This window comes from Ralstonia mannitolilytica (assembly GCF_000954135.1).
Classification (GTDB): Bacteria; Pseudomonadota; Gammaproteobacteria; order Burkholderiales; family Burkholderiaceae; genus Ralstonia; species Ralstonia mannitolilytica.
The window spans coordinates 1,140,043-1,197,713 of sequence record NZ_CP010800.1 but is presented as its reverse complement, the minus strand read 5'-3'; the positions used below and the strand labels follow the sequence as shown (position 1 = coordinate 1,197,713).

45 protein-coding genes (2 of these 45 only partly in view) are annotated in these 57,671 nt (G+C 67.7%); 15 read left to right on the top strand and 30 right to left on the bottom strand.

Annotation, left to right across the window (positions count from 1 at the left end):
- From TK49_RS21905 to TK49_RS21860, 10 genes are all read right to left on the bottom strand, one after another.
- Positions 1-167, bottom strand: the beginning of a protein-coding gene (locus tag TK49_RS21905; RefSeq protein WP_045220032.1) for a type II secretion system F family protein. Its footprint begins 757 nt before the window's first position; only the first 167 of its 924 coding nucleotides appear in the window; its start codon is at positions 165-167; its stop codon lies beyond the left edge, outside the window.
- The gene (locus TK49_RS21900) at positions 160-1,533 is read right to left on the bottom strand and encodes a TadA family conjugal transfer-associated ATPase (RefSeq protein WP_045220030.1); all 1,374 of its coding nucleotides are present in this window, start codon (positions 1,531-1,533) and stop codon (positions 160-162) included. Before TK49_RS21900 ends, TK49_RS21905 begins: the two co-directional genes overlap by 8 nt.
- On the bottom strand, positions 1,530-2,858 hold the full coding sequence (locus TK49_RS21895) for a CpaE/TadZ family protein (RefSeq protein WP_045220028.1): 1,329 nt from the start codon (positions 2,856-2,858) through the stop codon (positions 1,530-1,532). Before TK49_RS21895 ends, TK49_RS21900 begins: the two co-directional genes overlap by 4 nt.
- Before the next feature lie 15 nt (positions 2,859-2,873).
- Positions 2,874-4,238, bottom strand: coding sequence for a type II and III secretion system protein family protein (locus TK49_RS21890; RefSeq protein WP_045220026.1), 1,365 nt, complete (start codon positions 4,236-4,238; stop codon positions 2,874-2,876).
- A complete protein-coding gene (gene cpaB / locus TK49_RS21885) occupies positions 4,231-5,154 on the bottom strand; it encodes a Flp pilus assembly protein CpaB (RefSeq protein WP_045220023.1) in 924 nt (307 codons plus the stop codon). Before cpaB ends, TK49_RS21890 begins: the two co-directional genes overlap by 8 nt.
- 49 nt (positions 5,155-5,203) lie before the next feature.
- Positions 5,204-5,698, bottom strand: a complete 495-nt coding sequence (locus tag TK49_RS21880) for a TadE/TadG family type IV pilus assembly protein (RefSeq protein WP_045220021.1) — start codon at positions 5,696-5,698, stop codon at positions 5,204-5,206.
- Positions 5,699-5,796: 98 nt separating this feature from the next.
- Positions 5,797-6,234, bottom strand: a complete 438-nt coding sequence (locus TK49_RS21875) for an A24 family peptidase (RefSeq protein ID WP_240480084.1) — start codon at positions 6,232-6,234, stop codon at positions 5,797-5,799.
- A 97-nt stretch (positions 6,235-6,331) separates the two neighbouring features.
- Positions 6,332-6,508, bottom strand: a complete 177-nt coding sequence (locus tag TK49_RS21870; protein ID WP_045220016.1) for a Flp family type IVb pilin — start codon at positions 6,506-6,508, stop codon at positions 6,332-6,334.
- A 55-nt stretch (positions 6,509-6,563) separates the two neighbouring features.
- On the bottom strand, positions 6,564-6,746 hold the full coding sequence (locus TK49_RS21865; RefSeq protein WP_045220014.1) for a Flp family type IVb pilin: 183 nt from the start codon (positions 6,744-6,746) through the stop codon (positions 6,564-6,566).
- Between the two features lie 359 nt (positions 6,747-7,105).
- Positions 7,106-8,233, bottom strand: a complete 1,128-nt coding sequence (locus TK49_RS21860) for a collagen-like triple helix repeat-containing protein (protein ID WP_045220012.1) — start codon at positions 8,231-8,233, stop codon at positions 7,106-7,108.
- Between the two features lie 443 nt (positions 8,234-8,676).
- Between TK49_RS21860 and TK49_RS21855 the strand changes: the two genes are divergently transcribed.
- The 4 genes from TK49_RS21855 (at position 8,677) to TK49_RS21840 (ending at position 15,703) form a co-directional block, all read left to right on the top strand.
- A complete protein-coding gene (locus TK49_RS21855) occupies positions 8,677-10,035 on the top strand; it encodes a collagen-like triple helix repeat-containing protein (RefSeq protein ID WP_045220009.1) in 1,359 nt (452 codons plus the stop codon).
- 263 nt (positions 10,036-10,298) lie between these two features.
- Positions 10,299-11,972 carry a ShlB/FhaC/HecB family hemolysin secretion/activation protein gene (locus tag TK49_RS21850; RefSeq protein ID WP_045220006.1) on the top strand — a complete coding sequence of 558 codons (1,674 nt, stop codon included), beginning with the start codon at positions 10,299-10,301 and terminating at the stop codon, positions 11,970-11,972.
- A 142-nt stretch (positions 11,973-12,114) separates the two neighbouring features.
- Positions 12,115-13,368: a helix-turn-helix transcriptional regulator gene (locus tag TK49_RS21845; RefSeq protein WP_045220005.1), complete on the top strand. Its 1,254-nt coding sequence runs from the start codon at positions 12,115-12,117 to the stop codon at positions 13,366-13,368.
- A 253-nt stretch (positions 13,369-13,621) separates the two neighbouring features.
- Positions 13,622-15,703, top strand: coding sequence for a putative bifunctional diguanylate cyclase/phosphodiesterase (locus TK49_RS21840; RefSeq protein ID WP_045220003.1), 2,082 nt, complete (start codon positions 13,622-13,624; stop codon positions 15,701-15,703).
- A gap of 311 nt (positions 15,704-16,014) precedes the next feature.
- On the opposite strand, the gene TK49_RS21835 is transcribed toward TK49_RS21840, so the two are convergent.
- On the bottom strand, positions 16,015-17,310 hold the full coding sequence (locus TK49_RS21835) for an ISL3 family transposase (protein WP_045218767.1): 1,296 nt from the start codon (positions 17,308-17,310) through the stop codon (positions 16,015-16,017).
- A 257-nt stretch (positions 17,311-17,567) separates the two neighbouring features.
- Here TK49_RS21835 and TK49_RS21830 point away from each other — a divergent pair, with 257 nt between their 5' ends.
- Complete coding sequence (locus tag TK49_RS21830; RefSeq protein WP_045220001.1) at positions 17,568-17,876, top strand: H-NS histone family protein; 309 nt, start codon at positions 17,568-17,570, stop codon at positions 17,874-17,876.
- Positions 17,877-17,999: 123 nt separating this feature from the next.
- On the opposite strand, the gene TK49_RS21825 is transcribed toward TK49_RS21830, so the two are convergent.
- The 4 genes from TK49_RS21825 to TK49_RS21810 form a co-directional block, all read right to left on the bottom strand.
- Positions 18,000-19,541 carry a methyl-accepting chemotaxis protein gene (locus tag TK49_RS21825; RefSeq protein WP_045219999.1) on the bottom strand — a complete coding sequence of 514 codons (1,542 nt, stop codon included), beginning with the start codon at positions 19,539-19,541 and terminating at the stop codon, positions 18,000-18,002.
- A gap of 157 nt (positions 19,542-19,698) precedes the next feature.
- On the bottom strand, positions 19,699-21,096 hold the full coding sequence (locus TK49_RS21820; protein ID WP_045219997.1) for a PAS domain-containing protein: 1,398 nt from the start codon (positions 21,094-21,096) through the stop codon (positions 19,699-19,701).
- Positions 21,097-21,142: 46 nt separating this feature from the next.
- Positions 21,143-22,168, bottom strand: coding sequence for a UDP-glucose 4-epimerase GalE (gene galE, locus TK49_RS21815; RefSeq protein ID WP_045219995.1), 1,026 nt, complete (start codon positions 22,166-22,168; stop codon positions 21,143-21,145).
- Positions 22,169-22,320: 152 nt separating this feature from the next.
- Positions 22,321-23,304, bottom strand: coding sequence for a tyrosine-type recombinase/integrase (locus tag TK49_RS21810; protein ID WP_045219993.1), 984 nt, complete (start codon positions 23,302-23,304; stop codon positions 22,321-22,323).
- 85 nt (positions 23,305-23,389) lie between these two features.
- On the opposite strand from TK49_RS21810, the gene TK49_RS24820 reads away from it, so the two are divergent.
- The 4 genes from TK49_RS24820 (at position 23,390) to otsA (ending at position 28,093) form a co-directional block, all read left to right on the top strand.
- The gene (locus tag TK49_RS24820; protein ID WP_164491327.1) at positions 23,390-23,563 is read left to right on the top strand and encodes a hypothetical protein; all 174 of its coding nucleotides are present in this window, start codon (positions 23,390-23,392) and stop codon (positions 23,561-23,563) included.
- 96 nt (positions 23,564-23,659) lie between these two features.
- Entirely contained in the window at positions 23,660-25,708 is a 2,049-nt protein-coding gene (locus tag TK49_RS21800) for an NADPH-dependent 2,4-dienoyl-CoA reductase (RefSeq protein WP_045219989.1), read from the top strand.
- Positions 25,709-25,868: 160 nt separating this feature from the next.
- Entirely contained in the window at positions 25,869-26,675 is an 807-nt protein-coding gene (gene otsB, locus TK49_RS21795; protein WP_045219987.1) for a trehalose-phosphatase, read from the top strand.
- Complete coding sequence (gene otsA, locus TK49_RS21790) at positions 26,672-28,093, top strand: alpha,alpha-trehalose-phosphate synthase (UDP-forming) (protein WP_045219985.1); 1,422 nt, start codon at positions 26,672-26,674, stop codon at positions 28,091-28,093. Before otsB ends, otsA begins: the two co-directional genes overlap by 4 nt.
- Here the strand turns inward: otsA and TK49_RS21785 are convergent, their stop codons facing one another.
- On the bottom strand, positions 28,094-28,870 hold the full coding sequence (locus TK49_RS21785; protein ID WP_045219984.1) for a Mut7-C RNAse domain-containing protein: 777 nt from the start codon (positions 28,868-28,870) through the stop codon (positions 28,094-28,096).
- 199 nt (positions 28,871-29,069) lie between these two features.
- Positions 29,070-30,014 (bottom strand): LysR family transcriptional regulator, encoded by a 945-nt coding sequence (locus tag TK49_RS21780; RefSeq protein ID WP_045219982.1) that lies wholly within the window; start codon positions 30,012-30,014, stop codon positions 29,070-29,072.
- A gap of 304 nt (positions 30,015-30,318) precedes the next feature.
- Between TK49_RS21780 and TK49_RS21775 the strand changes: the two genes are divergently transcribed.
- The 4 genes from TK49_RS21775 to TK49_RS21760 all read left to right on the top strand — a co-directional run bounded on the left by TK49_RS21775 (position 30,319) and on the right by TK49_RS21760 (position 37,629).
- Entirely contained in the window at positions 30,319-31,410 is a 1,092-nt protein-coding gene (locus TK49_RS21775; RefSeq protein ID WP_045219980.1) for an alpha/beta hydrolase, read from the top strand.
- Positions 31,411-31,525: 115 nt separating this feature from the next.
- Positions 31,526-32,836: an efflux RND transporter periplasmic adaptor subunit gene (locus TK49_RS21770; protein WP_045219978.1), complete on the top strand. Its 1,311-nt coding sequence runs from the start codon at positions 31,526-31,528 to the stop codon at positions 32,834-32,836.
- A 28-nt stretch (positions 32,837-32,864) separates the two neighbouring features.
- The gene (locus tag TK49_RS21765) at positions 32,865-36,071 is read left to right on the top strand and encodes an efflux RND transporter permease subunit (protein WP_045219976.1); all 3,207 of its coding nucleotides are present in this window, start codon (positions 32,865-32,867) and stop codon (positions 36,069-36,071) included.
- Between the two features lie 13 nt (positions 36,072-36,084).
- Positions 36,085-37,629 (top strand): efflux transporter outer membrane subunit, encoded by a 1,545-nt coding sequence (locus tag TK49_RS21760; protein ID WP_045219974.1) that lies wholly within the window; start codon positions 36,085-36,087, stop codon positions 37,627-37,629.
- 196 nt (positions 37,630-37,825) lie between these two features.
- Here TK49_RS21760 and TK49_RS21755 read toward each other — a convergent pair whose 3' ends face one another.
- Positions 37,826-39,139 (bottom strand): MFS transporter, encoded by a 1,314-nt coding sequence (locus tag TK49_RS21755; protein WP_045219972.1) that lies wholly within the window; start codon positions 39,137-39,139, stop codon positions 37,826-37,828.
- Positions 39,140-39,286: 147 nt separating this feature from the next.
- Positions 39,287-40,114 carry a putative hydro-lyase gene (locus TK49_RS21750; RefSeq protein ID WP_394372242.1) on the bottom strand — a complete coding sequence of 276 codons (828 nt, stop codon included), beginning with the start codon at positions 40,112-40,114 and terminating at the stop codon, positions 39,287-39,289.
- A 209-nt stretch (positions 40,115-40,323) separates the two neighbouring features.
- Here TK49_RS21750 and TK49_RS21745 point away from each other — a divergent pair, with 209 nt between their 5' ends.
- Entirely contained in the window at positions 40,324-41,250 is a 927-nt protein-coding gene (locus TK49_RS21745; protein ID WP_045219969.1) for a glutaminase, read from the top strand.
- A gap of 19 nt (positions 41,251-41,269) precedes the next feature.
- On the opposite strand, the gene TK49_RS21740 is transcribed toward TK49_RS21745, so the two are convergent.
- Positions 41,270-42,214 (bottom strand): LysR family transcriptional regulator, encoded by a 945-nt coding sequence (locus tag TK49_RS21740; RefSeq protein ID WP_045219967.1) that lies wholly within the window; start codon positions 42,212-42,214, stop codon positions 41,270-41,272.
- A 262-nt stretch (positions 42,215-42,476) separates the two neighbouring features.
- Here TK49_RS21740 and TK49_RS21735 point away from each other — a divergent pair, with 262 nt between their 5' ends.
- On the top strand, positions 42,477-50,195 hold the full coding sequence (locus TK49_RS21735) for a glutamate cyclase domain-containing protein (protein ID WP_045219965.1): 7,719 nt from the start codon (positions 42,477-42,479) through the stop codon (positions 50,193-50,195).
- A gap of 47 nt (positions 50,196-50,242) precedes the next feature.
- On the opposite strand, the gene TK49_RS21730 is transcribed toward TK49_RS21735, so the two are convergent.
- The 10 genes from TK49_RS21730 to TK49_RS21685 form a co-directional block, all read right to left on the bottom strand.
- Positions 50,243-51,310, bottom strand: coding sequence for an EscU/YscU/HrcU family type III secretion system export apparatus switch protein (locus tag TK49_RS21730; RefSeq protein WP_045219963.1), 1,068 nt, complete (start codon positions 51,308-51,310; stop codon positions 50,243-50,245).
- Entirely contained in the window at positions 51,307-52,107 is an 801-nt protein-coding gene (gene sctT / locus TK49_RS21725; protein WP_045219961.1) for a type III secretion system export apparatus subunit SctT, read from the bottom strand. Before sctT ends, TK49_RS21730 begins: the two co-directional genes overlap by 4 nt.
- Positions 52,108-52,111: 4 nt before the next feature.
- Positions 52,112-52,597 (bottom strand): hypothetical protein, encoded by a 486-nt coding sequence (locus tag TK49_RS21720; protein WP_045219960.1) that lies wholly within the window; start codon positions 52,595-52,597, stop codon positions 52,112-52,114.
- Complete coding sequence (locus tag TK49_RS21715) at positions 52,594-53,952, bottom strand: FliI/YscN family ATPase (RefSeq protein ID WP_045219958.1); 1,359 nt, start codon at positions 53,950-53,952, stop codon at positions 52,594-52,596. Before TK49_RS21715 ends, TK49_RS21720 begins: the two co-directional genes overlap by 4 nt.
- Positions 53,949-54,554, bottom strand: a complete 606-nt coding sequence (gene sctL, locus TK49_RS21710) for a type III secretion system stator protein SctL (RefSeq protein WP_045219955.1) — start codon at positions 54,552-54,554, stop codon at positions 53,949-53,951. Before sctL ends, TK49_RS21715 begins: the two co-directional genes overlap by 4 nt.
- Positions 54,536-55,198, bottom strand: a complete 663-nt coding sequence (locus tag TK49_RS21705; protein ID WP_052698642.1) for a SctK family type III secretion system sorting platform protein — start codon at positions 55,196-55,198, stop codon at positions 54,536-54,538. The genes sctL and TK49_RS21705 overlap by 19 nt, the downstream gene beginning before the upstream one ends.
- Positions 55,195-55,971, bottom strand: coding sequence for a type III secretion system inner membrane ring lipoprotein SctJ (gene sctJ, locus TK49_RS21700; protein ID WP_045219952.1), 777 nt, complete (start codon positions 55,969-55,971; stop codon positions 55,195-55,197). Before sctJ ends, TK49_RS21705 begins: the two co-directional genes overlap by 4 nt.
- A 1-nt stretch (position 55,972) precedes the next feature.
- Complete coding sequence (locus TK49_RS23790) at positions 55,973-56,563, bottom strand: hypothetical protein (RefSeq protein WP_052698641.1); 591 nt, start codon at positions 56,561-56,563, stop codon at positions 55,973-55,975.
- Between the two features lie 59 nt (positions 56,564-56,622).
- Positions 56,623-56,826, bottom strand: coding sequence for a hypothetical protein (locus TK49_RS21690; RefSeq protein ID WP_045219950.1), 204 nt, complete (start codon positions 56,824-56,826; stop codon positions 56,623-56,625).
- 96 nt (positions 56,827-56,922) lie between these two features.
- A protein-coding gene (locus TK49_RS21685) for an FHA domain-containing protein (protein ID WP_082076377.1) crosses the window boundary here: on the bottom strand, positions 56,923-57,671 show its 3' portion. It continues 445 nt past the right edge of the window; the window shows 749 of its 1,194 coding nt (coding positions 446-1,194); its start codon lies off the right edge, out of view; the stop codon is at positions 56,923-56,925.

The following is a 57,671-nucleotide window of genomic DNA, read 5'->3' as shown; positions in this document are numbered from 1 at the left end:
ACGGCTTCGGCATTCGACTGATAGCGGGCGTTGATCTGCTCGGTCTGCACGCGCACGAACGCGCGCGACGCCTCGCGTTCGCGGCGGCGCGCAGCCTCGGACCACAGCATCAGCGCGCCGCCCACGAAGGCCAGCGCCAGGCAGCCGAACCAGAGCGCCTCAGACATGGAACCGGCCTCCGCCGCCGAATCCGCCCCCCATCCCGCCACCCATGCCGCCCATCGCGCCGCCTTCCAGGCCACCGTTGCGCAGGCGCGCCAGCTTGGGCGAATGCGGCTGCAGGCCGAGCGCGGTCCAGCGGTCGATCTCCTCACCGTCGGGGCCGACATAGGGCTCGTAGCGGTACAGCTCCTGTGTGGAGATGATGTTGTCGCCCAGTCCCGTCACTTCGGTAATCGACAGGATGCGCCGCTTGCCGTTGGACAGCCGCCCGATCTGCACGATGAAGTCGATTGCGTTGGTGATCTGCCGGCGCAAGCTGATTTCGCTGCCCTGGAAGCCTGCGAAGCCCGCGAGCATCTCGAGCCGGTACAGGCACTCGCGCGGGCTGCTGGCGTGGATGGTGCCCATCGAGCCATCGTGCCCGGTGCTCATGGCCTGCAGCATTTCGAGCACTTCGCCGCCGCGCACTTCGCCCACGATGATGCGGTCCGGGCGCATGCGCAGGCTGTTGCGCAGCAATTCGCGGATCGTCACCGCGCCGGTGCCCTCAAAACCGCCGGGCCGGCTCTCCAGACGCACCACGTGCGGGTGGTTGAGCGACAGCTCGGCCGTGTCTTCGATGGTGATGACGCGCTCCGAGGTCGGAATGTGATACGCCATCGCATTGAGCAGCGATGTCTTGCCCGAACTCGTCCCGCCGCTCACGAGAATGTTGCAGCGTGCCTGCACGGCGGCCTCCAGCAGCGCGCCGATCTCGGGGCTCATGGTGCCCAGGCCGAGCAGGTCATCGGGCTTGAGCGGATCCTTGCGGAACTTGCGGATCGACACCACGGGCCCTTCGAGCGCCAGCGGCGGAATGACCACGTTGATGCGGCCGCCGTCGGGCAGGCGCGCGTCGACCATCGGGTTCGATTCGTCGAGCCGCCGACCGATCGGGGCGAGGATGCGGCGCACGATGCGCAGCAGGTGGTTGTTGTCGGCAAAGCGCACCGGAATGCGCTCGAGCACGCCGTGCCGCGACACGTACACATCCAGATGCCCGTTCACGAGAATGTCTTCCACGGCCGGGTCGGCAAGCAGATCCTCGATCGGGCCGAAGCCGGCCAGCTCCTTGGTGAGCGCCTCTGCAATCTGGCGCACTTCCGTCTCGTTGACGGGAATGCGGCGCACGCGGGTGAAGCCCTCCACCTCCAGATCGACAAAGCGCTGGATGGCGGTGCGCGACCAGCGCCCGAACTCGGCACCGAGCTCTTCGATGCGCGTGAGCAGATGCTCGTGCGCGGCTTCCTTGATGTCCTGGAACGCCTGCGAGACGGCAAACGCGCCGTGGCCGGCGTCCGTCTGGTTGGAGAACTCGATGGGTTGTGTCATGTCGCGTTCCGTCCGGTGGTACCGATATCCAGTTCAGTGGCCTCTGCCGCTTTGCGCCGGAAGCGGCTGCCCAGGCGCGCGCCGAGCCCGGTCACCCAGTTCTGCACGCCCGTGGCGCGTTCGCCCTGCTCGGCGTAGCCCAGCGTTTGCGCGATGCCCGCGAGGGCGCGCACATACGCATCGCCCGGGTGGCTCTCGGCCAGCGTCGCGCCCTGGTTGGACGCAATCACCAGGGCCTCGCGCCGGTTGGGCACGGTCAGCACCGAGGGAATCTCCAGCCGCTCGGCAATCTGCGCCGCATCCAACGACAGGCGTGTGTCGAATTTCGAGATGGTCAGGTGCAGGTGGTCGCGGTCGATCTCGCGCTTCTTGAGCTCCTGCATCAGCTCCGCCGCCGAGACGATCGCGCCCACGCTCTGCTCGGCCACCAGCATCACGTCATCGGCCGCCTTGACGAGCTGCGCGATGAAATCAATGTTGCTGAAGCCGCCCAGGTCCACGACCTGCAGGTCGAAGAAGGTGCGCAGCCGGTTCAGCAGCCCGAGCGCCTCCGAAAACGAGATGTCGCGCATCTCCGCCAGCGAAACCGGCAGCGGCAGCACGGCGAGCCCGCTCGGGTGACGCGACAGCGCCGTCTGCACGAACACCTGGTCAAAGCGGCGCAGGTTGCGCACCGCCTCAACAAAATGGAAATGCGCATGCACGTTCAGGTACAGCGCGCCATCGCGCAGCGGCTGGCCGAGGTCGAGCAGCATCACGTCGCTGGCCGACGTGCGCCGCACGAGCGTGGCGAGGTTCGTCGCCAGTGTGGTCGTCCCCACGCCCGGGCGCGCCCCGAGGATGGCCAGCACTCGCCCGCGCCTCGTGGGCTCGGCGGACGCGCGCTCGGCCAGCAGGCGGCGCACCACACGCACTGCCTCGGCCGGGGCGCCATCCACGTCGATGAAGTCCTTCACGCCTGCGCGCAACGCGGCCAGCATCGCGCGCCCGTCGCTGGCCGAGCCGACGGCCACAAGCGGCAGCCCCGGATACAGCTGCGTCAGTTGCGCCACCAGCTGCGTGGCCTCGCTGATGGCGTCGGTGCCTTCGCCGAGCTTCTGGTCCTGCTCGGGCGCGGCCGCGGAGTCCGGTGAAGAGGCGAAGCGCACGAACACCACTTCGGGATTGACGGCGGCAATCTGCTCGAGAAAGCCGTCGGGCCCGCTGGTCTGCGCCACCAGCACGCCGAGCTCGCGGATGGCGCCCGCCAGCCAGCGGTGGGCCGCTGCCGATTGCGCGTCGCCCTGGGCGCCGTAGGTGCCGCCATGCAGGAGAAAGTAATCCATGCCCGCCCCTGCCCTTTACCGCGAGAAACCCGGCATGGTGGCCGGATCGGCAATGCCGAGCGCAAACGGCCGCCACACCGGCGCGCCCGCGCCGTCGCGGTCCTGCCCGTTGGACTGGCCCGGCAGCATCTTGTCGATGGGCGCATTGCGGGCCATCGGCTTGACGAGGTGCGGCGTGACGACGATCACCAGCTCGCGCTCCTCCTGGTTGTAGTTCAGGCGCTTGAAGAAGGTGCCGATGACGGGCAGATCGCCCAGGAACGGCACCTTGTCGAGGTTCGACAGCGTCGAGCGGCTCACCAGCCCGCCGATGACGAAGCTCTCGCCGTCGCCCAGCTCGACCACGGTGTCGGCGCGCCGCGTGACGATGGCCGGCACGGTGGCGCCATTGAGCGTGATGCCGCGGCTGAAGTCGAGGTCGCTCGCCTCCGGGGCGACTTTGAGGGCGATGCGATTTTCCGACAGGATGGTCGGCGACACCGTGAGCCCGATGCCGAACGGCTTGTATTCGATGGTGGTGGTGCCGAGCGCCTGCGGCACCGGGATCGGGATCTCGCCGCCGGCCAGGAAGTTCGCGCTCTGCCCCGACAGTGCCACCAGGCTCGGTTCGGCCAGCACGCGCGCCATGCCGTTGGACTCGAGCAGGCTCAGGTCCGTAAAGATGCCCTTGCTTCCCCACGACAGGAGCAGGTTGAACGCCGAACTGATCGGCATGGTCGATTCGGTCGACAGGCCGTTGGCGTCGACGGTGTACTTGGTCAGCGAAGACGGCGCAAACGTGCGGAAATCGAACCCGCCGCGCTTGCGGCCAAAGGTGAAGCCCGCCTCCTTGAGCACCGTCTTGCTGAACTCGACCACGCGCACGTCGACCTGCACCGTCCCCGGAATGCCCAGAGACGTGGTGTCGACCACATTGCCGCCCTTGGCCTTTTCCGCGCCCGTGGCCGCGGCACCGGCGCGGTGGGCCCGGGCGAGCCCATACACGTCTTTCGGCTGGCCCGACACGACAGCCGTATTGCCCTGCACGCTGACGCTCGGGTCGCCCGCCACGGGCTCCGCGGCATCCACCTGCACGTTGTACGTGATGGCGGCCCCGCCCTGCGCCCAGACCATCACGCTGGCGGCGCCGGGCTTCTTGGCGACGATGAGCAGGCTGCTTGCGGCACCTCGCCCCTTGAGCAGCAGGGCGTCGGCAATGTCCGGATTGCCGATCGCAATGCGCTCGAGCGGCTTGCCGAGGCGGATCTCGCGCTGGCTGCCGGCCAGCAGATGCAACGTCTGCCCGGCGGGCGCCGTTTCGGCAAATGCGGTCGATGCCAGCACCGCGCAGCCCAACACAACCGCGCCCATCCAACCGCGAACCACGACGGCTTCAGTCATGTTGCTCCTCACGTTTTCCTGCGCGGATGATCTCGACACCGCCTGTGCTGGTGCGCACGGTGGCGCTGCGCACCGCGGCCGCGAGCGGCAGCGCCGGCATGGGCGCGGCGGCCAGGCGGCGCGGCTCGCCGGTCAGGTTGCTGATCGATACGCCGGTCTGTGCGACGTCCATCGGGTTGCGGTTGGCGGCCGCCAGCACCGCTGCATCCTGCGGCTTGACGGTGGGCTCGGCATCATCGGCGGGATTGCGCAGCGCCAGCAGCAGCCGGCCGGACTGATGCGCCATCGCGAGCTGGCTGACGGCCTCCACCGGCACGGACAGCACGGCCGTCTTGGCGGGTTCCACCTTGCGCGACATCGCGCCGCCGTCCTGCACTTTCTGCGGGGGCTCGTTGACTGCCACCGCGCCGAAGGCCAGCACGCGCAGATGCGGCAACAGCAGCTTGGCGCGGCTGCCGTCGATCTCCTGGCCGTCGCGGCGCATGACGAGGAAGACATCGACGTAGTCGCCCGGCTCCACGCGGTTGCCCACGCCGATCACCTCATCCACCGTGATGGCCACCGCGCGCTGCCCGGGTGTGACCTGCAGCGCCAGCCCCGACGACAGTTGCGAGCCGATCAACGGCACGCCCATGCCCAGCGCGACGATCGGTTCGCGGCCGATCACCTTGCCCACGTCGGAGAACCCGTCCGCCGGATTGATGGGCAGCATCTCCACGGCCACGGCATTGGCGGCAATGGGCTTGCCGGCCTCGAGCGGCTTGGTGGTCACGACCACCGGGTACAGCGTCTTGCCGTTCTCGCGCACGCTGACGGGCGCAGGCGGCTTGTGTGCACTGCGCCAGGCCACGGCACCCAGGACGGCGGCCAGCACCAAGAGCGCGGCGGCGAAGATCTGGAGATGTTTGCTGGTCATCGGAGCGGTCTGTCGATACGGTCGAGGGGAGCGGTGGGGGCCATGGCGCCTACGTATTCGGAACGAGCTGCACCACGGCCGAACCCGTGAGCGCATCGGGCACCGGCAGCAGCGGAATGGCGGGCAGCAGCGGGCTGGCGCCGGTCGTCACCGGCAGCGTGAGCACCACGTTCAGGCATTGCATGCTCGCCATGGTCGGACACGTGACCAGCGGCGTGGCGCTCTGGTTGGTCTTGACCTGCGCGCTGATGAAGGACGGCAGCGCGGCATTGGCAGCGGTATAGGCCGCGGCCACGCGCTGGGGGTTCGAAGGCTGATAGCGCAGCGCGGCGCGGGCTCCTTCTTCTGCGGCGAGCGTCAGCACCTGCTGCATGGCAAAGATGAGCCCGTAGTACGTGATGCCCAGCATCAGCGTGAGCAACAACGGAAGCACCACGGCAAATTCGATGGAGACTGCGCCAGTGCGGTCTCTTCGGCAATGCGGGCGACGCCCGCCGCCCCGGCGCGCCCGCTCGCGCGCCTGTTCCCGTTGCTTGATCGGCATGGCCGATTCCCCTCTATGCGATGGCCGCTTTCGCGCGACTCTTGGTGAATCCTGTCTGTACTTTTTGGGGCGCCTCCCGCGCCGCCTTCCCGCGGTGTTCAGCGATACGTCCACCACGGCAGGCATAACAATCCGACGGCCATGTACGCCGCATACGGGATGCCGCGCCGGCCGGCCTGCGCGCCGTCCCAGCGCGCCAGAGGCGGGCACGCCCGCATGAGCAGCCACGCAGCCGGGCTCGCCGCATCGACCCGGCGCGCCATGAGGATCAGCAGCGCGTGCAACCCGGCAAGCACGCTGCCGACCACCCACACCGGCAGCAGCCCATGCCAGCCGCACATCAGCCCGGCCACCGCGAAGAACTTGACATCCCCCGCGCCCATCCAGCGCATGGCATACAGCGGCAGATAGACCGCGAAACCGATGGCTCCGCCCAGCAGCGCGTCCCGCCAATCCACGGCCAGCGCACGCACCGGCCCCAGCCCGATCAGCGCAGCCGCCAGCGCCAGGCCCGCAAGCACGAGCCAGTTCGGCACCCGACGGGCGCGCAGATCAAACCAGATGGCAAAAGCCGAGAAGATTGCGACGGCGGCCCAGCCTGCGGTGTTCGCAAGCTGAGTCCCAACCATCGGATCAGGACGTCGGGGCGACCAGCTTGCCCTTGATGTAGTTGAAGACGCTGTTGAGGTTGGTCCCAACGTTGCCGACCGTGGCCACGATGGCTGCAGCGATCAGACCTGCCATCAGGCCATATTCGATGGCCGTGGCACCTTGCTCGTCGCGGATGAACTGAAGAATGGCGTGTTTCATGATCTCTCTCCTGCTGTGCACTCGCCCTGTTGCTACATTCTTGTAGACCGTGGGATCAGCTGCTTGGAACAATCCCGGTGAGCTTGTTGCTGATATAGGTGAGAACGCTGCCCAACTGCGTTCCAACCCCACCAACATTCGCGACGATCGCCGCTGCGATTAAACCAGCCATCAGGCCATATTCGATCGCGGTGGCACCTTCGTCTTCGCGTAAAAAACGCGTGATGATGGCTCTCATTCCCGTACCCCCACTTTCGCCGCACAGGTTCTTCGTTTCGTTCCCGAAATGTCACGCCTGTCACGTAACGTTCCGTAACGCTTTTATAGGCTTGCGAGGGTCCAAACGAAATAACTCAGTTGAGGTACTTGTCACAATTTAGAGTTAACGCTCTATTAAATTGTATTGAAGGCGCGCCAACTCCTTGATACGTAATGGAAATCCCTTAATGCGCCGCAGATTACCCCCATTATATGGGTGGGTTATCCCTGCATTCTGCGGTGGATTGGAACGCTCCCCATACTGTCTTGGGCAAAAAAAAGGATGCGCGAGCGACGGGAACACGCCCGCGCACCTTCAAGAGCACAGACAGGTACTGCTCAGTGCGCCGGGCTGCCTACGCCGCCCAGCAAGTTCGTAACAGGGGCCAGCGGATTGCCGCTGCCCGATGTACCGCCGGCCGCGCTGGTTGCGCCGCTCAGCAGATTGGTAACCGGTGCCAAGGGGTTGCTGCCACCCGAGGCGCCACCCAGCAGGCCGGTGACGGGCGCGAGCGGGTTGGCACCGCGCGATCCGCCGCCAAGCAGCCCCGTGACCGGCGCCAGCGGATTGGTGCCGCCCGATCCGCCTACACCGCCCAGCAGCCCGCCCAGCGGGTTGCTCCCGCCGCCGGAATTGCCCGCGGTGGCCACACCGCCAATCGCCGCCACGGTGGTCCCCACCGACGTGACAACCGGGCCCAGACTCGAGACCACCGGCACGCCCGTCCCGGTGATGGTGTTGCCGGCTCCGGCCACGCCGCCGCCGATCGTGCCCAGCAAGGAGCTGAACGGACCGCCCAGGCCCGTGGCATCGCCGCCGGCCTGCGTGGCGTTGGTGATCTGCGTGGTGACGGGCACGATGGCCGAGCTGACTTGCTGCGTGACCTGCTGCACAGCCCCCGACGACAGCGCGCTGCCCAGCAGCGTGCCGCCACCGATGAGCGCTTGGCCGATCTGCTGCACACCGCCGCCCACCGGCTGGGTGATCGGTGCCAGCGGGGCTCCCGAGCCCTGGCCCAGCCCTTGCACCAGCGACCCGGCGCTGACGGTTGCCTGGCCCAGTTCGGTCACCACGTTGCCCGTGCTGGCGACCGTGGTGCCGACCGGATTGGGGTTCTGGCCCATCTTGCCCACGCCATCACGCAGGCCCTCGCCGAGCGCGGTCACGGCGCCGCCGGTATGCGAAACCGTACCGCCCAGGCCAGCCTTGGCTTGGTCGGAAAGGCCCGGAAGATTGGCGTTCTGCAAGGTCGTGCCCAGCCCGCTGACGGCCTGGCCCGTGGCGATCACGGTGTTGCCCGTGCCGTTGGCGACCTTGCCGACGGGCGTGACGCCCGTCATATCGTTCGGGCTGGGGTTGGGCGAGCTTCCCGAGCCCGAGCCTCCCGAAGAACAAGCCGCCAGCATGAGCGCGGCAACAGCGCAGGCCAGCGGCGCAACGCGGATGGAGTAGCGAATCTGAGTCATGGTCCGTCCCCTTCTTGGAATGATGTTTCTGATGTCTGAGCTCGGTACTGCGCACTGCGGGCCGATTTCTGCAAACACCATGCCAATACGGTGGAGGAGAGCTTCGATTTTCCGGCAATGGCTCTGTTGCGCGCTTTGCGGGCCACACCCTGGCGATTACCCCAATACGGAGTGCCCCCGTTACGGGCCCGAAAATCGTGTTCCGGACGTTACGACGTAACGTGACACGGAACATGTTGGACACGGACATAACCGCCGTTTTTGAATCGCGCCCACCTCATTTCGCTCGATTTCCCGATCAAAGTTGCCAAATACACATAAGCGATTACGGATTGCGTAATAATCGCCGCATGGCACACCGTTTGCAGAGTCCGCCCACCCATCAGCACATTGGGACCATTTTCCAGCCGTAAAAAGCGGATTTTCAAAACGGGAGAACCATCATGAACAAGAACATCAAGAGCCTGGCAGCCACCATGGCAGGTCTGTTGATCCTGGGTGGATGCGCAAGCTCGGGCTCGGGGGATATGAGCGGCGGGCTGGGCGGCGGCGGGTCGAACAACAACGGCAACACGCCGTCGCCTTCGCCGTCGCCTTCGCCGTCCCCCTCTCCGTCGCCGTCGCCTTCGCCATCTCCGTCACCTTCCCCTTCCCCGTCACCCTCGCCGACACCGGCGCCTGCTCCGCTGACGCCGACGGGCAGCGTCCTCAATACGACGGGCGGCATCGTGACGGCAACGGGCGGCGCCGTCAGCGGCGTGGGCACGGCAATCAAGAACGCACCGCTGCCGTCGCAGCTGAGCGGCGTGCAGAGCGGCGTGGGCGGCGTGGTCGAGAACGCCGGCCAGACCGTGTCGGCGCTGGGCAAGGGGGTGCAGGATGGCCTTGGCAGCATCGGACGCAACCCCAACCCGGTGGGCACGACGGTGTCGAGCCTCGGCAATGTGGTCACCGGCGCAGGCAACACCGTCACGGCCACCGGAACGCTCGTCAACAACCTGGGCACCGGTCAGCTGGCACCGCTCGCACCGATCACGACGCCGCTGGCGGGGGTCGTCACGCAGGTCGGCCAGGGCGTGGCGAATGGCGGCAGCACGCTCGGCACGGCGCTGTCGACGGGCCCGGTGGAACAGCTCACGCAGCAGCTCAGCACAGCGATCGTGCCGCTCACTTCGCAGTTGACCAATGGCACGCAGACGCTCGGCGCGGCCACCGGCCTGGGCTCGCCGGCCAACACGCTGCTCGGCACGCTGGGCGGCGCTGTTGCCAACGGCGGCAACACGCTCACGGCAGCCAATGTTCCGGTCGTCAGCAACCTTGGCGGCGTGGTGACGGCGGTGGGCAATACGGTGGGTGCGCTCGGCGGCGTCGTGTACTCGTCCACCTCCACACCGACGAATCCGCTCGCTCCGATCACCGGGCTCCTGGGCGGTCTGGGCGGCGGCACGGGCGGGACGAATCCGCTCGGTGCCATCACCGGCGCGCTCGGCGGTCTGGGCGGCGCGGGTGGCACCGGTGGCACCAGCCCGCTGGCGCCCGTCACCAATGCGTTGGGCGGCCTGACCGGCGGAGCGGGCGGCAACCCGCTCGGCGCTGTCACCGGGGCGCTGGGCGGCCTCGGCGGTGCCACGGGCGGCAGCAATCCCGTCAGCGCGATCACCGCGCCGGTTGGCAACATCGTGACCACGGTCGGCACGGGTGTCACGTCGACAGGTGCCACCACCCCGCTGGCGCCCATCACGAACACCGTGGGCGGCCTGCTGGGTACGGTGGGCGGCCTGCTGGGCGGCGCGCGCCAGTAACCGCTGGAACGGGAGCGGGCCAGCCCCCGTTCTGGTCCGCAGCCATCGCATCTCAAACACCGGTGCCGCGCAATGCGGCATCGTGATTGGCTCGCAGGCACACGCGCCGCGGCACCGGTTCAGCCGCCGACGTTGCGCCGCGTGAACGCCGCCTTGATGTGTCTTGTTGTAAAGCACCATGTCTCGCGGTTATCGTTTGATGCAATGCGCGGCGGTATGCGCTTGCACCATGACAAACGAACACCACCACGGAGAAGACAGGCGTGCGGACCACCACCATGCGGTTGACCCTGGCGACAGGCGTTGTGCTCACGAGTCCGGCACTCACCTGGGCACAGAGCAGCCCCACCCAGGGCAACCCGATCGATACGCTGCCCAAGGTTGATACCTCCCGCCCGCGTGAACAGAAGATCCAGGTGGAGGTTCAGCGCCCCAACCCCGCGCTTGAGAATCTGCTCGCCACGCACCTGACGCCGAGCAAATTTCAGATCGAGGGCGTCAAGACCCTGCCCTTTCCGGAGATTGCCGCGCACTTCGCGCCGCTGGCCGGTCACGATGTCACGGTCGCACAGCTGCTGCAGGCGGCCAACGACGTCACGAAGCTCTACGCCGAGCGCGGCTATCCCCTCTCTTTCGCGTTCGTGCCTGCTCAAACGTTCGAGGGCGGTGTGGTGCGCATCACCGTGGTGGAAGGCTACGTGGCACGCATGCGCATCGAGGGCACACCTGGCCCGCTCGAGGATCGCCTGCGCGAGATCTCGCAACGCATGATGGACGAACGCCCGCTGCGCAAAGAGACGTTCGAGCGTGTGACCGGCGTGCTCGCGCTGCAGCCGGGCGTGCAGATCACCGCCACCGTGCAGCCCCCCACCACCACCGATGGCGCAAGCGAACTCGTGCTCAACGTCAAGCGCCAGCCGTACACGATCGGCACCGGGGTGGAATACCGCAAGCCCGGCGTGCGCGCGGTCATCACCGGCACGCTCAACAGCGTGACGCCGTTGGGCGAGCAGATCACCGTGTCCACATTGCAGCCGCGCGGGCCGGATCATGAAACGTTCTACTCGGCCACCTGGGCGCAGCCGATCGGCACCGATGGCATGCTGGCCAAGCTCACGTGGTCGCACTATCGCGGCACGCCCGAAAACCTGCCGCTTGAGCAGCTCGGCTACCAGTCACGCTACCTGACCGATACGCAGCGTCTCGGCCTGTCGTTGAGCTATCCGGTGCTGCTGTCGAACGCGCGCAGCCTGACGCTCACCGGCACGCTCTACGGCAACGACGACAAGCAGCGCTACACGCCGCAAAGCCCCGTGTTCGCGCAGACCGAGCTGGACGCCAAGGTTCGCGTGGCCGGCGCCGAAGCCCTGTACACAGAGGTGAAGCCGGGGGAGACACGCCGCGCCTCATTGGGGGTGTATCAGGGCATCAACGGCATTGGCGCAGGCAAGTCGGCCAACAACAATGTCGACCTGAGCTTCCTGCGCACCCGCGTGACGGCCAGCGAGGCGCACGATCTGCCGATGGGCTTCGGGGTGGCCGTCTCGGCCGCCGCACAGTACAGCGGCGCCGTGCTGCCCTCGTCCGAGCAGATCAGCTTCGGCGGACGCTTCTTCGGCCTCGCCTATCCTGCCGGCGAAGTGGCCGGAGACCGAGGCTGGGGGGCGTCGGTTGAACTGAACCGCGCGTTCACCGTGTCGATGGACTACCTCAAGACCGTGCAACCGTACGTGCTGTACGACACCGCCAAGGTGTATTCCAATGCGGGCACGCTCATTCACGACCAGCTCGGCTCCATCGCCCTGGGTGTCCGCTTCTCTGACCGCAAGTACTACACGCTCGACCTTGCCGTGGCGCGCCCCGTGGGCGACAAGCCGGTGAACAACAGCTCGCGCGCCCTGCGGTTCAATGCCGCGTACACCTACCAGTTCAACTGAGATCCGACGCGCACGACCGCCGATCGTGAACATGTGCACGATTTTTTTTGAATTGTTTATTTTTTCAGCGCTGAAAGTCGCCCATACTCCCCTCTACTGAGGGGGATACATCACCGCCCGAATTTGGGAGCATCAGAGCGGAATGTTCAGTTTTTCCAACGCGTTGCCGATCACCACAGAAGTCGCGCAAAACGACAAGAACCAATACAGCGACAGCGGCATCAGGCCGCAACACGCCGACAGCAAGGGAGCGCACCCTCAGCCGTCGCAATACGCACCGGGGGCCATCATGCTGCAACGTCTATCGGATGACGCAGAGTTTCATCGACTCGTCGACACCCTCTACGAGGCGGTACTCGAGCCCGCGCAGATGCCGATTGCGCTGGCCCTGCTCTCCGTCTATGCCGGCGCGGAAAGCGCGCACTATTTCGTGTGGGACAAGCATGCCGGCGCGCCGCGCCATGGCGTGTCATCCGGCTGGTGCCAGCAGTGCCCGCATGCCGGCCGCTGCCAGGATTTCTGCCAGGACGCTCGACTGCACGTGAGCGCTGCGACGGAGCCATCCTCCGCGGCGGCTGTCACGCTCATCGATACGCCCGACCTGCAGGTGGTGATGCGCCTGCGCACCCGCGAAGGCGAATCCGAGCTCAGCGCCAGCGAACGCGAAACGCGCCTGCAGCGCGTGCTGCCGCATCTTCAGCGCGCGGCCCGCATGCAGCAGCGCAATCTCGAGCTCAACGAACTTGCCGCGCTTGGCATGGCGGGGCTCGACACGCTCGACTTTGGCGTGATGGTCATCGAGCGCACCATGCGCGTGAAGTACGCGAATGCCTGGGCCCGCACGATGACGGCCGAAGACGACAGGTTGTCGCTCGATGGAGGCATGTTGCGGTCCGAAGACCACATCCATAACACGGCGCTGCGCAACCTGATCGAGCATGCTGCGGGCTCGATCGGCGTGCAGGGCGCGGCAGGCTCGTGGATGTACCTGGCTCGCGATGGGCGGCCGGTGCCGTTCATTGCGACGCCCCTGGCGCCGTCCGACGCACTGCGCTCGGCGTGGGCGTCGCCGCTGGCGCTCGTGCTGGTCGGCAACTCCGAGGCCCGCTCCGTCATGGATGCCGGCGTGCTGGCGTCGCTCTTCGGGCTCACGAACAAGGAGTGCATCGTCGCAGCGCGACTGGCGGCGGGCGAGACGCTGCAGGAGATCGCCGAGCACGAGTTTCTCTCGCTGCATACGGTGCGGGTGCATATCCGCGACATCCTGCGCAAGACGGGCACGCATCGCCAGTCGGAGCTCGTGCGGCTGCTGCACCTGCTGCCGAGCGTCGACCTTGAGCGCGCGGGTGCCGCCACGGTCACCACCGCGCGCCGTCGCGGCCGGCTGAACGCCTGACGCCGATCCGGCAGCGCGAAGCCATTCGCGTATACCCCTGTCACGTTTTCGGCGTTCGTGCCGATGCATGAGAACAGGCGTGGCGTCGCCGTGCCCGCATGATGCGATGCCGTCACGGCGGATTCTCCCGACGCATTCTGTGAATAGCGCGCAACAAACATCTTTCTTCGCGGGCTGAAACGGCACGCGTTTGCGCTATCCTCGCCGCCAAACAAGACCAGGCGTGGATCGGGGCCGCGCCGAACGCGCTCGCATGCATAACGATTTCCATATTGCGCTGCTGCTGTTTGCGTGGGTCAGCACGGGGCTGACCACGTTTGCCGCATTGGACGCTGCGACACGCCTGCCGGGGGGCTCGACGGTCGCGAAACGCCGCAACTGGCGCATAGCCTGTGCGGCCATTCTTGGCATCGGATTGTGGTCCGGGCTGTGGCTTGCCATGCTCGGCCTGCATCGCCAGGTCAGCCTGCCGCTGGCCGCGCCCTTCGCCGCCACGCTGACGACGGCACTGGCCGCCGCGGTGGCCGCATTTTCGATCGTGCTGGCCGACGCTGCGCCGGCCAACGCGCCGCAACCGATGCATCGTCGCAACATCGCCATGGGCACCGTGGCGCTGGCCGCCGGGCTTCTTGTCATCGAGCTGTACCTGACGCGGCCGTGGGCCTATGACACGGCGTCGCTCGTACGCCGCGTGTTCGGCTGGGGCGGCAGCATGATCGTGCTGGGAGCGGGCGTTTGCCTGGCGATGTGCATGGCGTTTCATGTACCGCCGTCGCGGCGGCGGGGGGCAGTGGGGCTGCGCGCGGAGGCGGCGGCCGTACTGGCCACCTCCGCCATGGTGTCGCTGGCGGCGTGGCCTTCGGCGGCCTGGCCCGCAGACGAGTCGATGGCGCATGCCGTGCCGATCATCATGGTCAGCGCCGGCGGCGTACTGCTGGCGCTGGGCCTTCATGCGGCGCTCATCATGCTGGAGACCCGCATCGATTCCGCGCAGGCACATCTTGCGGCCTCGCTTGCACGCGTGGCGAGCCAGTCGCCCACACCGCAACATCACGATGCACTCACGGGCCTGCCCAACCGGCTGTATCTGCGTGACGCGCTGGACGCCGCGATCCTGTCTTCCACCCGGCGCGGGCGGCCGTTCGCGCTGTTCTACCTGGATCTCGACCACTTCGGCCACATCAACGAACAGCACGGCCGCAGCGCCGGCGACCGCGTCCTTCAGATCATCGCAGAGCGCCTGCGCCAGGCCATGCGGGGCGAAGACATCGTCGCACGGCTCGGCGGCGATGAATTCGGCATCCTGGTCGAAGGCCTGGCGCTGCCCGAAGCCGCCGCCACCATCGGCGACAAGCTGCTGTTCCGCCTGCGTGAATCGGTGGAAATCGACGGCCGGCGCGTGCGCGCAACGGCCAGCATCGGCGTGGTGATCCACCCGCACAACGGTGCGACCGCCGATGCGCTGCTCGAGCACGCCGACACTGCCATGTTCGATTGCAAGCAAAGCACCGGCAACGCCTACCGCTTCTACGAGCCGCGGCTGAACACGACGGCCCACCGTGTGCTGCAGATCCAGCGCGCACTGTCCCACGCGGCGCTCAATGGGCAGCTCTCGGTGTACTACCAGCCCAAGTTCGACGCGCGCACGCACGCCATGACAGGCGCTGAAGCCCTGCTGCGCTGGAACCACCCGGAGCTGGGCCCGGTGTCGCCGGCCGAGTTCATTCCGCTGGCCGAACGCACCGGCATGATTGTCGAACTCGGCGACTGGGTGATCGAAGAAGTCTGCCGCCAGATCATGCATTGGGACGCGTCGGGCCTCGCGCCGCAGCGCATCGCCGTGAACCTGTCGCCCACCCAGTTCCAGCAGCCCGACCTGGTGCCGCGGCTGTCGCAGATCCTGCACCGCTACCAGGTCGATGCGCACCGGCTGATGTTCGAGATCACCGAGACCGCAGCCATGCGCGATGCTGGCCAGAGCATTGCGGCGATCCGGCAGATCCAGTCGCTCGGTTTCGAGGTGGCCATCGACGACTTCGGGACCGGATATTCCAGCCTCAGTTACTTGCAGCGCTTTCGCGCGCAGCAGATCAAGATCGACCGTGCCTTCGTCAGCGCGCTCGACGAAAACCCGTCCGAGGCGGCGGCCATCATTCGTGCCATTTGCGCGATGGCCCATTCTCTCGACATGACCGTCGTCGCCGAAGGCGTGGAAACCGACGCACAGATGCAGGCGCTGGTGAAACTGCAATGCGACCAGGTGCAGGGCTTTTTCCTCGCCCGCCCCTTACCGGCCAAGGAATTCCAGACGCGACTCGCCCCCGAGTACGCGTGAAATCGGACGGCCAAAAAATGCGCCATTTTGATGCATGGACGCATTTTCCCTTTCAGAAGCCTTTCACGCGCGAATGTGGAAAGCACCGGTCCAGCGTTTGATACGCCTGCCCGGGCAATGAAGCCATCGCATAAAAAGGATGGTCCTCACAGTGTGGAGGCCCAAGGCGTAGGGCTTGGCGGCCTACGGGAACATCGACACTGAGGTTTACATTTCGGACGGCCACGTAAATGCCCATGCCATGATGATTTGCGCAAAAATACCCTCCCGAAAAATGGGCTCCATGTCGTTTCGTGTGGAAAGCAACACTGTCACTGGGGCATCGCCGGCGCGAACGGGCTGGCCGGCAGGTGCTTGAGCTTGGACATGCGCAGGTAGGCGATGGCGATGAAGTTCTGGCTCGTCCTGAAGCCGCGCGCGGCGCGCTTGGCCTGCTGCAGCAGCCCGTTCATCGCCTCGACGAAGGCGTTGCTGCGGTGATCGACCATGCCGCGCACCACCGCGTCGAACCGCTCCTTGAGCGTGGCGGCCAGCTTCTTGAACGGCTCGAGCCGACAGCGCCGCGCCCAGCTCAGCCAGGCCCTGAGGTCGGATGCGGCCTGTTCGATGCTGTTGTGCGCTGTGGCCCGCGCGTACACCTCGCGCAGCGCCATCTTCAGCCGCCACGCCCGCGCGCTTTTGAGCGTCGAGCGCTGCAGCCAGTGCATCGCCTGGATCTGGCGGGCGCTCCAGCTGCTGGGGTTGCGCCGCATGCCCCACAGCAGCTGCCTGAGCGTCTTACGCTGGCCAGTGCCCAGCGCGGCTCGCACCGCCTGCGCGTCGGTGGCCATCTCCGCGCGGCGCACCTGGTCCATCGCCTCGATGGCCATCGAGACGACGTGAAAGCGGTCGTAGCTGATCTGCGCCTCGGGCAGCGCCAGCGCCACGCCCTTGGCGTAGGCCGCGCTCATGTCCATGCACACGTGCCGCACCTGGGCGGGATCGCCGCCATGGGCCTTCAGATCCTCGGCGAACTCCACCACCGTGCGGTGCTCGCGCCCCTCGGTGGCGAACAGCAGCCGCTTGCGATCCAGGTCGTGCACGACGGTGATGTAGTGCTGCCCGCGCCGCAGGCTGGTCTCGTCGATGCCCACCGTGCGCACGCCGGAGAAGTCTTCCAGCGCACGCGCCTGCTCGACGTAGAACTCGATGCGCCGCCACAGCCGCTTGTCCTTGCAGCGCAGCAACTCGGCGGCCTGGCGCACCGGCAGGTCCAGGCACAAGGTCAGCGCCAGCGCTTCGAACGCCGCGGTGAAGCCCGAGCCCGGACGCGCCCAGGGCACGGCCACCTGCGTGGTCTTGCCGCAGGCACCGCAGGCCACGCGCGGCACGTCGCAGTGCAGCCAGGCCTCGAACTGGAAGAAGTCCAGGTGCCGCCAGGATCGGCGCAGCCGGTCGTGCACCGGTTGCGTGGCCGCACCGCATGCCGGGCAGGCGATCCTGCTGGTGTGGCAGCCGATCTCGAAGTCGATACGCCGCTTGGCGGTGTCGAGCCTGACGTCATCGACGACCCACGGCGGCTGCAAGCCCAGCGCGCTGGTGAACAGAGCTTCTACGGCAATGCCCATGGACTCATCCTCCTGCTCAAACCCGCCCGGTGGACATGTGCACAGGCCGACCAGCGGCCTGCACACATGCCCACCGGGCTCGACGACCAGGAGTCATTGTGAGTGTTGTGTTCCACACGAAATGACGAAGGACCGAAAAATGCGCCTCATTGGCCTATGGACTTAACAGAATTTATTTCTCCCTTGCGAAGTCGTTATAATGCCGTGGGCTACGGGGAGCGTGCCCATGTTTCAATTGCAACGTAGAGGAATCCATAATGCCGACTTACAAGGAAATCGTTCAGAAGATCTCTGAACTGCAGCGTCAAGCCGATGAACTTCGGGCAAATGAGCAGGCGGCGGTGATCGCTGAAATCAAGCAGAAGATCGCGGAGTACGGCCTGACCGCCGAAGACCTCGGTTTTGGCGCCAAGGGTGGCGTGGCCTCGAAGAAGGCCGGCCGCAAGGTGCCCGTGCGCTACCGCGACAACAATGGCAACACCTGGACCGGCCGCGGCAAGCGTCCGGGCTGGCTGGTCAAGGAACTCTCGGCCGGCCGCAAGATGGAGGATTTCCTCATCGCCTGACCCGGCAGAAGCCTTACCTCCGAGACAGCACAAAGAGGCGTCCGGAAACCACAAAAGAAAAGGCCGGCAAACTCTGCCGGCCTTTTTCATTCCCGCGCGCTGGCGGGCCTGGGCCCCGCTGCGCTAGACCTGGAAGCGCCCCACGGCCGTGCGCAGCAACTGCGCCTGCTCCTCCAGCGAGAGCGCCGCTGCGGCCGCCTGCTCCACCAGCGCCGCGTTCTGCTGTGTCACTTCGTCCATCTGGTTGACCGCCTGGTTGACCTGCTCGATACCCGAGCTCTGCTCGTCCGACGCGGCCGAGATTTCGCCCATGATGTCCGTCACGCGCTTGACGGCGGTCACCACTTCTTCGATGACCACGCCGGCCTCCTGCACGAGCGCGGCTCCGTTCTGCACGCGCCCGACCGAGTCGCCGATCAACTCCTTGATCTCCTTGGCCGCGCCTGCCGAACGCTGAGCCAGGCTGCGCACCTCGCCGGCCACCACCGCAAAGCCGCGCCCCTGTTCCCCGGCACGGGCGGCTTCCACCGCCGCGTTCAGCGCAAGGATGTTGGTCTGGAAGGCAATGCCTTCGATCACACCGATGATGTCGGCGATCTTCTTGCTGCTTTCGTTGATGCCCGACATGGTTTCGACCACGCGCCCGACCACCTCGCCGCCTTTGACGGCGATGTCCGAGGCGTTGACGGCCAGGGCACTCGCCTGACGTGCGTTGTCGGCGTTCTGCTTCACGATCGAGGTGAGCTCTTCCATGCTGGACGCGGTTTCCTCCAGCGACGACGCCTGCTGCTCCGTACGCTGCGAAAGATCGGCGTTGCCGGCGGCGATCTGCTTGGTGGCGCTGGCGATGGAATCGGCGGAGTTCTTGATGTTGCTGATCGTGCCCGTCAGCTCGCGCTGCATCTGCGCCATGGCGTACAGCATGCTGTCGCGGTCGTCCGGACGGGTCTGCACCTGCACGGCAAGATCGCCGGAGGCAATTCGGCTGGCAATGCTTGCGGCATAGGCCGGCTCTCCGCCCAACTGGCGCTGGAGGCTGCGCGTCACGGTAACCACCACGAACGTCATGAGCAGGCCGACGCCGAACAGCAGCCCAAGCGCCTTGAACAGCGACGCGCGGAACGCGGTGTCGATATCGTCCATGTACGTGCCCGTGACAAGGCACCAGTCCCACGGCTGGTAGTACAGCACATAGCTCTTCTTCGGCTGCGGCTCCTCGGCGCCGGGCTTGGACCACAGATAATCGACAAAGCCGCCGCCGTTCTTGGCCACGCGGGAGATTTCCTGAAACAGGTGGTTGCCCGACGGATCGGTAAAGCCCGACATGTCCTTGCCGACCATCTCGGGCTTGATCGGGTGCATCAGCATCACGGAATTGGTCAGGTTGATGCTGAAATACCCATCCTTGCCGTAACGCATCGCCTTGATGCGCGCCATCGCCTGGGTGCGCGCGTCGTCGGCGCTCAGCTTGCCTTCCTGGGCCAGTTGGCCGTATTCCTTGATGACGCCAAACGCGGCCTCGCTGACGTTCTGGAGATCCCGCTGGCGCTCTTCCAGACGCACTGTGCGCGTTTCCCACGCGCTCCAGACCGTGATGACCAGCAGGCACAGCCAGCTCAGAACGAGCGGCAGCCACAGCTTCTGCCGAAGCGTGAGTCGATTCATCTTCCTTCCCTCCACCGTTTCTTTTTTATCCGCGTGATGCGTGCGGCGCTCCCCCGGGCGCGATCGCACGCGCCCTGCATGAGCTATCGGGCAAGGAAGCAGAAAACTTGAGGGCGGCGACCCTCCTGGCCAGGTCGCGCCCGTGCCGGACCACCGTTCAGCGCAGGGCGTGCGGATTGATGCTGGGCAGCGCCGCATCGGCGCCGGATGCAGCCACCGGCTGGAGGACCGCAGGCGCCGCTGCCGCGTGATCGTCCTCGATGGGCGACCACGTTTCCCACAAGCCTTGCCGGCGCCAGGCTTCGGGTGTCACGGCCGGCTCGCTCGCGTGCGGCCCCGGCTCAGCCGCCGCCTGGACGGTGATCTCGACATGCGAGCCCGCCATGCGCGCCGCGCGCCCGCCGGCGTCGCGCCACGCTACGCCGTGCGCGCGCACATGGCGATAGCCGCCGTCCTTGTGGCGCATGCGGAACTCCGCGACGTAGGCAGCGGTATTGCCGTCCACATGCGCCTGGATGCGGTTGAGCACCATCGGCAGGTCGTCGGGATGCACGAGGCGCAGGTATTCGCTGGTGCTCGGGCCGATTTCCTTGAGCGTATAACCGAGCATGTCGGCAAACCGCGCGGAAAACTGCGCCGACCGGGTCACGAGGTCGAATTCCCACAGGCCGACCTCGACGCCATCCAGCAGCAGTTGATGGCGCGCCGCCAGTTCGGCTTCGCGCTGGCGGTAGCTCTGCTCCAGGTCATTGAGCGCCTGCATGGCTTCCTTGCGCAGGCGCATGTCGCGCGCGGCCGACGCGGCGGCAACGTCGGCGGCGGCGCGGTCGCGATAGCCGAGCAGGAGCGCCGCCAGCACCGAGGCCACGGCGCCCACGGCAAGCGCCACCCGCAGCCACGCGGGCGCGGCATCCCGGGCCGCCGAAAACGTCCCTGACAGCGATGCCATGCAGGCGGCGTTCACCGTCAAGGCCGCCCCGAGCAGCGCACACACGAATACGCTCACGGCAGGGCGGCGCACCGGTGCACCAGCGGCGCCGGGCCGGGGCGACAGCGCAAGCTGCAGCGCCGCCGCACAGGCCACGGCCGACAGCACCATGACGATGCCCAGCAGGCCGGCGTCAGCCCACGCCATCGCAGCAAAGTGCGCCGTGCCCGCGACGAGCAGTACCGCCACCGGCCCGCTCAGGCTGAGCAATGCGCCCAGCAGGACGGCGCGCACGCTAGTGGCACGGCCGCCCAGCACACACCACAGCGCGGCGACGGCCAGGCTCCAGCCGAAGGAGGCCACCGTCATCAACACGACGAGGTTCTCGTCATGCGGCGGCCAGTGCATCAGCAGCGCAAGCAGCGGCACCGTCCAGAGCCCCACCGCGGCAAACAGCGCTGTCATGACGAGCGGCAGGCGCGCATGCGAGGCGGTCGCGCGAGGCAGGCCGTCCAGCACGCGCAGCAGCAGGCTGCCGGCGCCGCACGCCACCAGCAGCGACAGCAAGGCGGGCGACAGCGCATCCGCGAGCACGCGGATCAGGTGCGTGACGAAAGCCTCATCCACGGCCGGACGTCTCCTGCTGCACGGTGTCGTTCAAGGGGCGCCCGGATCAGCCGCGGCTCTGGAAGCCGTCCGGGTTCATGCTCTGCCAGCGCCACGAGTCTTCGCACATGCGCTCGATGCCGTATTGCGCGCGCCAGCCCAGCAGCGACGCCGCCAGCGCCGGATCGGCGTAGCAGGCCGCAATGTCGCCCGGGCGGCGGTCGACGATCTGGTACGGAATCGGCCGGCCGCTGGCACGCTTGTAGGCCTCCACCACTTCGAGCACCGAATATCCGCGGCCGGTGCCCAGGTTGACGGTAAAGCCGCGGCCGTCGCGGCGCAGCGTATCGAGTGCAGACAGATGGCCACGCGCGAGGTCGACCACGTGAATGTAGTCGCGCACGCCGGTGCCGTCGGGCGTGGGCCAATCCCCGCCGTAGATGGACAGCTTCTCCCGCTTGCCGACCGCCACCTGGGCGACGTACGGCATCAGGTTGTTGGGGATACCGCGCGGGTCCTCGCCGATCAGTCCGCTGTGGTGCGCACCCACCGGGTTGAAGTAGCGCAGATAGGCGATCTGCCAGGCCGCGTTCGAAATTTCGAGATCGCGCAGCACCTGCTCGCCCATCACCTTCGTCTGGCCGTAGGGGTTGGTGGCCGACAGCGGAAACGACTCGGTGATCGGCACCGTATGCGGATTGCCATACACGGTCGCCGACGAGCTGAACACGAGTTGGCGTACATTCGCATGCGCCATCGCCGCGCACAGCGTCACCAGGCCGCCCATGTTGTTGTCGTAATAGGCCAGCGGCTTCTGCACCGACTCGCCCACCGACTTGAGCGCAGCAAAGTGGATCACCGCGGAGATGCGCGTGCTGGCAAACAGGTCGTCGAGCAGGCGGCGGTCGCGCACGTCGCCTTGCACGAACTTCGGCGTCTTGGCGGTGATCTGCTCGATGCGGGACAGCACGGTCGCGCTGCTGTTGCACAGGTTGTCCAACCCGATCACCTGATAACCGGCATCCAGCAGTTCAACCCAGGTGTGCGAGGCGATGTAACCGGTGGCGCCGGTCAGCAGAATGGTTTCTGTCATTGGGTTCGAGGTATCGAGGAGGAGCGTGGTAGCGTGCCGCGTTCACGCGCGGCATCGGGTTGTACAGCGCCGGCGTGGCAGCCGGCGCCCGAAACAGCGCGATCATAGCAAAGCGCCCTACCGCATTGCGGCGAACTTGAACCACGGCGCGACTACGCCGCCGCGTCGGGATGGGCGGCCGCCTGCCAGGCGGCGTAGGCGGCGCGCAGGCGCCAGGGTGAGGTCTGGTCGCGCAGGCCGAGGGCATACCCCACTTCAGCGGGGGTCGCGCCCGCGTCGAACAAGGCCGCTGCGTACCCGTTGCGCAGCGTCTGCGGAGACAGCCGTTCGCTGCGGTGCACCAATGCCGGCAGCGCAGCCAGCCACGCCTCCACGCGGCGGTAGACCGACGCGGCATGCATGGCGCGGCCGCTTGCATCGGCGACGAACACCCGTTCGCCCGGCACCTCGGCCTGACGGCGCACCGCCAGCCACGCCGCCAATGCCGGGCGCGCCGCTTCGAGCAATGGCGCCTGATACGCCGGACCACGCAAGCGCTCGATGGTGATGGTGGCCAAGGCCTCATCGACGTGGTGCAACAGCAGCGCCTGCACCTGCGCGACTTTCAGCCCCGCGCCATGGCAGACGGCCACCAGCGCACGGTCGCGTGCGAGCTTGAAGGCGCTGGCATTGGGCGCCGCCTCGCCCGCGCGCGGGCCCACCTCGAGCGACGCTTCGATCGCCGTGCGCTCGGCCGCGGAGAGAAACGTCGTCGGGTCGTTCTCGCCCTCCGCCAGCTTCTGCTGCACGGCTGAACTGGCGGGGTTGTGCGTGCCGGCGCGCAACTGGTCGATCTGATGGAACACGCGCTCGATCAGCCGCGCGTAGCGGTAGCGATGCAGCTTGGTCAGGCCCGATTCATCGAGGAAGGCGGCAATGTCGGCGGCGCTCCAGTCGGCCAGGGCGCGCTGGTGCGATTCGGTCCAGCGCAGCCACTTGCGCCACATGGCGCGATACACCGTGGCGGACGATTCACGATAGCCCCGCGCGGCGAGCCAATGCTCGAAAGCCTGCGCGGGCTGGTCGGTCCAGTCCTGCAGGCTGGGCTGGAACAGGTCGGGGACGGGCGTGGCGGGCGGGGTGAAAGCGGCGGACATGCGGCAAAAATGGAGCGCGTGCGAGCGTTTCGCGTATCCTGCCGAGCGTAACACGCGCCAACCGGACTCCATTGCGAACCCCATCGTGAAGAAAACCGACCTCGAAAAACTCAAGGGCTTGAAGATCGCCAACAACCTGAAGCGCGACAATCAGCGCACCGGCAAGCCTGGCCAGGGCGCCGCCAAGCCGGTGCCGCAGAACAAGCTGCTCAAGGCGCTGCTGAGCAAGCCTGCCGACGGCGACCAGAAGAAGCCCTGACGCGCCGCTCCCACATCTAGAGCCCCGCCCTGTTGTTCCAACGGGCGCTTGGGTGCTACCGTCCGGCGCGTTTCCACAGCCTGTGATGCGCCGGACATGCCTTCCTCCACACCGTCCCCCTACCCCCACCTGCTGCAGCCCCTCGACCTGGGCTTCACCACGCTCAAGAACCGCGTGCTCATGGGGTCGATGCACACCGGGCTGGAAGACGGCAATCACTTCGACCGGCTCGCCGCGTACTTTGCCGAACGTGCCCGCGGCGATGTCGGCCTGATCGTCACGGGCGGATTCGCGCCCAACATTGCCGGGTGGACCAAGCCGTTTGCCGGGCGTCTCGCCACCCACGGCGCTGCGCGCCGGCATCGCGCCGTCACGCGTGCCGTACATGAAGAAGGCGGCAAGATCGCGCTGCAGATCCTGCATACGGGCCGCTACGGCTATCACCCATTTGCAGTGGCCCCGTCTGCGTTGCGCTCGCCGATCAGCCCGTTCACACCGCGCGAGCTGTCGCCGCGCGGGATCGAGCGGCAGATCCGCGCATTCGTGCGCTGCGCCGAGCTGGCCCGCGAAGCCGGCTACGACGGCGTCGAGATCATGGGCTCCGAGGGCTACTTCATCAATCAGTTCCTCGTCACGCACACCAACAAGCGCACCGACGACTGGGGCGGCAGCTATGCCAACCGCATGCGCCTGCCCGTGGAGATCGTCCAGCGCACGCGCGAGGCGGTGGGCAAGGATTTCATCCTGATCTATCGCCTGTCGATGATCGACCTCATCCCCGACGGCAGCTCGTGGGAAGAAGTCGTGCAGCTTGCCAAGGCCGTGGAGCGCGCGGGCGCCACCATCATCAACACCGGCATCGGCTGGCACGAAGCGCGCATCCCCACCATTGCGACGAGCGTGCCCCGCGCGGCCTTCGCGTGGGTGACAAAGAGGATGAAGGGCGAGGTCGGCATTCCGCTCGTTACGTCCAACCGCATCAACACGCCCGAGGTGGCAGAGGCCGTGCTGGCCGATGGCTGCGCCGACATGGTGTCGATGGCGCGCCCGCTGCTGGCCGACCCGGAGTTCGTACGCAAGGCCGCATCGAACCGCGCGCAGGACATCAACACCTGCATCGCGTGCAACCAGGCGTGCCTGGACCACGCCTTCAAGGCGCGGACGGCCAGCTGCCTCGTCAACCCGCGCGCATGCCATGAAACGCAGATCGTCATTCGCCCCGCGCCCGCACGGCGGCGCTTTGCGGTGGTTGGTGCAGGGCCGGCCGGGCTGTCGGCGGCCACCACGCTGGCCGAGCGCGGTCATGCCGTGGACTTGTACGACGCCGCGGCGGAAATCGGCGGCCAGTTGAACATGGCCAAGACGATTCCGGGCAAAGAGGAATTCCACGAGATGCTGCGCTACTTCACGCGCCGCGTGCAGGCCACGGGCGTCTCGCTTCACCTGGGGACGCGCGTGGATGCGCAGCAACTCCTGGCAGGCCGGTACGACGAGATCATCATCGCGACGGGCGTGTCGCCGCGCAATCCGAAGATCCCGGGGCAGGAGCATCCGAGCGTGCTGTCGTACATCGACGTGCTGCGCCACCGCAAACCGGTGGGCAAGCGCGTCGCGATCGTCGGCGCGGGCGGCATCGGATTCGACGTGGCGGAGTTCCTCGCGCTGGACGGCCATTCGCCCACATTGGATCTGCAGGCGTGGCGCGCCGAATGGGGTGTAGGCGACCCGACGCAGGTGCGCGGCGGTGTCCACGGCATCCGCCCGCAGCCGCCTCGACCGGCGCGCGAGATCACGCTGCTGCAGCGGCGCGCAGGCAAGCTCGGCGCAGGCCTGGGCAAGACCACCGGCTGGATCCACCGCACGAGCCTGAAGCACCTCGGCGTGCGCATGGTTGGTGGCGTCAACTACGAGCGCATCGGCGACGAGGGCCTGCTGGTGAGCTACGGCGAGAAGCGCGAAGACGCCGAATGGCTGCCCGTCGATTCCATCGTGCTGTGCGCGGGCCAGGAACCGCTGCGCGAACTCGTTGAACCGCTGCAGGCCGGTGGCGCGAAGGTGCACGTCATCGGCGGCGCGGATGAGGCGCGCGAACTCGATGCCAAGCGCGCCATCGACCAGGGCACGCGACTCGCGGCTTCGCTGTGACGCCCACGACGCTCCGCATGTGAAGAATTTGCATCACGCGCCCGTTTTTACATACCGGCCGACCGGCCGCCGGCCGCGAAGGGCGAAATGACAACGCCCCGCGCGGTCGGCCCGGTTCTTGCGTGAACTGGCGCATCACGCACATTCACCCTGGACCGGTTTGACCAAGAACGTTTTACCCCAGTCTTCTGCCAACGCGGCGCCCCTGCCCCCGCTCGATCTTGCGCGAACGGCCTTCCTGCTCGACTTTGACGGCACCCTCGTCGACATTGCCCCGCAACCGGATGCCGTACACGTGTCGGCACCGCTGCGCGAAACATTGCGCGCGCTGCACGCAGCCAGCGGCGGGGCGCTCGCCGTCATCACCGGGCGCACCGTGCACGACGTGGAGTCGCGGCTGTCGCTGCCGGGCCTCGTCATTGCAGGCGTGCACGGCGCGGAGCGGCGCTACGCGGATGGCCGCCTTGTCCGCCTGAACACCGATGCCGACGCGCTGGCCGAGCTCGAGCGCGCACTGCGGGCCGACTTCGCGCAGCTGGCTGCGCAGTTTCCCGGCGTGGTGCTCGAGAACAAGGGCATCGCGTTCGCCCTGCACTATCGTCATGTGCCCGAGGCGGAGAACGCCGTCCTCACCGTGGCCGATCGCCTTGCGCACCGTCATGCCGAGCACGTGCGCCTGCAGGCCGGCAAGATGGTCGTCGAGCTCAAGCCGCGCGGCGCAAGCAAGGGCGACGTGGTGCACACGCTGATGACCGAGCCGCCCTTCATGGGCCGGACCGCGGTCTTTGCCGGCGACGACCTCACCGATGAAACCGCCTTCGATGCCGTCAACGCGCTGGGCGGCTGGTCGGTCAAGGTGGGAGCGGGCCCAAGCCAGGCGCGCTGGCGGCTGAACGATCCTGCAGCGCTGCGCGCGTGGCTTGCCGCGCTGGTGACCCCTCACAGCACCGACGGAGGTGCACGATGAGCCGGCTCATCGTTGTTTCCAATCGCGTGGCGCCCATCGCGGAAGGCCAGGGCACCGCGGGGGGCCTGGCGGTGGGTGTGTTCGATGCGCTGCGCGATACCGGCGGCATCTGGTTCGGCTGGAGCGGCGAAGTCGTGTCGGGTACGGCCACCGGGTCGAACGAGCCGAACATCGTCACCAAGGGCAACATCACGTACGCCACCGTCGGCCTGAACCGCAAGGACTACGACCAGTACTACCGCGGCTTTGCCAACGCCACGCTGTGGCCGATCTTCCACTACCGGGTCGACCTCTCGCGCTACCAGCGAGAGGAGTACCACGGATATCGGCGCGTCAACACGCAGTTTGCGCATCAGCTCAAGGCGCTCGTGCAGCCCGACGACGTCCTGTGGGTGCACGATTACCACCTGATTCCGTTTGCCGCGGAATGCCGCGCGCTGGGCATCACTAACCGCATCGGGTTCTTCCTGCACATTCCGTTTCCGTCGCCGGAAATCCTCACGACGATTCCGCCGCATGAAGACCTGATGCGGGCGCTCTGCGCGTACGACCTGGTCGGCTTCCAGACCGAGACCGACCGCGTGGCCTTCTACGACTACATCGAGCGCGAGGCGCGCGGCTACATCGAGCACAAGGAGCAGAACGGGCCGGTGCATGCCTACGGCCACACGCTGCGCGCCGAGGTGTACCCGATCGGCGTGCACCCGGACGAGATTGCGCAGCAGGCGATGTCGTCGCTGGCGCGGCGCAACCCGTTCACGCGGCACGCCGGCACGCGCGGCGAACGCGCCGGCGGCCACGGGCAGCCCAAGCTCATCATGAGCGTCGACCGGCTCGACTACTCCAAGGGCCTGCCCGAGCGTTTTCGCGCGTTCGAGCAGTTGCTGGACGATTTTCCCGATCACCGCCGGCACGTGACGTTCATCCAGATCGCGCCGACGTCGCGCCAGGACGTGCAGAGCTACCAGCAGATCCGCCAGCGGCTCGAAGCCGAATCGGGCCGCATCAATGGCAAGCTGTCGGAGCTCGACTGGACGCCCATCCGCTACATCAACAAGCAATATGAGCGGCGCGTGCTGATGGCGCTGTTCCGCAGCGCGCAGATCGGCTACGTCACGCCGCTGCGCGACGGCATGAACCTCGTTGCCAAGGAATACGTGGCCGCGCAGGATCCGGAAGACCCGGGCGTGCTCGTGCTGTCGCGCTTTGCCGGCGCGGCGCGCGAGCTCGATGCCGCGCTCATCGTCAACCCGTACGACACGCGCGGCATGGCCGAAGCACTGAACCGCGCGCTGACGATGCCGCTGGAAGAGCGCAAGGCCCGGTACGCCCACATGATGGACCGCCTGCGCGCGGCCAACCTTACCGTGTGGCGCGAGCGCTTCGTTGCCGATCTGCGCAACGCGCCTGCACGCTGATCACGCGCCGCCGCTGCCGCGACGCAGGATGCGCCCGACAGCATCGGCCGCATCGTCTTCGGCGTCGGCGTGCGGCGCCAGCATGCCAGCGAGCACGGCGCTCATGCGCGTCCAGTGCGAGCCCGGCCAGTAGACGCGGCGGCAGACATCGCACGTGCTGAACAGGCGCTGCCGCTCGCGCACGCGGGGCGGCACGCTGGCTGCGGCCTCTTCCGTGCTGAGTTGCCGCAGTGGTGCATTGCATTCCAGGCAGCGCGAAAACGGCCGGGCGACATCGGCCAGCCGGAAGCGCGCGACGACTTCGCGCATCTGCGCCCGCGGCTCGCGTGCGCGGATGAACGCGCCCCGGCGGATGCCGCGCCGCTTGAGCAGCTCCCGGTCTCGGGAGAGGACGATCCAGTCTTCGGCCTGCGCCAGCGCTTCGATGGCGACATCGGCGTAGTTGTTGTCATACGCCGTGTCGAAGCCGGCCATGCGCAGCAGCCGGGCGGTCGCGCCGAGGTGCGCATCGCACAGGAAACGCAGCGGAGGCGCCGGCAGCGCGGGCACCACGCCGGAAACCGCCACATGACCGGCGGCCGGCAAGATGGCTTCGAGTGCCATGGGCTGACCATCGACCAGCACGCGTCCGACTTCGGTATGGGGCACGCCCAGCGCTTCGATGGCGTGCTTCAGTGTGGCTCCTTCTGCCCACGTGCGTACGATCGGGCGGCCGCGTAGCGCTCGCGGCAGGAGCGGCGTCAGGTTGGTATCGAACGTGAAGATGACGGGCTGCATGCCTGCCACGATACTCCCCGGCGGACAAATCCGCGAATCGGGGGGGGCGACCCCGCGATGAAGCACCGGCGCGCTTCATCGCGGCTCATGGGCGCGGATGTCAATCCGGCCTCCGCACCCCACATCGACCGAAATGAAAACGGCGTGACACTCCGTGCGTCACGCCGTCTACACCGCAGCAGCGGTCGCACACCGACCGTCAGGCGGCGCTGGCAATGTGCAGCCGCGGGTTTTCCTTCAGTTGCAGGCACGGATGATCCGCAAACAGCGTCGCCACCCAGTCCACGAACACGCGCACCTTGGGCGACAGATGCCGGTTGTGCGGATACACCACTGACACCGGCACCGGCTCCGACACGTAGTCGGGCAGCACCTCCACCAGCGCGCCTGACATGAGGTGTTCGTACACGAGGAAGCGCGCGGTCTGCAGCAGGCCGAGGCCGTGCAGCGCGCACGCCGCCGCCGATTCGCCATCGTTGACGGACACGATGCCGCGCACCTTGTGGATCTGCTTCTGGCCGTCGATGACGAAGTCCCAGTCCATGCGGCGGCCATTGCGGGCCGAGAAGTAATTCACCGCGATGTGGTCCTGCAGGTCTTCGAGCGTCTTCGGCGTGCCGTAGCGCGCGAGGTATTCGGGCGACGCGCAATTGACCATCGACAACTGGCCGATGCGCCGCGCGACGAGGCTCGAATCCTGCAGCTCGCCGCCACGCACGGCGCAGTCCACGCCTTCCTGCACGAGGTCGACCGTGCGGTCGCTCATGCCGATCTCGAGCTGAAGATCGGGGTACGCCTCGTGGAAATCGCGGATGCGCGGCACAAGCAACCGTTTGCCAATCGACGCAGGAACATCGATGCGCAGCGTGCCGCGCGCACCCGCCGCGCTTTGCGAGAACGCGGCCTCGGTTTCTTCCAGGTCGCCGAGCAGCCGCACGCAGCGCTCGTAGTAGGCAGCGCCGTCGGCCGTGACGTTGACGCGGCGGGTGGTCCGGTGCAGCAGGCGCACACCGAGGTGCGCCTCCAGGCTTTGCACCAGGTTCGTCACCGTGGCGCGGGGTAACTGAAGGCTGTCGGCAGCCTTGGTGAAACTGCTGGCCTCCACGACGCGCGTGAAGACCTGCATGGCCTGCAATCGATCCATCTGCGGCTCCTGAAGGTCGGACTCCACGGGCCGTGCGCACTGCCGGAATCCGAACGGCAATGCGCAAGGCAGTGAAATCTCAAGGGGATACCCGGGTGGCGCGATCGGCGGACGGAGGCATTTCCGCAGCGCAACAAGATCGGCCTCAAGCAATGACACTTTGTAGCACAACCGTCAATTTTGATTGTTCGGCTGTGACTAATAGTGATGTCCGATTATAGGCATTTATCCGCGTTCGTCTAATCACCATCATTCAGCCCATCGATATCAGGGTGATCCGCAAAGGTAAGCCCCGCCTGACATCATGGGTTCTTCTCCACCGCGCCTGGTTGTTTCTGAATACTCGCCCGATCGGGATGCGGGTTCGGTTGCTGTTCGTCCGGCGCAATCGTACTCGCGCTCCGACGTTACAAAGGTTGCAGTGAATAACCATTTGCGCAGCGCAACATCTCCGCTGCCTGAGCAAGCATGTCACGCCGACGGGGCCGCCGACACCGCCGCCCTCCCGCGCGACGTGCACGCCGAGGACTACTGGACGCAGGGCTACGCCGGCCGCATCCGCCTGCGCGTGTATCGCCCGGAAATGCGCCCGGACGAGGCGGCCGCGCCACTGCGCCATGCCGCCGTGCTGTATCTGCACGGCGGCGGCTTCGTGCGCGGCACGATCGACGATGCCGATGCGCCGGCCCGCCACCTCGCCGCCACGCTGCCCGCCGTCGTGGTCACGGTGGGCTACTCGCTGGCGCCGGCCGCGCCCTTCCCGGCCGCGCCGGAAGACGTCTACGCCGCGCTGTGCTGCATGGCCGAGCATGCCGCCGCCTGGGGCATCGACCGCCGCCGCATGGCGGTAGCCGGGCACGACGCGGGCGGCAATCTGTCGGCCGCGCTGGCCATGATTGCGCGCGACCGCGGCGGCCCGCACCTGCGCGCACAAGTGCTGATCGCGCCCATGCTCGACCCGACCATGGCGCGCGTGCGCCCCGACCGCCTGGCCGACGCCGACAACTCGGCCGAAGTTTGCGCGGAGTGCTATCGCCAGTACCTGCCGCGCCCTACCGAGCGCGTGCATCCGTACGCCGCGCCGGTGGAATCGCGCCGCCTGCAGGGCCTGCCGCCCGCGCTGCTGCTGACCGCGCCGCAGGACCTGCTGCGCACCGAAGCCGAGCGCTATGCCGCGTGCCTCATCGAAGCCGGGGTCGTCACGCAGGTCGTGCGTGTGAACGATGCGTGCCATGACTCGATCGCCATGAGCGCGGTCGCGCAGGACGAGATCACGTGTTTCCTGCGCTGGCACCTCGGCATGACACGGCAGCCCGCCGGTCGCGCCAGGCGCCGCGCACGTGCGGACCGCAAGGACCGCACGCCCCCTGGCCCCACCGAGGAGACGCCTGGCTGACCCCACACAACAAGAAACGGAGTGCGAGGCCGCGCGCGTGTTTCTACGCTGCGGCCCACGCGCTTTTCCTGAGTCTGTTCTCTTTGCCTATCCCAACGAAATCGAGAGAGTCATCATGAGCCTGTCCAAACGCACCATCGCCATTTCGGTTGCAGCAGTGCTCGGCGCTGCCGCCGTGGGCACATACGGCCTGGTTTCCAATGCCGGTGCCTCGCAGCAACCTGCCGCCGCCCCCGCCGCCACGCCGGTGGATGTCGCGCCCGTCCTCGCCAAGAACGTGGCCGAGTGGGATGAATTTTCGGGCCGCATCGAAGCGGTTGAACGCGTGGAAGTCCGCCCTCTGGTGAGCGGCACCGTCACGGCCGTGCACTTCAAGGACGGCAGCATCGTCAAGAAGGGCGACCCGCTGTTCACCATCGACCCGCGCCCGTATGCGGCGGAAGTGGCCCGCACGCAAGCGGCGCTGACGGCCGCCAAGTCGCGGGTGGCCTACACCACGTCGGAACTCGAACGCGCGCAGAAGCTCGTGGCCGACAACGCCATCGCCCGGCGCGAGTTCGAAGAGAAGGAAAACGCCGCCCGCGAGGCGCAGGCCAACCTGCAAGGCGCCGCTGCCGCACTGGAAGCGGCCAAGCTCAACCTCGAGTACACGCGCATCGTGGCGCCCGTGTCGGGCCGCGTGTCGCGCGCGGAAATCACGGTGGGCAACGTGGTGTCCGCCGGCGGTGCCGCGCCGGTGCTCACGACGCTGGTGTCGGTCTCGCCGATGTACGTGGCGTTCGATGCCGACGAGCAGAGCTACCTGCGTTACTCGGCCCAAGCCGCCAAGGGCACCAAGACGCCGGTCTACATCGGCCTGGCCAATGAAGACGGCTATACGCGCGAGGGCTTCATCCAGTCCGTCGACAATCGCCTGGACGTGCGCTCAGGCACGATCCGCGTGCGCGCCACGCTCGACAACGCCGACGGCCGCCTCACGCCGGGCCTGTACGCCCGCGTGCGCATGAGCACCGGCGCGCCGCACGACGCCATCCTCATCAGCGACAAGGCCATCGGGACGGACCAGGACAAGAAGTTCGTGCTGGTCGTGGATGCCGCCAACAAGACGAGCTACCGCGCGGTCACGCTCGGTGCCTCGGTCGACGGCCTGCGCGTCGTGAAGTCGGGCCTGAAGGCGGGCGAGCGCATCGTCGTCAACGGCATCCAGCGTGTGCGGCCGGGCGACGCCGTGGCCCCCAACGTGGTGACCATGGACAGCCTCGTCACGAAGCGCGTGGTGCTGCCCGGCGCACAACCGGAAGCCCCCGCCACGCCCGCAGAAGCCAAAGCCGATACCCCTGCTGCCCCCGCCGCGAAGGCCGAATCCAAGCCTGCCGGCGCCAAGACCGCAGCCAACGCACAACGCCTTCCGGCCGACCGCGCCTGATCGCGACTGAAACGCATCGCTGACAGCCATGAACTTCTCCAAATTTTTCGTGGACCGCCCGATTTTTGCGGGCGTGCTTTCCACGCTGATCCTGCTGATCGGGATCATCTCGATCTGGCGATTGCCGATCTCGGAGTATCCCGAGGTCGTGCCGCCTTCGGTGGTGGTGCGCGCGCAGTTCCCGGGCGCCAACCCGAAGGTGATTGCCGAGACCGTCGCCTCGCCGCTCGAAGAACAGATCAACGGCGTCGAAAACATGCTGTACATGCAGTCGCAGGCCAACAGCGACGGCAACATGACCACGACGGTCACCTTCAAGCTGGGCACCGACCCCGACAAGGCGCAGCAGCTCGTGCAGAACCGCGTGTCGCAGGCGCTGCCGCGTCTGCCCGACGTGGTGCAGCGCCTGGGCGTGACGACCATCAAGAGCAGCCCCGACCTGACGATGGTGGTGCACTTGCTGTCGCCCAACGACCGCTACGACATGACATACCTGCGCAACTACGCGGTGCTGAACGTCAAGGACCGCCTTGCACGGATCAGCGGCGTGGGCCAGGTGCAGCTGTTCGGCTCGGGTGACTACTCGATGCGCGTGTGGCTCGACCCGAACAAGGTGGCCGAGCGTGGCCTGACGGCCAATGAAGTCGTCAAGGCCATCCGCGACCAGAACGTGCAGGTGGCGGCAGGCGTGATCGGCGGCTCACCGTCGGTGCCGGGTACGGACCTGCAACTGTCCGTCAACGCACAGGGCCGCCTGAAGACCGAGCAGGAGTTCGGCGACATCATCCTCAAGAGTTCGCCCAACGGCGCCGTCACTTACCTGCGTGACGTGGCCCGCATCGAGCTGGCCGCGTCGGAATACGGCCTGCGCTCGCTGCTGGACAACAAGCAGGCGGTGGCCATTCCGATCTTCCAGGCGCCGGGTTCCAACGCGCTGCAGATTTCGGATGACGTGCGCAAGACGATGGCGGAACTGAAGGAAGACTTTCCCGAAGGCGTCGACTACCGCATCGTCTATGACCCGACGCAGTTCGTCCGCTCCAGTATCGAAGCCGTCACGCACACGCTGCTGGAAGCGGTGGCGCTTGTGGTGCTCGTGGTGATCCTGTTCCTGCAGACGTGGCGTGCGTCGATCATTCCGCTGCTGGCGGTGCCGGTGTCGATCATCGGCACGTTCGGCCTGATGCTGATGTTCGGCTTCTCGATCAACGCGCTGTCGCTGTTCGGGCTGGTGCTGGCGATCGGGATCGTGGTGGACGATGCCATCGTGGTGGTGGAAAACGTCGAGCGGAACATCGCCGAAGGCTTATCGCCACGCGAGGCCACGTACAAGGCCATGCGCGAAGTGAGCGGCCCGATCATCGCCATTGCCCTGACGCTGATTGCCGTGTTCGTGCCGCTGGCCTTCATGACGGGCCTGACCGGTCAGTTCTACAAGCAGTTCGCGCTGACGATCTCCATCTCGACCGTCATCTCGGCCTTCAACTCGCTCACGCTGTCGCCGGCGCTGGCCGCCCTGCTGCTCAAGAGCCACGACGCACCGAAGGATTGGCTGGCGCGCGTGATGGACAAGGGCCTGGGCTGGATCTTCCGTCCGTTCAATCGGGTGTTTGGCGCCGCATCGGAGTCGTATGGCCGCAGCACATCGCGCGTGATCGGCCGCAAGGCGCTGATGCTGGGCATCTACCTGGCGCTCATCGGTGCGACCGCGCTGCTGTTCAACAAGGTGCCCGGCGGCTTCGTGCCGATGCAGGACAAGCAATACCTCGTGAGCTTCGCGCAACTGCCGGACGGTGCCTCGCTTGACCGCACGGAAGACGTGATCCGCCGCATGTCCGACATCGCCCTCAAGCACCCGGGCGTGGAAAGCGCTGTGGCGTTCCCGGGCCTGTCCATCAACGGCTTCACCAACAGCCCGAGCGCCGGCATCGTGTTCGTCACGCTCAAGCCGTTTGACCAGCGCAAGAGCGCCGACCTGTCCGGCGGTGCGATTGCGGGCCAGCTGAACAAGCAATACGGCGCCATCAAGGATGCGTTCATCGCCGTGTTCCCGCCGCCGCCGGTGCAGGGCCTCGGCACGGTGGGCGGCTTCAAGATGCAGATCGAAGACCGGGGTTCGGTCGGCTACGAACAGCTCTTTGCCGCCACGCAAGCCTTCATGGCGAAGGCACGCCAGACGCCTGAGCTGGGCCCGTCGTTCTCGAGCTACCAGATCAACGTGCCGCAGCTGAATGCCGATCTGGACCGCGTGAAGGCCAAGCAGCTGGGCGTGCCGGTCACGGACGTGTTCGACACCATGCAGGTGTATCTGGGCTCGCTGTACGTGAACGACTTCAACCGCTTCGGCCGGACGTACCAGGTGAAGGTGCAGGCAGACGCGCCGTTCCGCGCCCATGCAGAAGACATCCTGCAGCTGAAGACGCGCAACAGCGCCGGCGACATGGTGCCGCTGTCATCGCTGCTGCGCGTGTCGCAAGGCTTCGGGCCGGACATGGTCGTGCGCTACAACGGCTACACCGCTGCCGACATCAACGGCGGCCCGGCCCCCGGCTTCTCGTCGGGCCAGGCGCAGGCGGCTGTGGAGCGCATCGCGCATGAAACGCTGCCCAAGGGCGTGCGCTTCGAGTGGACGGACCTGACGTATCAGCAGATCCTGGCGGGCAACTCGGCGGTGTGGATCTTCCCGATCTGCGTGCTGCTGGTGTTCCTGGTGCTGGCCGCACAGTACGAAAGCCTGACGCTGCCGCTGGCCGTGATCCTGATCGTGCCGATGAGCCTGTTCGCCGCCATGCTGGGTGTGTGGATCTCGCGCGGCGACAACAACATCTTCACGCAGATCGGCCTGGTGGTGCTGGTGGGGCTGGCGTGCAAGAACGCCATCCTGATCGTCGAGTTTGCGCGCGAGCTCGAGCTGCAGGGACGCTCCATCGTGGAGGCCGCCATCGAGGCTTGCCGCCTGCGTCTGCGCCCGATCCTGATGACGTCGATCGCTTTCATCATGGGCGTGGTGCCCCTGGTGGTGTCGACCGGCGCCGGCGCGGAAATGCGTCATGCCATGGGCGTGGCCGTGTTCGCCGGGATGCTCGGTGTGACGCTGTTCGGCCTGTTCCTCACGCCGGTGTTCTACGTGGTGCTGCGTACGCTGGCCTCGCGCCGCGGCGAGCGCTCCGAGAATGCACCGGACCGCGATCTGGACCTCGATGGCGCGCTGCCGGTGCCGTCGAGCCAACACTAATGACAACATCGCTATGAACGCGCTCAAACAACACACCGGTCCGGCGCGGCCGGGCCGCTGGACTCCGCTGGCGCTGGCCGCCGCGCTGTTCCTCGCGGCCTGCTCGCTGGCACCGAACTACGAGAAGCCGGACGTGGGCACGCCCACGGCCTTCAAGGAAGCGGCCGAATCTTCCAAACTGGCCGCCGACGCACCGCTGGCCGCCGGCGAACAAGGCAAATGGAAGACCGCTGAACCGTCGATGCCGGCCGACGGCGCGTGGTGGAAGATCTTCAACGACCCGACGCTCGACAAGCTCGAAGCGCAGGCCGCTGAAGCGAGCCCCACGCTGGCCGCCGCGGCCGCGCGCGTCACGCAGGCGCGCGCCTTCGTGCAGGCCAATCGCGCATCGCTGTTCCCGGAACTCGATGCGGGCTTTGGCCCCACGCGCCAGCGCCCTTCGGCCGCGTCGGCGGGCCTGCCGGTCGGTGCGCCCGTGCAGCCGCAAACGTACTGGCGCGCGCAGGCCACGGTGGCGTATGAAGCCGATCTCTTCGGCCGCGTACGCAACAGCATCGATGCCGCCGGCGCCGATGCCGAACGCGTGGAAGCGCTGTACCGCGCCGCGCGCCTGTCGCTGCAGGCCGACGTTGCACAGACGTACTTCAGCCTGCGCACGCTCGATGCCGAAGAAGCGCTGCTCGCACGCACCGTCGTCGGCCGCGAAGAGGCGCTCAGGCTCGTGCAGCGCCGCTTCAACACCGGCGACATCGGCGAGCTGGACGTTGCGCGCGCCGACGCCGAGCTGGCCACCGCGCGCTCCGACCGCATTGGCGTGCAGCGCCGCCGCGCCGTGCTGGAGCACGCGCTCGCCACGCTGCTCGGCAAGGCCCCCGCCGACTTCAGCATGGACGCGCAACCGCTGACCGCGCTGGACGTGCGCGTGCCGGCCGGCCTGCCCTCCGCCCTGCTGGAGCGCCGCCCGGACGTGGCCGCCGCCGAGCGTTCCATGGCGGCCGCCAATGCGCGCATCGGCGTGGCACGCGCGGCGTTCTTCCCGCAGCTGCAGCTCACGGGCGGCTTCGGTTATGAGTCGCACGACATCGGTGACCTGCTCAAATGGGGCAGCCGCACGTGGATTCTCGGCCCGCTGGTCGGCACTGCGCTGTCGCTGCCGATCTTTGACGGCGGCGCCCGCAGCGCTGGCGTGAAGCAGGCGCGCGCCGCGTATGAAGAGAACGTTGCGAACTACCGCGAAAGCGTGCTGGTCGCCTTCCGCGAGGTGGAAGACAACCTGTCAGACCTGCGCCTTCTGGCCGATCAGTCCAAGGCCCAGAGCGATGCGGTGCGCGCCTCCTCGCGCGCGGCACAGCTCTCGCGCACGCGCTACAACGCGGGGTCGGTCAACTACCTGGACGTGATCGATGCGGAGCGCAACATGCTCTCGGCCGAGCGCATCGGCGTGCAGCTGGCCGGTGCCCGCGTCAATGCCACGGTCGGCCTCATCAAGGCGCTGGGCGGCGGCTGGGGCGATCTGCCCGCGCAACAGGCCCAGCCGGCAACGGTGGCCCAGCAGTAAGACGTTGCTCCTCTCTCGGGAAAGCGAGATTACGCGCGGCTTCGGCCGCGTTTTTTTTTGGCGCTTTGTTCGTGGGCGGTGGCGCTCCATCCTCCTCGTCGAAGCCGGATGCCGCACGGACTCTCCGTTCCGGGCATGAAAAAAGCGCGGCGCCTTCCGGACGCCGCGCACCGTGCACTTGGGGGAAGCACAAGGATTAAATCGCCTCCAGCTCGCGGCCGCGCGTTTCCGGCAGCGTGAGCGCCGCCAGGATCAGCAGGCCATACGCGCCCGCGGCAAAGATGCCGATGGCGTGCCCGAGCGACGAATGCGCGCTCACCTGCCCGATCAGGAACGGAAAACTCGCGCCCACGGCCCGGCCCACGTTGTAGCAGAAGCCCTGGCCCGAGCCGCGCACCGAGGTCGGAAACAGCTCGGTCAGGAACGCGCCCATGCCCGCAAAGATGCCGGAGGCAAAGAAGCCCAGTGGCAGACCGAGCACCAGCATCAGGCTGTCGGTCACGTCCAGCTGCGTGTACACGAGCGCCACCACCATCGACCCGGCGGCAAACAGGATGAAATTGCGCTTGCGGCCCAGGCGGTCCGTCAGCACGGCGCTGGTCAGGTAGCCGATGTACGAGCCGATGATGACCACCGCCAGGTAGCCGCCGGTGCCCAGCACCGTCAGGTGGCGCTCGGTCTTCAGGAAGGTGGGCAGCCACGTGGTGATCGCGTAGTAGCCACCTTGCGCGCCGGTCGTCAGCACAGCGGCCCGCAACGTCGTGCTCAGCAGGCGCGGCGAGAAGATCGCAAAGAAGCTCGAGCCCACGCCGCCGGTCTGCTGAGACTTCGCCTCCTGATACACCTGCGGCTCCTTCACCAGCCGGCGCAGGAAGAACACGAACACCGCCGGCACGATGCCCACCAGGAACAGCGCGCGCCATGCTGTCTCGGGCGGCATCACGCTGAAGAGCCACGCGTACAGCAGCGCCGATGCACCCCAGCCCAGGGCCCACCCGGCCTGCACCATGCCCACGGCCTTGCCGCGGTCCTGCGCGCGGATGGCCTCGCCGATCAGCACGGCGCCGGCCGTCCACTCGCCGCCAAAGCCGAAGCCCATCAGCGTGCGGGCAATCAGCAGCTGCCCGTAGTTCTGCGCGAGGCCGCACAGGAACGTGAAGACGGCAAACCACAGGATCGTGATCTGCAGCGCGCGCACGCGGCCGATGCGGTCCGACAGGATGCCCGCCACCCAGCCGCCCGCCGCCGATGCCAGCAGCGTGCACGTGCCGATCAACCCCGCATCGGCCTTGGAGAGCCCCCACACGCCGATCAGCGTGGGGATGACGAAGCTCAGGATCTGCGTGTCCATGGCGTCGAGCGCGTAGCCGACCTTGCAGCTCCAGAACGTGCGCCGCTCCTGCGGCGAGATCTCCCGGTACCAGCGGAACAGGCCGCCCGGATTCGCGGCGGATGGGGCTGTGGTGTCCGCCTCGGTGGGCGCTCGCGCAACCGATGCTTCGGTCGTCATGGTGCTTCCTCCTTTTTCACTGTTGCTGTCTCGTGCTTCTCTTTGTTTGTGATAGGCCAACGCCTCTGCGTGCGCCAGCGGGAACCCCGACCCGTCCGCCCCTGCTTCTCTCCGTCCTGAAGGCCTGCGATGCGGCAGCGAACCCGATCAGACCAGCGCCGCGGTGCGCAGGTCGGTGATCAGCATGTGCCCCGGCGCGTGGGTGATGCACAGCTCCGGCCGTGCCTGCTGCACCACGGCCTGGGGCGTGACGCCGCAGGCCCAGAACACCGGCACTTCGCCTGGCTGCACGGGCACGGCATCGCCCCAGTCTGGCTGCGCGAGGTCCGCAATGCCGATGGCGGCCGGCTCCCCAAAGTGCACCGGTGCGCCGTGCGCACGCGGCATGCGCGAGGTGATCTCGATGGCGCGGATGGCATCGGGCACCGACATCGGCCGCATTGACACAACCAGCTTGCCCGCAAGGCGCGACGTCCCGGCCGTGTCGATCGACGTGCGGTACATCGCCACGTTGCGCGCCATGGCGATATGGCGCAGCGGCACGCCGGCCTCCATCAGCGCGTGCTCGAACGAGAACGAACAGCCGATGGCGAAGGCGACCATGTCGTCCGTCCACAGCGCTTCCACGTCGAGCGGTTCGTCGGCGAGCTCGCCATGGCGGTACACGCGGTAGCGCGGCACATCGCGGCGCACGTCCACGTCCTGGCCCAGGTGGCGGAACACGGGCACACCGGGCTCCGTCACGTCCAGCAGCGGACATGGCTTCGGGTTCAGCTGGCAGAAACGCAGGAACTCGTTGGCCCAGGTGTCGCGCAGCATCACGATATTGGCCTGCACATGACCATCGCACAGACCGCTGGTGTGACCGCGCAGCACGCCGGAGCGGGCCGCCAGCCGCGCCGAGTACGGGTTCGCGTAAGACACGCTGGCCGCCGTGCGGGCAGGTGCGGAAATCGGCGCCGGTTGCTCCGGCATTCTTTTTGCCTGGGCTGACTCCACTGCCATGTTCATACAAAGCTCGTCCACAAGATTGTTCGTGCGGCAAATTGTGAAAGCGCGATGAAACCGGGTCCAACGAAAGTTTCGGATGGCAGGCGATAGAAAAAGCTGATTGCCGCGGCCACGACCCACGCCACACCTGCGCGTGTAGAATCCTCCGCCCCAACCGTTGCCCCCAGCCTCCGATGCGTCACCAAGCGGACTACCAAGCGATCCTGGACACCATCCACCGCGACATCCAGCCGTGGCTCGGCCGGGGCCGCGTCGCCGACTACATCCCCGAGCTGGCCAAGGCCAGCGCGTCGGATTTCGGCATGGCCATCGTCACGCTGCAGGGCGAGGTTCATCGCGTGGGCAAGGCCGATGTGCCGTTCTCGATCCAGAGCATCTCGAAGCTGTTTGCCTGCACGCTGGCCTTCCAGCTGGAGGGCGAATCGCTGTGGCAGCGCGTGGGCCGCGAGCCTTCCGGCAATGCCTTCAACTCGCTCGTGCAGCTCGAATATGAAAACGGCATTCCGCGCAATCCGTTCATCAACGCCGGCGCGCTCGTCGTGACCGACGTGCTGTGCCGGCGCTTCGTGCAGGCCGAGACCGCGCTGGTGCAGTTCATGCGGCGGCTGGTCGGTAACCCGGGCATCGATTACGCGCCGCGCGTGGCCGAATCGGAGCTGGCCCATGCCGACCGCAACCGCGCCATGGCGCACTTCATGAAGAGCTTCGGCAACCTGCACATGCCGGTGGAGACCGTGATCGATGCCTACTGCCGCCAGTGCGCCATCGAGATGAACTGCACCGACCTGGCGCGCGCCGTGCTGTTCCTGGCAAACGCCGGCGTGGTGCCCTGGAGCGGCGAGCGCATCGTCGATGCCAGCCCCGCCAAGCGCCTGTCCGCGCTGATGCTGACCTGCGGCACCTATGATGCCGCCGGCGACTTCGTCTACCGCGTCGGCCTGCCCGCCAAGAGCGGCGTGGGCGGCGGCATCGTGGCCGTGCTGCCGGGGGAGTTCGGCGTGTGCGTGTGGTCGCCGGGGCTCGATGTCAGCGGCAACTCGCTGGCCGGCCTGCAGGCGCTGGAATGGCTGACCACGCTGTCCGGCCGGTCGATCTTCTGACGCGGGCGCCGCGCCACGTTCAGGCGGCCTCGGTGCTGCGCTCGAGGTCTTCGGCAATCGCGTAACGCGGCCCCACCGAGAGGCAGAACTCCCGCGCCATCGTGCGCGCCAGGCCGACGATGGCCTCGTGCACCTCCAGCCCCGCACCCACGCGCCACGACGCGATGACGGGCAGCGCCGGCAAGGCCGGGTCCACTTCGAGCACCGTCAGCGCACCGCTTTCGATGCGGTCGCGCACCAGCACGGTCGGCAGCGCCCCCACGCCAAAGCCGTCGCCCACCAGCCGCGTCATGGCGGCCACCGAGTTGACGCAGTTCACGCGCAGCGATTCCACGCCGTTCAGGTGCAGCAGGTTCAGCATGTCCTGGTGCGGCCGCGAATTGCGCACGAAGGTGATGAGCCGCTCGTGCGCCAGTTCGGCAAGGCTCGCGTACGGATGCGCCAGCCGCGAGCTGGTGGCCACCACCCAGTGGATTGGGTACTGCGCCAGCTGCACGTTGCGCACGCTCTCGGCGCGCAGCAGGTCGGTCTGGAAGGCGATGTCGAGCGCGCCCTTCTGCAACTGCTCGACCAGGTGCATCGCGCTGTCGGCCACCAGTTCAATTTCGAGCGCGGGAAACATCTCGGCCGTGCGCGCGATCAGCGGCGAGAGCCACGTGTGGATGACGCTGTCCATGGCCCCCACCCGTACGCGGCCCTCAAAGCCGGGACGCTGCGCCACGGCGGCCTGCAGCTGATGCAGCGTGCTGACCATGCGGTCGGCATATTCGAGCACCTTGTGGCCATCGGGCGTGAGCTGCACGCCCCGCGTGTCGCGGTCGAACAGGCGCACGCCCAGTTCCTCTTCCAGCGCGGCAATGCGCGCCGAGATGGACGCCTGCGTGGTGAACAGCTTGTCGGCCGTGAGACGGAAGCTGCGCAATCGCGCGACCCAGACGAAGGTTTCCAGAAACCGTAGGTTCATGCCCTGCCCCTCATGCTGTTGTGTGCGGCCCTTCTACCGCCTTGCGCGTACGGGGCTGGCCCACCCCGCCGCCGTCATTCTTACCAAGCCCCGTGCCGGCGGCCACGGCGTCTCGTAGTTTCTACAACGCACTGCATCACACGCCGCCGCCGCACTACGTGTTTTGCCAATAGCTGCGTTGCCGACCGGCGTCCAGAATGCCCCTATCACCGGGTTGCTTTCAATCAGGCACACCCCGCATGGGGCGCCGCTGGAGAACACCATGCCCGCCATCGACGAGATCAACGGCCGCATCGTCTACTACCGGCCGCCGCCCCCGAAGCCCCAGCCCACGCCAGAACAGCAGCAGGCCGCCGCCAGCGCCAGGACCAAGACCGACACGGCCATCCAGAACGCCAACGGCGCGGTCAACAACTACATCAAGAACGGCGACGATTCGGACGCCGCAAAGGCAAAGCTCGACCGGCCGCTGTCCGATGTCATCACCTCGGTGCAGAACGAACTGCGCCTGCAGGCGGACCAGGCGGCGCCCGGCAACGAAAAGCAGGCCGTGGAAGATGCCGCTGCCGCCATCAAGAAGCGGGACCCAGACGCCAAATGGCTCGACAAGATCGTCGACGACGCCAAGGAAGCGGTGGAGAAGCAAGACCCGAGCCAGCGCGCGACGTCCGAAGCACGCGACGGCGTGCTCGATGCCCAGGACAACTTGCACCAGGCGCAGAGCGTCAAGGTCACCAGCCGCATCGCCGCGGAAGACAAGGGCGACTCCGTCAGCGCCGCGCAGGCAGATCTGGAGAAGGCCATACAGACGTTCAAGACGGCCATCGGCAACGAGCTTGCCGGCTACGAGACATTCGGCTCTGGCGACAACCTGAAGGCGGCCGACAGCGCGGTCGACGCATTGGCCAAGGCGCACCCCGACTGGGACGACGGCAGCATTGCGTTTGCCAGGAACATCGCCACGGGTGACGCGATCCGCTACCAGATCCAGCACATCGACCCGAACGACCCGACGCTGTCGGCGCAGGACAAGGCGCTTGCCACGAACGACCCCGTGCAGTTTGCGTGCGTGCAGCTTGCCCGGCCGTACGGCAAGGAGAAGAACGCCGAACAGGTCTTCGAGCAGATCGGGGCGGCCAGCTACGACGTGCGCGTGGCCTACACCAAGGATCAGGTCACGCAGCACATGAAGAACGGCGACGCCGAGGGCGCGCTGAAGATCCTTGCCACCAACATGAACGACGTATCGGTTTCCAGCGCCGATACCGAAGCGCGCGACCACCTGTTCCAGGTAGCCGGCGAGCCATTCTTTGGTGCCCACAGCGACTACTTCGACAGGCAGATCACCAACCTCACGCAGGTCTACAAATACGACCCGAGCGACCCCGACAGCGGCAGGAAGATGGCCGACAGCACCGTCAAGTACGACGCCGTCGGCAAATGGATGAAGGACCTCGCCAAGGTGGCACCGCCTGAGGTGGCGAGCAACCTGCTGTCCACCGTTCAGGACCGTTTCAACGACAACGGCCACTGGTTCCAGAGCAACTCGGGCGATACGTCCGGCTTGATCGCTCATGGGTCGGATTTCTACGGCGGGCTGAGCCTCGCAGCCGCCGTGGCCGACGCGCCGCGCTTTGCCAGCGACCAGCCGAGCACCGACCACGCGCAGCAGGTCGCCAACTGGCTGACCACCAACGCCGACGCCAAGTCGTTCCTCTACAGCATGCAGACCTCCGGCTCGGGAGGCACCATGCCGTCGTGGACGCCCGTGCAGAACGCCGTGGGCGAAGGCAACGGCGGCACGCTCACGAACGCGCTGATCCAGCAGCACGGCAAGGACCTGCCCAACGCCGACATGCTGCAGCGGGCCTTCGAGCGCGGCAACGAGAAGGTCCGGCAGCGGCAGGCGGAAGCGGACTACAACACGTTCCAGGCAGACCAGGACGCGGGCTTGAAGACCCTCTTCGGCCAGATGTCGAAGGCGACCTTCGGCAAGGACACACCGCTCTACAACGACAAGAGCCAGACGTTCACCGGCCCCGACGCCGACACGCAGCTCAAGAACTACATCGGCGGCGCGCTGATGATCCAGGCCGACAACGCCGGCGCGCAAGGCAGCGGCGCCACCGGCACGGCGTGGTTCACCAGCGGCAACAGCACGAAGATCATCAACGAGGTCAGCGACGCGATCCACAAGTACGGCGGCGACAACCCGACCGTCAAGGCCATTCCGATCGCCTATGTGGACAAGAGCGCGGGCGTCATGCCCACGGCACTGTTCGAGGTGAAGGGCACCGACGGCAAGACGCACTACATCGACGACCGCGGCTGGGAGTACAAGGACCTCGACGAATACCGGCGCAACAACGCGCTGTCCGACGGCGGCACGATCTACGTGCCGAAGAACCTGGCGGGCAGCGTCACGGCCGGCCCCACCGGGGTTCCGGACGTCGACCATTTCAGTGCGCACATCACCACCACGGGCCAGAAGATCCGGCACGTGGTCGACATCGTGGCCGGCGTGGCCACGGCGGTGGGCGGGGTCATCCTCTCGGTCGGTTCGGGCGGCACGCTGTCGTTCGTGGGCGGTGCGATGGTGGCGGTCGGCACGGGCTGGATGGTGGGGGAATCGATCGACCACCTGAACACACTGGCCGATCACGGCCGGTCGTGGTCGCCGACGAACCCCGAGGCGTTCAACGACTGGCTGGCGATCGTCACGTCTGCGGCGGGCGAATACAGCCTCGCCGGCAAGGGCCTCTCGGCGGTGTCCGAAGCGGCGGCCGCCTCGAGGATGTTCAGGCTCACCCGCACCGCATCGGACGTCGTCGCGGGGATGGCCGGCGTGGTCATGACCGGCGCGCAGGTCAGGGATCTCCTGATGTACGGCGACCGCATGTCGGGCGAGCAGAAGGCCGAGGCGATCATGTTCCTCGGTCTCGGCCTCGGCCAGATCGGTGCGACGCGCATGCTCCAACGCATGGGCCTCTCGCAAGGCACCGAGCGCACCGGCCTGCTCAATGCACTCAAGAACAACGCCGACCGCTACAAGACCACGGAGATGCCGGCGGAGCCGACCACGATGGCCGCCAACGACCCCGCCAGCGCCGGACGGCCCAAGGGCGATCCGACCAACGAGCCGGTCGTCACGCAGACCGGCGGCCAGCACACCGAGCCCGAAGGCGGCACGACCGGCAACGACGGCAAGACCGCCGAGGCCGGCACCGACCCCGCGGCCCCCCCCAAGGGCAAGACCGGACCGGTGGCCGATTCCACGACGGACAAGACCGGCAGCGAAGCCGATCCGCCGGGCACCGGCCCCGCGCGCCCATCGCGTCCGCTGCCCGGTGCGCTCGATGATCTTGCCAACCCGGAGGTCACGCTCACGGGCTTCACCGACACCCAGAAGGCGCTGGATGCGGACCAGCAGAACGCATTGGCGCGGCATGCCAACCTGCTGCTCGACGCCGAGAACTACCGCACCAGCGGCAGCACCGTCGGCCGCCACCCGCGCGGCATCGGCGTGCGGCGCCTGGCGGCCGCGCTGGCAAAGATGAGCGACGAGCAGCGCCGGCTCATCCTCGACAAGGCCGAGTTCGCGCGCGACACCGCCAACATCAAGGACCCGGTGCGCATGAGCTGGCGCCAGCGCATGCAGCTCTATCGCGGCAAGTCGTCGGTGTTCGGGCGGACGGCCGATCGCATCATGTCGCCGGTCGACCGCATCCAGGCCATCTTCGTCGATCGCGGCATCCGCAATTTCTTCGTCAAGGGCGGCACGGAAGACGCGGCGGCGGCGCTGGTCGGCGTCAAGCGCATCCTGATGGTGACCGGCTTCACGGTCGGGCGCGACGCTGAAACGGGCCGCTTGCTGCCGGAAACCGACGGCCCCGTCGGCGCCGCAGAAAAAGCCGCGACGCTGGCGCGCGCCGGCTACGACATCACCATCGCCACCGACTCGGCCAGCATGCCGGTGCTGCAGGCCGTGCTGGACACGTACGAAGGCGGCAACCTCGTCAAGCTCGAGCTGTTCGACGCCAGGCGTGGCCAGCCCGCGCGCGATGCGGCCAACGCGCTGCTCGACCGCGTGCAGCCGGAGGCGGTGGTCGCCATCGAACTGCCCGCGCGCAATGCCGACGGCGACTACCTGAACATGCGCGGCGTCTCGGTGGCCGACGTGAACGCGCCAAAAGACGAGATCGTGCTGGCCGCCAACGAACGCGACGGCATCATCACGGTGGGCGTTGGCGACGGCGGCAACGAAGCCGGCATGGGCAGCCTGCGCAGCAAGATCCCGGCCGTCGCACTGGCCGACGGCAGCCAGGTCGATTTCGCGTCGACGGTGCCGGTGGATTTTCCCGTCACGGCGTGGAACTCCAACTTCGGCGCGCAGGCCATTCTCGCCAACATGCTGCGCCAGATGGGCCGCATGGACCTGATGCCCAAGCCCGAGCAGCTGCACGCGGCCATCAAGGCCTCGGTGGAGGCTGGCGCGGTGGACGGCGTGAGCCGCAAGGGCGAAGCCAGCGTGGACGGCTTCCCGTCGCAGGTACACCAGGGCATGCTCGTGCTGCTGACCGAGGCGATGAACCACATGCCCAAGGGCAAGACGTTCGATCAGGCAACGGCCACCGAGCCCTTCACGTTGGCCGCGTTCGACTCCAGCAACGGCGGCCTGATCGCGGCCAGGAACATGCTGGCGACCATCAAGGCGCAGACCGGCGAAGACCTGCGCGTGGCCATCGTCGTGGACCACGCCAACGCCCCCTACGGACCCAAGGGGCCGGACACACTGGTCCGCCTGGTCGGCAATGGCCTGCAGACCGCGCGGCGCCTGAAGGCGGCGATGGTCGCCATGGCGTGCAACACCGCCTGCACGGCGTTCCCGAAGGCGCTGGAGAACATCGACGTGCCGGTCATCGATCTGATCGATATCACCTCGCGCGCGATCGTGCAGCACGGCGGCGACCGCCCTGCCGTCATCGCCACCGCCGGCACCGTCAAGAGCGGCGCCTACCAGAACACGGTGGCCGAGCTCACCGATGGCGCCATCCGCCCGCAGGCCGTGGCCGCCCACAAGTTCGCGGATTTCGTCAACGCCCTCAAGCACAAGAGTGACGACCCGGCCGTGAAGACCGAGCTGCAATCCGCCTCCGACGCCTATGTGGCCGAGCTGGACCCGAACACAACGTCGCTCTGGCTGTGCTGCACCCACTACCCGGCCATGAAGGATTTCCTGGTGCGCTCGCTGGAAAAGCGTGGCATGGACATCCCCGTCGTCGACCCGATGAAGTACCAGGCGGAGGCCGTCCTCAAGGCCATCGACGCGCGCGAATGGAAGGTGCCCAGCGCCGCGTACGCCACCGACCCTTACGTGGTGACCTCGGGCAAGACCAAGGCCGTGAGCGAATCGGCACGCAACCTGATGGAACTGCCCGACGTGCCCGTGCAGCGGGTGCGCCGCTTCGGTCCCGGCAAGACGCTCGACGACGTGATTCCGCCGAACCGGCGCATCGAGCCCAGCCCCATCAGCAATGCCGTGATGGCGATGTTCGACCCCGACATGGCCCGCATCGAGAACCCGCTCGGCATCGACAACGCCGCGGGCGCGCTGCAGAACAGCAACCGCATCCTCGTCCTGGCCGGCTCGCGCAATGCGCACGGCGCCGTGGACACCGACGGCCTGGCCGGTGCGGCGCTCTTCGGCCACGACATGCGGGCGGCCGGCAAGGAGATCGTCTACGTGGTGCCGCATGAAGCGGTGCCCGCGCTCGATGCCGCCCTGCGGGCGCGCGGCGCGGCCGTCAACGACTACAGCATCATCCCGTTCGATGCCGCGCCCGGCGAAGCGGCACGCAACTTCGCGCATGACCTGCTCGGCGCCGAATCGCCGGACGCGATCGTCTCGATCAACGTGCACGGCCGCAATGCCGAGGGCCGCTACATCGACCAGAACGGCGTCGACGTCACCGACCAGACCGTGCCGCTCGATGAAGTGGCCGTGGCGGGCTGGAAGGCCGACGGCGTGGTGACGATCGGCGTGGGCTCGCGCGGGCACGAGGCCGGCATGGGCAACACGCGCCGCACGGCGCCGCGCGTGACGCTGCCCGACGGCACAGTGGTCGACCCGCGCTCGGTGGTGCCGGCCGCCCACCTGGTGACGGCATCGACGTCCAACTGGGGCGCGCACGGCCTGGCAGCATCCGCCCTGAAAGCGGCCGGCCGCACCGATCTGCTGACCACGCACCAGCAGCACATGGACGTGCTGCAAGCCACGGTCGACGCCGGTGCCATCGATGGCGCAACGGGCCGCGCGCAGGCGACCGTTGGCGGGCAGGACCGCAGCGCATACGAGACCGTCGTCCGCATGATCAACCTGGCCGCGGGCCAAAAGCTCGAGCCGCCTGCCGCGAGCGCCACCGGCCCGCAGGGCCCGGAAGGTCCGCAGCCCGGCAACCCTGCGTCGAACACGCCGCCCACGAGCGGCAAGACGGGCGAGCCGACCACGTCGGCCGCAAAGCCCGCCGGCGCAGGAGACGACGGCAGCGGCACGCCACCGAAGGCGCCGGACGGCACCGCCGGCAGCGACGAGCCCAAGCGCAAGCCGTGGATACGCTGGATCTTCGCGGGCTCGCTCACGGGCGCGTTCTCGACGGCCGCGACGTCAGCCACGCTCACGTCCGCGCACATTCCTTCCGCGGCGTTCGACCCGGCCGTCACCAGCCCGCTGTCGTTCATCTATCGCGGCGGCATTGCCGCGCTGCGCGCCAACAAGGCACGTGCGATCAACGAACAGCTCGGCAAGCTGGGCACGGAGGACTCCGCTGCGGCCCTGGCATGGCTCAAGACCAACGTGCGCGGCCAGGCCGGACGCTGGGGCATCTCAAAGGCCGACCGCGCGGCGATCGGGGAAGCGATCGACCATTTCCAGTCGAATCCGGATGCGCTCACCGCCGCCCTCGCGCGCAAGGACGACCCAGCAGCGCAGAAGAGCGACCCGGACGTGCGGCGCCTGCAAGCGCTGCTGGGCGCGCCCGGCAAGCTGCTGTCGCCCAAGAGCTTCACGGGCCGCGCGAACGACACGCTGCAATTGCTCACGCTCGCGCTCAACAACGGCAATACTGCGTACTGGTTTGCCACGCACGGCGCGCATTTCAATACGCCGGCCTTCTGGAGCAACGCGCTGTTCCTGACGGCCAACCTGGCGCTGTCCAGCCGCAACTTTGCGGGGCGGCTCGGCGCCACGTTCAACGACAAGGCCACCATGGGCAGCCCATGGCTGAACCGCGCGCAGGCGTTCACGATGTCGCTGTACACGGTCGGCTCGGTGCCGCTGGCGATGAACGATGCGCTCATGCACACCAACAGCCCCGCCATGGGCGCCACCAAGGCCGCGCTGGATCTCGCATTCGGCGCCGGCGCGCTGCGGCTGGCGGGCGACCTGATGCCGAAGGTCGGCAAGCGCCTGCCGAGCAGTGCGATGGTGCCCGGCGGCGTGCTGCTGGGTGTGGCTGCCGTCACGCGCTTCGGCATCGAGTTCTTCGTACCAAACCAGACGCCCGCGCCCGCGGTGTCGCAAGTGCAGGGCAATGGCAAGGGCAAGGGCAATGACAACCAGCAGGATCAGGGCATGCCGCCTGTCGCCACGCTTGCGTTTCCGGACATGCAGGGGGTCAGCGGCGAAGTGCTGCGTGCCGACGCCACGCAGGCGCTGCGGTCCGTGGGCACCGCTACGTCGCCGCAATACGCGATCGTCGGCCCCGGCGACACGCTCTGGCGCCTGAGCGCCGCCGATGCGGCCAGGCTGCTCGGCACGAAGGCTCCCCCTTCGGACGAGCGCACGGTCGCCGCACTCGACAAGCTGCATGCACTGAACCACCAGTTCGACTGGGCCGCGCTGGACGGCGATCCGCAGACGCCGGGCGCGACAGCGCAAGACCCGGACCTCGTCGTGCCGGGCGACATCGTGCGGATCGGTTAGCGGACGCGCAGGCCGGCATACGCCGACCGTCCTGGCGCGGTACCGGCTCAGGACCGGGACGAGACGTACGGCGTGCCCACCGCATCCGCGCCGTCGGCCCAGCGCAGCAGCGCGGCCACATCGCGGAAGAGCGTCCGGTCGATGGTGGTATCCATCGGCACGGTGTCGTGCAGGCGCTCGGCCAGGCCGGCATTTGCGGCCGTGGGCACCAGGTGGTACTCGGCCATCTGGCGGATGCGCTGGACGGCCTCTCCGCTGCCCTTGGCAATCACCATCGGCAGCGTGCCGTCGCCCGGGTAGTACAGCGCCACGGCATGCCGCGCGCTGAATACCACGGCGGTGGCAATGCGCATGCGGTCTTCCAGCGCGCTGTATTGCACCTCCAGCGCCAGCTGCCGACGGCGCCCGACGATATGCGGGTCGCCCTGCAGCTCGCGATGTTCGCGGCGCAGTTCTTCGGTCGACATGCGGTTCTTCTTGAAGAACTCGAAGCGCACGTGCCAGTAGTCCACCGCAGCCATCAGCACGTACACCACGGCCGCCCATCCGAACAGCATCAGCACCAGGTGCGCCACCACGGCCAGGATGGCCGCAGGCCGCCCGTAACCGGCCTGCAGCGGCAGCGACAACGACCCGCGGATCACCACGAACAGCATCAGCGCCAGGCAGCCGACCTTCAGCAGCATGATCGCCAGGCCGACCAGGTTGCGCACGGAGAACATGCGCTGAATCCCCTCACCGGGGTTCAGCCGCGACAGCATGGGCGCCAGGCGCTTGGGCGCCACCATGCCGCCCACCTGCGCGAATGCGCCCAGCGCCGCCAGCACGGCCACCACGCCGAACACCGCCACGCTGACCACCAGCCATTGCCCCCCCGCCGACACCAGCGCCTGCACCACCGCCGCAGACGGATCGTGCGCGCCGGCGGCTGCGGCCACGTTCTGCACCAGCAGGCCGCGCAGGCGTTCGAGCAGCCATGGCCCGCCCTGCCACAGCAACATCAGCACGCCAATGAAGACGAGCGCACCGACCACATCGGCGCTGCGCACCACCTCCCCTTCGCGCCGTGCATCTTCCAGCCGGCGCTGCGTGGGCTTGTGCTGCTTCTCGCTCATGACGCGGGCTGGCGCAGCAAGGCGCGCAGCAGCCAGACCATCTCGCCGTTGCCGGCCAGGAAGGTGCGCAGCGACTCGAACACGAAGCCGAGGAACAGCACCATCATCAGCACGGCCAGCAGGCTCTTCACCGGTTGCGCAAACAGGAACACGTTCAGCTGCGGCACCGACCGGTTGATGAGCCCGATGCCGAGTTCCGCCACCACCAGCACGATGATCACGGGCGCGGCGAGCCTGAGCGTCCAGCCGAGCACGCTGTCGGCCTCGCGCACGGCAAACTGTTCGAGCGCCACCGACGCGCTGGGCAGCATGCGCTCGATGGGCCAGAGCTTGTACGACTCGAAGAACGCGCCGAGCATCACGTGCAGCCCGCCGCCGGTGACAAACAGCGTGATGGCCATGAAGCCGAGGAAGCTCGCCGTCGGGCCGCTTTCGTGGCCGGCCACGGGATCGAAGAACGAGGCGTTGCCCGAGCCCGTCTGGAAGTCGATCAGGTGGCCGATGTTCTCGATGGCCCACAGCAGCGCGCCGAACGCCATGCCGAGCAACACGCCGATCAGTGCCTCCTTGAGCGCCAGCGCCATCCACAGCCCGCCGCCCTGCACGTTCATGGCCGCTCCCGCCATGGACGGCGCCACGAACACCGCGAGGATGGCGATGAACCCGCTGCGCACCATGCCCGTCACCACCCGGCCGCTGAACACCGGCACGATGAACATGATGGGCAGCAGGCGCGGCAGCACCAGCAGTGCCTGGCGGAACAGCCCTTCCATGGAATGCGGATCGAACCCTTGCATCGGGTCAGCCCGTGATGACGGTGGAGCGCGCGAGCTGTGCTTCCAGCGCGGCGTCTTCCTCCTGCCACGCCTGCGCACGGCGCTGCGCGGCCGCCACACGCTCTTCGGCACGCGCCACCGCTTCGCACCTGGCGTTGGCGCGCGCGACGCGCTGTTGCGCCTGCATCTGGGCTGCCTGCTCGGCCGCCAGCGCCGCGCCCGCGTGCGCCGACTGGCGATGCGCGTCGAGGATGGCGCGGTCGAGCGCCAGCCGTGCCGCGTTGGCCTCGCACAGCAGCACGACGGCGCTGCGCGCATCGTCACGCACGGCCCGCTCGATGGCGGCATCGTGCGCCGACCGCGCGCTGACCACCCGCTGCAGCCCTTGCCGGGCCGCCGCTTCCTGCGCGGCGGCCTGTGCGACCAGCGCCGCCTGCTTCTGCGCCCGGGCCAGCGCGGCAAGCTTGCGTGCCTCGCGCACGCGGGCAAGTTGCTGCAGCACGTCGCTCATAACGCCCCCACCACGGCCTGCAGGTCAGCCACCGTGCGCTCCAGCGGCACGCGCGTATCGGCATCCTGCTCGAAGAAACGCGTCAGCGCGGCATGCGCGCGCAAAGCGGTGTCGCCCAGGGCATCGCTGCCCTCGCGGTATTCGCCGATCTGCACGAGCAATTCGATCTCCTGGTACTTGGCGAGCAGTTCGCGCACACGCTGCGCGGCTGCGCGATGCCCGGGCGTCGTCACCTGCGGCATCACGCGGCTGATGCTCGCCAGCACGTCGATGGCCGGATACCGCCCCGCCAACGCCTGCTTGCGCGACAGCACGATGTGCCCATCCACGATGGAGCGCACTTCTTCGGCGATCGGGTCGCTTTCTTCATCGCCTTCCACGAGAACGGTGTAGAACGCCGTGATGACGCCCTGCGCCCCCGCCCCCGCCCGCTCCAGCAACTGCGGCAGCACCGAGAACGTGGACGGCGGAAAACTGCGCCGCGTGGGCGGCTCACCGCTGGCCAGTCCGACCTCGCGCTGCGCTCGGGCGAAGCGCGTGAGCGAATCCACTAGCAGCAGGACGTTCTTGCCCCGGTCGCGGAAGTACTCGGCCACGGCGGTGGCCACCAGCGCGCACTTCACGCGCTCCATGGCCGGGCGGTCCGACGTGGACACCACCAGCACCGTCTTGCGGCGCGTGGCCTCGGGCAGGCACAGTTCCAGGAACTCGCGCACCTCGCGCCCGCGTTCACCGATCAGCGCGATGACGTTGACGTCGCTCTGCGCGCCACGCGCGATCATGCCGAGCAGCGTGCTCTTGCCGACGCCCGATGGCGCGAAGATGCCGAGCCGCTGGCCGATGCCGACTGTCAACATGGCGTCGATCGCGCGCACGCCCGTCGACAGCGGCGCGTCAATCCGCCGCCGTGCCAGCGGGCTTGGCGGCTCGGCATGCGTCGACACCCGCCCGCTCGTGTACAGCGGGCCCGCGTCGTCCATCGGCGCGCCGAGGCCGTCGAGCACGCGGCCAAGCAGCGCATCGCCCACGCCAAACCGATGCGCGCTGCCCGACGGGATCACCTCCGTGGCGGCCGACAGGCCATGCACGCTGCCAAGCGGCGTCAGCAGCGTCGACTGCCGCTCGAAGCCGACGACCTCGGCATAGACGCTGCGCTCGCCCGGCGTGCGCAGTTCGCACACCTCGCCCAGCCGGGCCTGGATGCCGGAGGCATTGAGCATCAGCCCGACCGCTCGGTGGATGCGGCCGCGCATCTGCACGCCGGCGGCTGCACCATCCGAGCGCTCAAGCGCGTCGCGCAGGCTGCGCTCGAGCTCGCTGGCGTCGATGATGTGCGAGGCGACGGGTCCGTTCATGTCTGCTCCCCCACCAGCGCGGCATGCAGCGCGGCAAGCTGCGTATCGATGCCCGCCTCGACCACGCCGGAGGCCGTTTCCACCACCAGCGCATCTTCCGACAGGCTGGCGTCGGGCACCACGCGCACGCGCCGCGTGCCGTCGGTCATGGTGTCGAGCACGCGTTCGAGATCGGCCACCTGCTGCGGGGCAATGCGCACCGTCAGCACGGGCTCGTGTTCGACCAGCGCTTCGATGCGCGCGAAGGCTTTGGCATAGATGGCGTCGCGGGGCAGGTCGGCCGCCAGCTCGCGCACGGTGCGCGTCACCAGTTCGGCCATCAACTGCTTCATGGCGGCCAGCGCGCGCGCATTGGCCAGCGCATCGGCATACAGGCGCGTGGCCGCTTCGCGCTGGCCTTTTTCGTAGCCGGCGTCGTAGCCCGCCTTGAGCTGTTGCTCGCGCTGCGCCTGGGCGTCTTCCAGCAGGCGGGCACGCTCTTCCTGCGCGGTCGCGAGGATGCTCGTGGCATCCAGCAGCGCGGCGTACTCGTGCTGCTTTAGCACCTTGCGCTCGCTCAGGATGTGCAGCTTGTCGGTGGTAATCAGAAAAGCCAGTCCCATGCCGGCACCTGTTCAGGAATCAAGCTCAGTCGCAACAGCTCTCCCAGCTCCGCGCGCTGCGTGCGGCCGAGCAGATACGGCGGACGATCCGCACCGCCTGCGTTGCGCGGAAACTTCAGCGCAAGCCGGCGCAGGACGGCGGGGCCGAACGGCGCGAGGAAATCGGTCAGCAGACGGCGCCCGCGTGCACGCAATGTCTCGACCGCCAGGCGCGGGTGCTGGCGCTGCGTCTGCAGCGTTTCTGCCACCGCCTCGAAGGGCGGCATGCGCTCGAGGGCAAACGCCATCAGCGGCGCACCGAAGGCCAGGTCGATGGCCTGCCGCGTCTTGCGCGGAACGTCCGCCTCGCGCAGCCACTGGCGGTGCAGGCACAGGCCGCAGCACACGGCCATGTGTTCGAGCGCGTTGCCGGGCAACAGGGCGATGCGCTTGTCCACGGGCGCGAAGTCGTAATCCCATTCCTCATCGAGGTGATGCGCCTGCAGCAGCGCGCGCGCGAGTACCGCGCGGCCTGGCTCCCCGTAGCTGGCCGGGTCACGCAACGGCAGTGGCCAGTCGGCCGGCAGCCATGAAGGATCGATGTACCGGTCGGGCCGCAGGTTGAACGTAGCCACCAGCCCGGCCAGGCGCGCATCGGTCGTCATGAGGCGCGCTCCGCTTCGCGCGTGCCTGGCCTGCCCAGCCCGTCGAACACACCGCGCCGCCACGCAACCAGCCCCGTCACCGCCAGCGCCGCGACGATGAGCAGGCCGAGCAGCCACACCAGCGGATTGCGCATGCTGAACGTGCCGAGCAGCGCCGTGCCCTTGCGCACGTCCACCGGCACGGGCTGCGCACCCTGCAGGAACAGCGAGACGTTGTCGTAGCTCAACCCTTCGATGCTGTGGGCAACCAGGTCCTTGACCATGGGCGCCATGGCGGTGAGGTTCACGCCGGGCCGGTAGCGGATGTACACCGCCGCCGAAGCGGGCTTGGCCTTGTCCGCCAGCGGATCGTTCTCGGGAATGACGACGTGCACGTGCGCGAGCATGACGCCATCCACATCCAGCAGCGTGCGCGAGAGCTCCTGCGACACGCCATAGATGTAGCGCACGCGTTCTTCAGCGGGCGTGGCCACCAGCCCCTGCTTCTGGAACACCTGACCGAGCGACGCCAGGCGCGGACGCGGCAGCCCCTGCGCGCGCAGCACGGCAAGCGATGGGCCCATGTCGGCCTGGTCGACGGTGAGCGTCCAGGTGCGGCCCTCCTGGCCCTGGCCTTCCTGCATCGTCTTTTGCGCACTGATGCCTGCCGAGGACAGCGCGGCGACCATCTCGTTGGCCTCGACCTCTGACAGGCCGGTGTACAGCTCTTGCTCGCACCCGGCCAGGCCGAAGAGGCACGCCAGCGCGAGCAGCACCCCGAGCAATCGCTTCATGTCAGCCTTCCTGGTTCTTCAGCAGCGAGTGGCTCACGCCGTTGGCGGCCTGCGCAAAGCTCATGTCCATCTGGTATTCGGCCAGCGTCATGGAGGCGAAGTAGCTGAAGTCGGCCAGCTTCACCATCGTCATGGTCACGTCCATGCTGTCGAGCGAATCGAGCATCTCCTGCCGCTTGGCGTTGATGCTGGTGTAGCGCTCGTTGAGGTCGTGGCCGTAGTCGCGCCACTGGCCCATCGCGCCGTCGGCGCCTGGCCCGCGCGTGAACGTGAACGATACGTCCGCCACCGGAGACGGCGTAGCGTTCGGCACCACGGGGATCGGCTGGGCGGGAAGCGCGCCCGGCTGCACGGCGGTGGGCGCGCCGGCGCGCATCATGCTGCCAAAGTGCTGCGCATCGGCAGGGCTTGCCGCCTGCGCTGTCGGTGCACCGATGCCCTGCTCGACCTGCCCCGGCCCCTGCGCGGCATAGGCGGCGGGATTGGTATGGGCGGCCTGCGCACCGCCGGCAGCGTTGCTCGCTTGCGCGGGCGCGGCCTGGCTTGCCTGGGCGGCGCCCACGGCCGCAATCGCATTGGTTTCGATGGACATCGTGGCCTCCTGTATTCGGTGGAACGGCGGCGGGCCGTACCCGCCGCCGCATTGCATCGTCAGCTGGCGCGTGCACCGTCGCGGACGGCACCGGCGGCCGAAGCCGCCGTGTTGCTCAGCGACTGGGCGGCACCGATGATGCCGCTGGCCGCGGCACCCTTGGCTGCGGCGGCCTGCACGGCCGTGGCGATCTTCAGTTGATCTTCGCCGGACTGGTTGATGCTGTTGATGGCGCCATCGACGCCGGTGGTGGGAGCTGCCATGGTCATCTCCTGCTTGGTCAAAAAAAGGGGTCACAAAGACAACAAGAACTGCATACCAACGCACTGCTCACGCCGACACACCGGGCAGCCCCGGCGCTACGGCGTTTGCGGCTGGATCGGCCAGGTGACCGATTGCCCGCCGCGGTCGAGCACCACACCATCAGAAGCGATGCTCTTCACCTGGAGGCCGCCCTTGAGCCGGGCGCCCTCGAAATACAGCTGGCCGTCGCGCGTCTGCACGAAGCGCGTGCCGTCTTCATCCTCATACGTGCTCACGATCGCGGGCAGGCCGTCGGCACGCGGCGTCTCGGCCACGATGTTCGGCGGCGGCGGGCCATCCCAGGCGACGCGATCGATGATCTCGACGGCGGGCCTGGCATCGCGCGCGTAGTTGCGGATGCGCTGCCACGCCTGCGCGCGGTCGGCCGTGCCGCTCACCACGATGCGGCCGTGCCCGTCGTACGCGACGTTCAGGCCCGCCGTGCCGCTGGTGCCCCCCGCGCTGAAGTACTGCTGTGCAGCCGCCAGCAGGTCGCTCACCACGTAGACCTCGCCGATCGACACATCAGACAACCCGCGCGCGCGGCTCAGCAGCGCCTGGCGGTCGGCCTCGGTCTGCACATAGCCAGACACGCGGGACGTGCCATCCGGCGCGGGCATCACCACGATCTCCGGCAGATCGCCCAGCGCGTGCCGCACCTGCAACGCACGCGCCGCCGGATCCCGGCCCCACAACGACCACCCGTCGTGCCCCGCAAACGCCACCACGCCGCCGGCCAGCAGCACCGCCAGCCACAGCCCGATGCCGGCAACGAGCCACGTCCGCCCCCGCCCTGCCCGGGTCG

Coding starts and splice junctions, on each gene's coding strand:
- TK49_RS21755 (WP_045219972.1), bottom strand. CDS start 39,139: ATGACGACCGAAGCATCGGTTGCGCGAGCGCCCACCGAGGCGGACACC.
- TK49_RS21775 (WP_045219980.1), top strand. CDS start 30,319: ATGGGTTCTTCTCCACCGCGCCTGGTTGTTTCTGAATACTCGCCCGAT.
- TK49_RS21880 (WP_045220021.1), bottom strand. CDS start 5,698: ATGCCGATCAAGCAACGGGAACAGGCGCGCGAGCGGGCGCGCCGGGGC.
- TK49_RS21865 (WP_045220014.1), bottom strand. CDS start 6,746: ATGAGAGCCATCATCACGCGTTTTTTACGCGAAGACGAAGGTGCCACC.
- TK49_RS21890 (WP_045220026.1), bottom strand. CDS start 4,238: ATGACTGAAGCCGTCGTGGTTCGCGGTTGGATGGGCGCGGTTGTGTTG.
- TK49_RS21835 (WP_045218767.1), bottom strand. CDS start 17,310: ATGGGCATTGCCGTAGAAGCTCTGTTCACCAGCGCGCTGGGCTTGCAG.
- TK49_RS21770 (WP_045219978.1), top strand. CDS start 31,526: ATGAGCCTGTCCAAACGCACCATCGCCATTTCGGTTGCAGCAGTGCTC.
- TK49_RS21740 (WP_045219967.1), bottom strand. CDS start 42,214: ATGAACCTACGGTTTCTGGAAACCTTCGTCTGGGTCGCGCGATTGCGC.
- TK49_RS23790 (WP_052698641.1), bottom strand. CDS start 56,563: ATGTCCATCGAAACCAATGCGATTGCGGCCGTGGGCGCCGCCCAGGCA.
- TK49_RS21750 (WP_394372242.1), bottom strand. CDS start 40,114: ATGCCGGAGCAACCGGCGCCGATTTCCGCACCTGCCCGCACGGCGGCC.
- sctL (WP_045219955.1), bottom strand. CDS start 54,554: ATGGGACTGGCTTTTCTGATTACCACCGACAAGCTGCACATCCTGAGC.
- cpaB (WP_045220023.1), bottom strand. CDS start 5,154: ATGACCAGCAAACATCTCCAGATCTTCGCCGCCGCGCTCTTGGTGCTG.
- TK49_RS21715 (WP_045219958.1), bottom strand. CDS start 53,952: ATGAACGGACCCGTCGCCTCGCACATCATCGACGCCAGCGAGCTCGAG.
- TK49_RS21765 (WP_045219976.1), top strand. CDS start 32,865: ATGAACTTCTCCAAATTTTTCGTGGACCGCCCGATTTTTGCGGGCGTG.
- TK49_RS21900 (WP_045220030.1), bottom strand. CDS start 1,533: ATGACACAACCCATCGAGTTCTCCAACCAGACGGACGCCGGCCACGGC.
- TK49_RS21800 (WP_045219989.1), top strand. CDS start 23,660: ATGCCTTCCTCCACACCGTCCCCCTACCCCCACCTGCTGCAGCCCCTC.
- TK49_RS21760 (WP_045219974.1), top strand. CDS start 36,085: ATGAACGCGCTCAAACAACACACCGGTCCGGCGCGGCCGGGCCGCTGG.
- TK49_RS21830 (WP_045220001.1), top strand. CDS start 17,568: ATGCCGACTTACAAGGAAATCGTTCAGAAGATCTCTGAACTGCAGCGT.
- TK49_RS21705 (WP_052698642.1), bottom strand. CDS start 55,198: ATGACGACCGATGCGCGCCTGGCCGGGCTGGTGGCTACGTTCAACCTG.
- TK49_RS21860 (WP_045220012.1), bottom strand. CDS start 8,233: ATGACTCAGATTCGCTACTCCATCCGCGTTGCGCCGCTGGCCTGCGCT.
- TK49_RS21735 (WP_045219965.1), top strand. CDS start 42,477: ATGCCCGCCATCGACGAGATCAACGGCCGCATCGTCTACTACCGGCCG.
- TK49_RS21825 (WP_045219999.1), bottom strand. CDS start 19,541: ATGAATCGACTCACGCTTCGGCAGAAGCTGTGGCTGCCGCTCGTTCTG.
- TK49_RS21870 (WP_045220016.1), bottom strand. CDS start 6,508: ATGAAACACGCCATTCTTCAGTTCATCCGCGACGAGCAAGGTGCCACG.
- TK49_RS21810 (WP_045219993.1), bottom strand. CDS start 23,304: ATGTCCGCCGCTTTCACCCCGCCCGCCACGCCCGTCCCCGACCTGTTC.
- TK49_RS21845 (WP_045220005.1), top strand. CDS start 12,115: ATGTTCAGTTTTTCCAACGCGTTGCCGATCACCACAGAAGTCGCGCAA.
- galE (WP_045219995.1), bottom strand. CDS start 22,168: ATGACAGAAACCATTCTGCTGACCGGCGCCACCGGTTACATCGCCTCG.
- TK49_RS21855 (WP_045220009.1), top strand. CDS start 8,677: ATGAACAAGAACATCAAGAGCCTGGCAGCCACCATGGCAGGTCTGTTG.
- TK49_RS21720 (WP_045219960.1), bottom strand. CDS start 52,597: ATGAGCGACGTGCTGCAGCAACTTGCCCGCGTGCGCGAGGCACGCAAG.
- sctT (WP_045219961.1), bottom strand. CDS start 52,107: ATGCAAGGGTTCGATCCGCATTCCATGGAAGGGCTGTTCCGCCAGGCA.
- TK49_RS21785 (WP_045219984.1), bottom strand. CDS start 28,870: ATGCAGCCCGTCATCTTCACGTTCGATACCAACCTGACGCCGCTCCTG.
- otsA (WP_045219985.1), top strand. CDS start 26,672: ATGAGCCGGCTCATCGTTGTTTCCAATCGCGTGGCGCCCATCGCGGAA.
- sctJ (WP_045219952.1), bottom strand. CDS start 55,971: ATGAAGCGATTGCTCGGGGTGCTGCTCGCGCTGGCGTGCCTCTTCGGC.
- TK49_RS21895 (WP_045220028.1), bottom strand. CDS start 2,858: ATGGATTACTTTCTCCTGCATGGCGGCACCTACGGCGCCCAGGGCGAC.
- TK49_RS21730 (WP_045219963.1), bottom strand. CDS start 51,310: ATGAGCGAGAAGCAGCACAAGCCCACGCAGCGCCGGCTGGAAGATGCA.
- TK49_RS21745 (WP_045219969.1), top strand. CDS start 40,324: ATGCGTCACCAAGCGGACTACCAAGCGATCCTGGACACCATCCACCGC.
- TK49_RS21780 (WP_045219982.1), bottom strand. CDS start 30,014: ATGGATCGATTGCAGGCCATGCAGGTCTTCACGCGCGTCGTGGAGGCC.
- TK49_RS21840 (WP_045220003.1), top strand. CDS start 13,622: ATGCATAACGATTTCCATATTGCGCTGCTGCTGTTTGCGTGGGTCAGC.
- TK49_RS21690 (WP_045219950.1), bottom strand. CDS start 56,826: ATGGCAGCTCCCACCACCGGCGTCGATGGCGCCATCAACAGCATCAAC.